Genomic DNA, 57,671 nt, shown 5'->3' on the forward strand with positions numbered 1-57,671 from the left:
AAAAATATTTCTTTTTCTGTTAGATTTGGCAACTCATAAGTCCCTGGTAATTCGTTATCTCGCCACCATGTTTGTGTTCTGTAATAGCCTCGTGTTTGCCAAGTATGAGGTGCTTCAGTAGAAATGAAAGGTTTATCGAAGGTTTTGCTTTCTATGAATGATTTAGTCTCAGAACCACCGTTTACCCCCAGAATATCCATATCCTCAGGATTTCCAGCACCAGATGTAAATAATCGTGTTGGATCTAAGTTTTTTCCAAATTTTACTAATTCTATTGCTACATCGCTATGCGTTTCGTTTCCTAAACTCCAAACAAAAATACTTGGATGGTTTCGGTCTCTGGTAATCCATTCTTTTACATCGCGTTGCCACCATTCGTCAAAAGCTTGTTTACCGTAATCTTGAGGTGCTTTTTTATGCCAACCATCAAAAATCTCATCCATGACTAATAAACCTATTTCATCACAGATATCATAAAACATTGGTGGTGTTGGATTATGCGACGGACGAATGGCATTGATGCCCATACCTTTTAAACTTTGTAATTTCCAACGTAACAAGGGTTTTGTCCAAGCGCCTCCAACAGGACCGCCTTCCCAATGTTCGCAAACGCCCTTTAACTTTACATTTTCTCCATTTAACCAAAATCCTGTTTCGGTTTCCCATTTTACAGTTTTAAAACCAAAAGTGGTTTCTATTTCATCAATGACTTTTTTACCATCTAAAATTTTTGTGACTGCTTTATACAGATTTGGAGTATCTGGACTCCATAATTTAGGATTCTTAACTTCTAATTGAATAGTTGGTTGTGATGATTTTAATTTTTCGCAATATGAGTCCAACAAGTTTCCTTCTAATGAAAACAGTTTTACATCGTATTTTAAACCCTTTGTAAAACCATTAATTTCTGTGTTAATAGAAACATTAGCTTGGTTTTGTTGAATTGAAGGTGTTTTTATAAAAATAGTATTTGGCTTAAAATGTGTTGGATTAACTACTATCAATTTTACCTGAGCATAAATACCACATGGATGATACCATCGTGCAGAAGGCTCTAAACTATTATCAACTCTAACAGCTATTGTGTTTTTTCCTTCTTTTAAATGTTTTGAAATATCATAACGGAAACTGATATACCCATAAGGTCTTTTGCCTATATGATTACCATTTACCCATACCTCACTATTCATGTAAACTCCATCAAAATTAATATATGTAGTCTTAGACAAATTCTCTTTTTCTATATTGAAGTATTTACGATACCACCCAATTCCGCCATCATGATAACCTCCTCCTTGACCTTGATCCCCTCCTTTACGTACGCCTTTTTCAAAAGACCAATCGTGTGGTACGTTTAAGTTTTTCCAAGAAGTATCATTAAAATTTTCTTTTGAAAATGCAACATTATCTTGTAATATAAAATTCCAATTATTGTTAAAGTTTTTAACCGTGCGCTGCGCGGAAACGTAGTTTATAAAAAGGCTTAAAAGAATCGCAAAAAGGATGTTTTTCATTTAAATTAAAATGTTTAAACAAACTTAACTTTAATTCTTGTTTACATAATCCTGTGGTGTCATGCTTTATTCTGCGTTTTTATGCTCTAACATGATAGTACAGGTTGGTTTTTTATTATGTTAGCTTTAATTTTATACTGTCAACTAAAAACAAGATTATAAGTTAGACACAAAGTTTTGGCTAATCCTTTACATTGACGGACTAGCCTGCGTTAGGGATAGAAACGGCATCCTTTTTTGGTAAGATTGGATTTATAAAAATAACTGTTTCATTAATTAGTTATACTATTTATTAGGCAGGCAAAATTTATACATCAAAAAAGATATAGTGGATAGCCCGAACACGCCCAAGCGTGGTAACGCCCAAATTATTTAAAAAAATACTATGAATTATTTAAAGAAAAACAAATTATTTCTCCTTGTTCTCATATTTTCTATGATTACAGTAGTTTTTAACTGTTCAAAATCTGATGAAGTAGAAAAAGAAATGGAAGAAGAAATGGAGAAAGAGATGGAAAAAGATCCAGAACCAGACCCAGATATACTAGAACAACCCGTTGTTGACCCCGATAAAGTTGTATCTATTAACACCGGTAGCTCTATTGGAGAGTTTTATAACTTTTGGTCTACAAGACCAATGATTAATCAAACTCGATTTAACGCTTCTGGTTTTAGAACGTCCCTAGCTCCCATAAAAGATTACGTTAAAAGCTACAATTTGGTAAGAACTATGGGAGGAAGAACAGACAACCTAAATGATTTTTATAAAGGTGTTGATGGTTCTGGAAATATTATTACAGATTTTAGTGGCTTGATAACGAGTATGAGAAACTTTAGGAGTACTGGTTTTAAACCAAGGATTGTTTTAAGTAAAGTACCTTGGGAAATGGTTACCGATAAAACTGTAAACACCTATGGAAATACAAGCCCACCAGACAATTATGACCATTGGAGAGCTTATGTTAATGCCTTTTTATCTACGCTTGTTAATGAATTTGGAATGAACGAAGTTAAAACATGGCGTTTTAGAGTAAGCACAGAGCCTAATTATACGCCTAGCCATTGGAATGGAACCATGGAGGAGTATTTTAAGCATTATGACATTACAGTTGATGAAGTTTTAAAAGTAATTCCTGACGCCATTATTGGCCCTGGAAATATGCTTACTGAAGGTGTAGCAACCTACACGACTGAACTTATTGACCATTGTGCTACTGGAACCAATTATGCTACAGGTGCAATAGGAACTAAAATGGATTTTTTTAGTATCTCTTATTATGAAAAAATTGATCAAAATACAGTATCACTCCCAGAGAAAATTGAGCCTTATAGAAATAAACTGAATAGCTACTCTCAATTTAGTAACATACCTCTAGATATTCAAGAATTTGGAATGTTACGAGATGAAAACGGCGTAAGAGGGATTAGTTTAACTGATGCAACAGAGTTAGGTGCCAGTTGGTATGCTAGAGTAGCTGATTTAGCTTTTGAGTATAGAATTAATGAAATATATGATTGGGGGCAAGAAATTGAATCTAGTAACTTACCACAAGGCAGAAGAAATGTAACCGAAATGTTTTTAAAGATGGAAGGTGGCAATAGATTGCAAACTATTGACAATCTTTCTTCTAATGAACATGCTGGGGTTATTCCTGTTACTAAAAACGGAAACATCTATCTGCTAGTATATAATCATAACACTACAAGAAATAGCTCCGCTAAACGCACTTTTTTCCCACAATTAGAAGGTGGTGAAATAACAGGAAATACCAAATGGAAAATAAATGAATGGACGGTAGACAAAGAAAATAGTATTGTAATGCATGAATTGTATAAAGATATAAGAGCAGCTGGTGTATCTGAAAAAACGAATGGACGTATTTATGGAAACAGACCTTCTGACCGCTTTGAAGATGGCTGGAAGGATGTATTAAACTCAAATTTATCTAAATATGAAGATCTAGCTGAATTATCAAAAACCATTACAGATAAATTTGTTGAAAAGAAAGACGGCAAACTTACTCTGGGGTTGAATTAGAGCCTCATAGTGTTAAACTTATTGAATTAATACCACAGTAAATAAAGAAATTTATTTAGCATTTAAAACCCCATTTTACAAGTTGTGAAATGGGGTTTTATATAATCTTTCAATAAATTAGATTTTAAACTACTTTCTAGGTATATCATTTTGTAAAAAAGGAGTTCCATCACTTGGAAATTGAGCCTCAAGAAGCTTTTTCATTCTTTGTTCTACTTTAGCGTACTTATTATTTCCAGATAGGTTTTGGTAAGATAACAGACTGTTTTTATGCTCATATAGTTCTGCCCCTAAAATTTCGTGTGTGGTAGAATTTCTCCATTCCGTATATCTCCAATCTCCATCTGTAGTTGTTACACCCATTATTTTTTTCCTCTAGCATATACACTATAAGCCGCTTCATCCCATTTTATTTTTGGATTATTTAATACTGGAAGAATACTTTTTCCGTCTGATTCAGGCGCCGATTTTAGATCACAGACATCTACTAAGGTTGAAAAAATATCTACATTTTCTACCAAAGCATCAGAAGTCTTTCCTAGAACTCTATTTTTATAATTTGTTTCTCTGCTTATAATTAAAGGTACTCTTACATCAATTTCCACATTAGATTGTTTACACCACGCACCATACTCGCCTATTTTATAGCCGTGATCACTCATGAAAATTATCATGGTGTTTTTTCTTAGATCTAAATCATTTAAGGTCTTCATGATTTTTCCAATTTGAGCATCTATATAACTAATACTGGCATGATAGCCGTGTATTAATTCTCTTGTTAAATCATCATTTAAATCGCCTTCAGTAGGAATATTCGAATAGCTTTTAAGCTCTCCCCATTTAGCTAAAGCCAGTCTATACATATCTTTAGGCTTGTCTCTTACTGGGATTTCAAAATTGTTTTTATTGTATAAATCCCAATATCTTTTTGGAGAATTATAGGGTAAATGTGGTTTACTTAGACCTACAAACATTAAAAATTTATCGTCTTTTACTTTGTGAAGTGTTTCTATAGCATGGTTAGCTGCTCTACCATCCTTATAGGCTTCATCTGTAACATCTGCATTTTCAAAGGCAGGCCCTTTTAATGGTTTAACGCCTTCTTCTTTTAAGCGTTTCATGAGTGCTATATTTTCGGGTTTTACATACGAATTCTTTTCTTTTTCAAAATAAGTTGACCATACGTTTTTATCATCTATTCCATGATGATACACTTTGCCAATACTTACTGTTTTATAGCCATTTTGATTGAACAACTGAGGCATAGAAACCACCTCTTTATGCACTTTACGAAGTGGTGTGAAAATGCTATAAATACCTAAAGTCTCTGGACGCAAACCTGTTAAGGTACTCATTCTAGAAGGTGCACAAATGGCTTGTTGTACATAAGCTTTGTTAAACATAACGCCATCTTTTGCCAATTTATCAATATTAGGTGTTAATGCTGTTTCGCTACCATAACATCCTAATTCTGCACGTAAATCATCAACATAAAAAATTAAAACATTAGGCTGTTGCTCAGAAGTATTTGCTTGCGATTGTTGCGCTTTTCCACATGAAAAGCTAAATATGACTAGTAGTAAAGCTAATATTTTTTTCATTTATATATAACTATTAAAATTGATTTATTTTTTTAAATTGGTTTTGGTGACTGTACAACGCCTTTTCCTTCTTTCCAGCTCCACCAATTTACAGCTCTCCGTTTTTCATCTAAAGTATAACCCCATTTCTTTAAATAATAGTGCTTATCTTTAAACTCGTCCTCTATTTTTTCTAATTCTAGATTTAATTTTTTATCTAAATCTTTTTGAATCATTGCATATTCTGGGTTACCTATCAAATTATTCATTTGGTAAGGGTCCTTCATATTATCAAAAAACATATTTGGTCCTTCAATTGTTCTTCCGTAGGTATATTGTTTAGTTTTAATTGCTCTATAAGCAGGGTCTTTATAATTTGCTCCAAAAGGTGCAACACCCATAACTAAGGCAGCTCTATCTGCACTTGGGTTTGGATTCATTATTAATTCAGTTAAGTTTTCGCCTTCTATATCTTTAGGGATTTCAATATTTGTTAATCCTAATAGGGATGGCAATATATCTGGTGTGGTTAAAGGCGCATTTACAACTTTGCCTTTATTTTTTCCAATTGAAGGGTAACTTATTAAAAACGGCACTCTTGATGCTTCATCCCAAGCCAATTGTTTTACAAAGGGTTTTACACCATGTGCGCCCATCATTTCTCCGTGGTCTGCAGAAAAAACAATAATAGTATTTTCAGATAATTTTAATGCTTTAATTTTATCTAAAAGCAATCCAATGGCTTCATCTGTAGCTGTGGCATGTGCATAATAACCTTGCAATTCTTTTCTGCTTCTTTCTTTAAATTCCTCAGCTACATTCGGGTTTAGCGTTAAAGATTCTGGTGGATACATATCTTTATATTTCTTTGGTGCAGAACCATGAGGATAATGCGGTGTAGCGATTGAAACTACTGCTAAAAATGGCACATCGTCTTTTGCATGTTCAGCTAAATATTGATTTGCATCTTCTACAATAGCAAAAGGGGAATATTTTTTCCAATGTTTTAATTTGGTATCTTCATTATCATAATACGGCATTTTAGTATAATTATGCGAACATTCTAAAGCTCTCCAAAAGTCAAAACCTTGGCGTCTTTCTTTAGGTATAAAAGAAGATCTTCCATGGCCATCTAAATGCCATTTACCCCAGTAGGCTGTGTTGTACCCTTCTGCTTTAAAAATTTCTGCCATGCATAATTCTTCTGAAGGCAAATACAAATCATTTACAAACATTCCTGTAGTGGAAGGAAATTTTCCTGTTAGTAAAGCTGCTCTGTGAGGTGTACAGACTGGCGTGACAGAAACTGCATTTGTAAAGTTTACAGATTCTTTCGCAAAAGCATCTAAGTTTGGTGTTTTTACATCTGGATTGCCTGCATAGCCTAAAGCTGAACCTCGCCATTGATCTGTAAGTATATAAACAATGTTTGTTTTTTTTACTTCTGAAACAGAATTAATTTCAAGCTTTTTATCTTCATTTTTACAACTCAACGTAATTGAAAATATAGCTACAAAAACGAATAGTATTTTGTTAGTTTTAACCACTTTTTTATTTAAATTTAGATTGAAATCTATATACTCCTGGTTGCACTAACAACTCAAAACCATCTGCTGTTTTATTCTGCAATTTAATACCTGTATGTTCTTTAAACACTTTTCCATTTATAATCAAATCTTTTTCTGGATTTGCTGGCACTATTACTTTTGCTGTTGTGTTTGGTGGAACTGCAACCTCTAATGAAAATGTGTTAGCATTAATTTCCCAAGCACTAGACACTTTTCCATAAGGTGTATTTAAACTTGCTGATGCTGATGTTAAAGGTTGTCTTGGTTTTGGTGCAATTCTAATAGATTTGTATCCCGCCTCTAAAGGTGCAATACCTGCGATACGTTCGTACATCCATTCGCCAATGGCACCATAAGCATAGTGGTTTAAACTATTCATACTTTTTGGATTATAACCTTCCGTTTTGCTATAACTATTCCAACGTTCCCATATAGTAGTTGCGCCTTGATTTATAGAATAAAACCACGATGGGTAAGTTTCATTAAATAACAGTTTGTAGATTAAATCAATCTCGCCCATATCATCTAAAACTTGAGATAATAATGGGGTACCTAAAAAGCCCGTTCGTAAATGATTATCTGCATCTTTTAGTTTTCGTAATAAATTAGCTTGCGCATTTTTTTGTTTATTTTCAGGCAGCAAATCAAAAGCCAATGCTAATAAATAAGATGTTTGGGTTTCTGTAACACCTTTTACTTTTCCAGTTTCATCAAAATATTTCTCATCAAATGCCTTGGCTACAGTTTTGAATAAAGCTTCATATTTTTGATGTTCCTGAGTTTTACCAAGAGTTTCGGCTGTTTGTGCTGTTAATTTAGCAGAATGTGCAAAAAAAGCAGTTCCTATTAAATTCTTAGATGTATCTCCTCTATTATCGCCACTTTCTGGATAAGGCTGTAGCCAATCAGAAAAGGACATCATATTAGATATATAGTTTTTTGATTTTAATTCATGATGTGCTACCCATTTTTTCATCATTTCAAAATTATCTTCTAAAAAACCAATATCTCCTGTGCGTAAATAAATTTTCCATGGGATTATTGTACACACATCTCCCCATCCAGAACTTGCAATCTTGTTGCCGCGAGCATCTGGAACTGTCCAAGGAATAGCTCCATTTTCAAGTTGTGCTTCTCGAACACTCTGTAACCAACTTGCCCAAAATTTATACACATCTGCATTAAACATTGATGTAGGGCCAAATACTTGAGCGTCCCCTGTCCAACCTAAACGTTCGTTACGTTGTGGACAATCTGTTGGAATATCCAAAAAATTACCTCGCAATCCCCAAACAATATTGCTTTGTAACTGATTTAATTTTTCATGAGATGATGTGAACTTTCCATTATCATCAAAATCTGAATACTGAACAATTCCTGTTACCCAATCTTTATTAGGCTCTTTTGAGGTATCAAATCCGCTTAATTCTACAAATCGAAAACCATGAAATGTGAACTTTGGCATATAGGTAATGTCTCCATTTTTATCAGCAATATAATAATCTGTAGAATGTGCGCTTCTATAATTTTTAGTATAAAATGTGCCATCAGGTGACAGCATTTCTGCAAATCTAATTTTAAGAGTATCTCCTTTTTTCATTGGAACCTTTACTAAAGGAACACCTACCATGTTTTGTTTTAAATCAAATATAATTGCACCATCTTTTTTTGTAATCTCCTGTGGTGTTAGCTCTATTTTTCCTTTTGTAGTTGTATGCCTTTTAGGTTCAAGTTTTACCTTATCATCAAGATTTGCTACTTCTACATTTGTCCAATCCTTATCATCAAAATTATTGGTTGTCCAATGTGGCATTTCTAAACTGGCATTATAAATTTCGCCATCATATATTTCTGCAAACTGTAACGGACCGTTTGTCATTCCTTTCCAACTAGCATCAGAAACAATAATTTCTTTTGAGCCATCCTTCATTGACATTTCCAACTGAGCTAAAACTTTAGGAGAAATAGTATTATCCCATGGTGTTGTTCCCCATAGTAAACGCCCCGAATACCAACCAGCAGCCAACTCTACACCAATGGTATTTTTACCAGATTCTATTAAATCTGTAACATCATAAGTTAGGGTCTCAATGCGTTTGTCGTAAGTTGTAAATCCGGGCGACATCGCATCATCTGAAACATTTTTACCGTTAATAGAAACATCAAACACCCCTTTAGAGGTAATGTATAATCGTGCTGAAGTTACATCTCTAGATAACTCAAACCCTTTTCTTAAATACTGTGGCTTGTGAATTAATACCTTTCCACGCCCTCTGATACTATCTTTAGCAGTATTTAACCCAACCCATTTGGCTTGCCAATCGCTATTATTCAGCAATCCTAGTTCGAAATTATGGATTGTACTCCAATTTGAAGCTTCATTATTTTGATTCCAATATTTTACCTGCCAATATACTCTTTGACGAGACTCCAATGGTTTCCCATCGTATTTTACCCAAACTGACTGAGTTGTGTTTTGCTTTTCTGAATCCCATAAATCAGCATCATCAGGTAATAAATCAGGATTACTAGCAGCAACTATTCGATATGCAGATTGATTTAAGACTTCATCAGAAACTGGTAATTGCCATGAAAACGTAGGATGCGCATCATAAAACCCTAAAGGATTTTCAAAACCTTCTGAAATAGTTAAGTTTTGAGCTTCTCTTATAGTATTTTCTTCCTTACATGACATTAAGCTTAAAAGCGTAAAACATACTACAGCACATAAAAAATATTTGAAATTCGGTTTTTTGTACATGGTTTTATAATTTAGTTTGAATATTATATGTTCCTGGTTCTGCTAAAAATTTTATTACATTTCTATCAGAACTTATTAATTTTAAATTTGAATTTTCTTCGAATATTTTTCCACTAATCATTAAGTTATCAATTATACCATAGGGAATAGTTATCTCTGCAGAAGTATTTGGAGGAATTACTACTTTTAAATAAAACATATTGTTCTCTATTTTCCAAGAGGATGATGCTTCTCCATAAGGAGTATTTATATTTGCAGAAGCCTTATTTAAATAATCTGTATTTGGTATTGGCGCAATCCTTATTTTTTTATAGCCAGGTTTTAATGGGGCAATACCAGCAATACGCTCGTACATCCATTGCCCAATAGCTCCGTAGGCATAATGATTAAGGCTGTTCATACTTTGTGGATTATATCCTTCGTCTTTACTGTAACTGTTCCAACGTTCCCACATGGTGGTTGCACCTTGATTTATAGAATAAAACCAAGAAGGATAGGTTTCCTTAAACAGGATTTTATACATCAAGTCTATTTCTCCCATTTCATCTAAAACTTTTGGTAAAAGTGGTGTTCCTAAAAACCCTGTTCCTAAATGGTAATCAGCATTTTTAATTTCTTCAAGCAAGTGGTTTTGTGCTTTTAGTTTGGTTTCTGGTTTGAATAAATCGAAATAAATACCTAGCAAATAACTTGTTTGCGTTTGTCTGTCTTGTTTAAACTTTCCGTTTTCGTCAAAAAACTCATTTTCAAAAGCATTGGCAACAGCTTTATGTAAATCTTTATATTTTTTCATCATCTGTTTTACCTAAAACACCAGCAATCTTGGATATTAAATGTGCAGAATGCGCAAAATAAGCAGTATTAATTAATTCTTTTGGTGTATCTCCTCTATTTCCTTTTTTTAAACTTTTAGAAGGATAAGGTTGTAACCAATCTCCAAAAGAATGCATAATAGGTATGTAAGCTTTCTTTTTAACTTTAGATTTATAGTACTCAACCCATTTTTTTGCAGATTCATAACTCTCTTCAAGTACTGTAACATCTCCTGTTATATTATAAATATCCCAAGGAATAATAACACAGGCATCGCCCCAACCAGAACTTCCTGTTTTGTTTTGAAGCACATCTGGTACTATAAAAGGCACTAAACCGTTTTTGTGTTCAGACTGATTTTCTCTTAAACTTTGCAACCAAGCCGTCCAAAAAGCATGTGTATTATAATTAAAGAGTGCAGTAGGTGCAATGACTTGTGCGTCCCCTGTCCAGCCCAAACGCTCATCACGTTGCGGACAGTCTGTAGGCACATCAAAAAAGTTATCTCGTAACCCCCAAGTAATATTACTTGTAATTGATTCAGTTTATCGTGAGATGATGTAAACGTTCCGTTTTTCTCGAAATCTGAATGTTGCGCTATGCCTTGTACCCACGAAGCATCTGGTTTCGCATTTTTATCATAACCACTTAGTTCTAAAAATTGAAATCCGTGAAACGTAAATTTTGGAACATACTCTACAACACCATCTTTAGCAGCCACATAATAATCGGTTGACTTTGCAGAACGATAATTTTTAGTGTAAAAGGTATTATCTTTTAACAACATTTCAGAAAAACGTATTTTTAAAGTATCGCCTTTTTTCATAGGCACTTTTACCCTTGGCACACCTACAATATTTTGTTTCATATTAAAAACCGATGTGTTTTCTTTAATCGAAACAATTTCTACATCTTTTAAAACTATTTGATTCTTTACAGTATGATGTCTTTTTGGCGCTAATTTAACATCCTTAGCAATCGCTTCAACTTGAACCAATTCCCAGTTGAAATCATCAAAAGTAGTTGTTTTCCAATTTGGCATTTCAAAATTCGCATCATATAATTCTCCATCGTAAACACTCGCTAAACGTATTGGTCCATTTGTGGTGCCTTTCCAAGATTCGTCTGAAATAATCGTTTGTTTAGAACCGTCTTTCATTACAACTTCTAACTGACATAGAATTTTGGGTGATGCAAAATTTTCATACAACGCTCTACCTCTACTAATTCTTCCTGAATGCCAACCAGAAGCCAATTCCACAGCGATGGCATTTTTACCAACTTGTAAAAGTTCAGTAACATCGTAGGTAATCGTTTCTATACGATGATTGTATGGCGTCCAACCCGGAGTCATGACATCATCGCTAACATCATTTCCATTTAAATGCACATCAAAAACACCTTTTGCTGTAATGTATAGTCTTGCTGAAGCAACATCCGAAGATAATCCAAAACCTTTTCGTAAATATTGTGGTCTGTGCATTAAAAACTTCCTAACGCCCTTAATACTATCTTTTGCGGTATCTAATCCTGCCCATTGAGCTTTCCAGTCGTCTTTATTCAATAAACCCAATTCAAAAGAATTTATTTCGCTCCAATCTGAAGCGTTTTCATCTTGGTTCCAATACCTTACTTGCCAATATACTTTTTGTCTTGACTCTAGTGATTTTCCTTGATATTTCACAAAAGTAGATTGCGTACTTTTTTGCTTTTCAGAATCCCATAAATCAGCGTTATTAGGCAATAATTCTTTTGAAGATGCTACAACAATTTGGTAAGCAGATTGCGATTTAATTTGTTCTAAAACAGGTAGTTTCCAAGAAAACGTTGGGTTTGCATTATAAAATCCTATTGGGTTTTTAAAACCTTGTGAAATTTTCAAAAACTCAGGTGCTTTAACTTCGTTTTGATTGCAGGATATACAAACAAAAAGCGCTATTACATAGCAATACAGTAAAACGGGGGACCTTGTTTTTTTTGATAGCTTCATTTAAATACGTAATGCAATACTATTTTAAAGTCTTAAAAAGATTGAAAAATTAATTTACAAAGTCTAATTTTTTACAAAAAAAACTATCCTGTACTGTCTCGAAATTTCAATATTTAAACTAGAATTATATATTATGTGCCTTTTTCAAAACAAAAAAGCTAGAAATCTCAAAACCTCTAGCTTCCTTAACAAATAACTTTATGTTCTTATCCTATCACAATGTAGTAAAACTCCAAACTTGCCCAATACTAATGCCACCCTTACCATCTTTAGCCACTACTTTAAAATAGTAAGTAGATGAAGTTGTTAATCCTGTGGCATTATAAGTTGTTGCAAATTGATTTTCAGACACTTTAGTAGTTGGGTCTTGTTTTGTATCTAAATACACATCAAAGGTTAATGCGTCACCATCAACATCAGAAGCAGACCAACTTAAAGTGGTACTTGTTCCGTTTATTTGAGAATTTAAAATAGGCCCCAATAAACTTGGCGCGAAAGGTATATGGTTAGAAGCTCCTTCTCCCTCGGTTAGAAATTGACTAACAGTAGAATAAGCACTTTCTGCAGATTTACTATCTATTGCCTTAATACGCCAATAATACGCCTTCCCTTTGGTTAAACTAATTATTTTTGATCCTGCAGAACTAGTTTCAGTATAAGATACAGGCGAAAAAGAATTATTCTCAGCAACCTCAATCTTATAAGTTATTCTATTTCCCTCTGCATCTGTAGAAGTGTTCCATTCAAATACCACACTATTACCAATACAAAGGGTATTATTTAATGGATATACCTGAATAGGTACTGTTGGCGCTGTGTTTTCCTCTGGTTGTTGTATCTCCTCTGGTCCATCTCCACCGCCGCAAGAGCACAACATCATGCTTAAAACTAATACTAAATATAAATATGACTTTTTCATGCTATTTTTTAATTACTTTAACGAATACTGGTTTCTTAGAATTTACTTTTACAAAATAAATACCTCTTGGTTTATCTTCTAAATTCAATTGAACTTTCCCAGCTTCTACCGAGTAGGTTTTTGAAACTATTAATTGAGAATGAATATTATAAACTTCTAAACCTATGGTTTCTATACTATTTGGCATATACAATTCAAATAACCCACTTGTAGGATTGGGATACGCTTTGATATCATTCAATAAATTGATAGTTTTTAATAGCTTTCCTTGGCAAGCTTCTTTACTTTTAATTTGAATATTGTCACCATGATTCACATTTATTGAAAAATTAGTTTGATACGTTTCTAATATTTGCTCTCCGTTTTTAATGACCGTATAAGGCGCGTCACCTGTTTCTACAGAAACTTCTACCGCTTTTTTATTTACCTTAATTTTTCCTGTTAAACTTGGAGCTTCTTGAATAGTGACTTGATAACAATGGTTAAAGTTTTCTCCAACTACATCAATACACAAATCATAAGTTCCTGGGCTTAAATTTTCTATTGTTTTGTCTTTGGTAAAGTCATAGTTCATATTATTAATAGTTGCTACATAATCATGAGTTGCTGCTCCAGTAATAATCAATTTGCCATTATCCATATCTGCACAAGTTTCACTAACAGCCTCTATTGTAAAATTATCTGGCAATGTTGGGTCAGTAGGTTCAATGTCTAAATCTATAATTTGAAGATATAATGGCTGTGCACTACCAGAACTATCTTCCATTAAATAATAGTATGCTTTTCCATTTTCTATATGCACAACGCCGTGGTCAAACTGTCTTCCACTAGTAGCCTCATAAACCTTCTCAAAATTATCAGTTCCGCCTTCTGCTTTGTATACAACAACCCTACCGTTATTTAAACCTACTGTATAAACATTAGGCCCTGAGGTGTAAAAAGATCCTGATATAGATTTTTCTGTAGTTGTAAACTCTGTAGCACCAGCTGGTTTATAGGTGTGTAAGCTTTTAGTAACGTTATTATCCAAATCTCGGACCAGACTCTTAATATGTACATCACCATTGGCAGTAACTGTCCAATCAAAACCTCCAACAATGTGCACTCTATTTGGATTTGTTGTCTCTACGTAATCTCCAGGTTCCATAACTTTTATAAAATCTGCATCCCATAATGGCAAACTAAAAGATTCTCCTTTATGATTTTTCCAACCTGTGGCAGCCGTTTGATCGTCTGAATAGGCATAATATACTCCGTTTTGGTAAAGATATTTGTCATTATTGTTAGCCAACCTACGTTGAAAACCTAAACGAAACTTACCGTTTACATATTTCATATCACCGTAAAGTCCCCAATTAAAGTCAATCTCTGGTTGACTTCTTGCATTTAACCTATTAAAATCTATGAAGTTACCCCATTCTCCAGTATTGGCATCATATTTTATAAACTTAAACATACCATTGTTATTTCCACCTTCACGCATTAGCATAAAAATCTCCCCACCATCATTTTGGAAAAATCTTGGGTAGGTTAATGACACAAATTCTGATTGAGCAGCAGTTCCTGGCATTCTTAAATGTTTATATCCTCCTGTTCCATTTGGAACAAATTTATCCAATGTAAAATCAGCATCTGGTAACGAAGCTGCATGTTTAACTGAGTATGAATATCTAAAGTAATCATTAGCTAAACTTCCATTAGAGGGTCTTGAAGCACTATAGGCGTGCATATCGTACAACAAATGAATTGTTCCATCTAAAGGACTTACACCTACAGCTATAGTATTATGAGATTCTCCAATCCAATATTGATTTTGATATCCTGTATGCCTATGAGGAAACTCTATAGTTGCCATAGAACCTGTTTTTGTATTATAACGTGTTAGCATCACATGGCGGTCTGCTTTACCACCACGATACCAAGTCATAAAAACATAATCACCATAGGTTTTTATGGCATCTCCATGAGCAGAAATATTACGACCAAAGAAATAGTCATAAGGTGTATTATCCCCTGCATTTGTTGCTGTACTCCCCACCTTAGCGCCATCAAAATGCAAACCAATATCGGTAATTTTAACTTCTTTTTCAAAGGTAACTTGCGTATTTCCTATACTTGAAAAAAGCAAAACAAAAAGCAGAAGTACATGTTTTACGCAAATTTGTTTATTTGAGTAGATTCTTTTCATAGTTTTTTATTTTTTTGAAGCTTACGAGAACAAAGCAATCAAAAATATTGTTTCAAGTAAACAAAAGCATCCTGCACTATACTGCTTTTGTTTACTGAATTACAATACCTTATTCCATATAAAACAACTCTTCTAAAGGTGTTGAAATAGGAGAATTATCAGGGTTTACTTCCATTATATCTGCCATGAAATCCCACCATTTTTTTACAATAGTATTATTAGCTAAATCTTGTGAGCCACCTTGTCCTGAAACTTTTTGAAATGCAAAAAGCGTATGGGTTTCTTCATCTAAAAAAATGGAATATTCGCTTACGCCATTATCCTTTAGTAGTGTTTTTAATTCGGGCCATAGTTCATTATGCCGTTTTGTGTAGGCTTCTTTTTGTCCAGCATTTAGCTTCATTTTAAAGGCAAGTCTTTGCATATTATTTGGTTTTAGTATTGTTTTTAGAATATAAAATTGAACCAGGATATCCTTTGGGTACATTTGAAAATTTCAGATAGGGCTTATCTTTTATCCTTTTTTGTGATACAAAAATATAATTCACATCGTAGGTTTTAAATCGTTCTTGAATAGACTTTTTAAACCACGTTTTTCCTACTTCAATTTTTCTGTCTTCTTTTTTTAATGTTTCCAACTCCTGTTTAAACTTAAATGTATTTTTAACTTCCCAAGTCAAATGAATACTTATTACAATAAGTGCATTAACTATGCTACCAAAAATTAAACTATAGTTAGCTTTTTTATTCATACGAGAAACCAAACCTAAAATAATAGGAATTATTAGAAGAAACCAAATTTGAGGTGCAAAACGTGCCCACCAAAAATGTTTACTTATAAGCAAAGTACTAATAATTGCACCATAAATGCTGAGCACCAATAACCGTCTGTTTTTATTTACTTTAATATAATATAAAAGGTATATTAAAGACAATATTAGCAATCCACTAAAAAAAGGGCCAAAACCTGCAATTCTAGTTTCATGAAATCGATAGGCATCCCAACTTGAAAAACTTGATACAAATGGAATCGCTAATTCTGCATTCTTTTTTTGATCGTATGGTGCATTACTTGGAGCTCCAAAATGCGCATAAAAAAACCGTACAGGAAATGGCTTCTTTTGCATATTCTTTGGAGTTTCATGCTTTTCATTACCATCAAACCCTTTTTCTAATTGGCTTGGATATTCCTCAGAACCTAAAATAGGATACAAAGGATTACCTCGTTCTATAAAATTACTAACGTATGGATTAAAACCAAAAATTAAAAAAGCTATACCTGCAGATAAAGCATGAATTTTTATATATTTTTTTATTATAGCTCTTTTCTTAAAAAGGATATAAAGGAATCCAAATAATGAAAACACAAAAACAAAAACACCACCTGTAAACTTTACATTAATTATACCTATTACCGCCATAAACCCAACTAGAATATGATATAAATTGTATTTTTTAAGTAATGAAAAAAGTGATAGCACATAAATAGTTAGGTACAAACACAACAACTGATCTACCATATATGTTGCTATTTCACTCCATATAACTGGGTTAAAAACTACTAATACTGATACTAAAAAACTATTAATTTTATTTAAATGAAATTTTATTGAAACATCATAACAAAACAAACTTGCAACAAACAGCACAATAAAATTTAATGCTTTCCCTGCCTCAAAAACTCCAAAAGCACTAAATATTGAAGCTGCAAAATACCATGAACCTTTAGGAAAATGAATAATAGATAAATCATTATTCTTATTGAATTTTCTTATTGGTTCCTTTAGTGGGTTCCAACCATCGGATAAGTTATAAATTGATGATTGATGATACCATTGACCATCCCAAGAAAAGTCCCAAAAAAAGAAGCAATTACTAATGAAATTAAAATTAGAAATAAACCAATTATAATAGCTACTAAAGTTTGTTTAAAATCAACTTCTTTATAACTTCCCAAAACACATAAAGTTAGCATTGAAAAAATTATAGCCAAAAAAAGCATAAGACAACAAAGCATTTGTTATCATAAAACTTAGCATCACTAAAAGGTGATTAAAACATACGAACAGTAGAAGGAAACAACAAATTAAAATAGCACTACTTAATTTATTATTACTTGTCTGCTTTTTAAAATTGATTGAACTCAAAACATAATTTTATTTAGACTTCAATTGTTTGAAAGATTGATTCATAATTGTTTTAGTTATTCGATAAACTAGAATGTAAATTATAACTAGTATTAAGCTTTTTATTACTCTATATTTTTAATCACAATTATATAATAAAGAGGTTGCCATTTCACTATTCTTCATTCCAACTTCACAATAGTCTTGACTATTAAATTGGCTTCCCGCTTTTACAAAGATGGCTCGTAATTTTTTTGAGCTTTTCGTAAACTAATTATTTGTTGATAATCCCATTGCTTTACACCTTCCGCATAGGGTTTTAAAAACTCATAGGCTTTAATAATACCTGCACCGTTTTTAGCTTCATAATTCCATAAATCTACATCGAGTTTTGTACCTAAAAAGGCTAATTGTGTAAAACCACTTAAGTTCATTGTGCTGTAGGACAATGCTTTTGTTCTAGCCAGTTCGTGTGGTTGCTTGCCATCTGATTCAATTTGAGTGGCTATTCGCTTAGTTTTCACTTCCTCCAATACTTGCTTAGCCTCTTCAAACCTGCCTAAAAACATTAATATACTTACCACTTGCAGATCATAGTACACCGCATGATTATTTTTAGTGTTCTTTTCAAAAATCCCATTTTCACTAGTTTGCAACCAATTAAGATATTCTGTAAACCATTCTTTTAGACCTCTACTAGTTTTAGCGTCCATTACCTTATTCATTTCAAGAATTTCAATGGCTGTAATTATATTAGTAATTCCTGCAAATTCTATAATACCAATACCTCTTCCTGTATTTTTTCCGGGAATGCCTTGTGCAAAATTAAGGTTTGGATTCATTTTGGTGTCTTCGTTTAAAAACCAAACTTTAAGCAAGTCTAGCGTTTTATTGGCATATTCTTTTTGATCAGAAAAAATATGCTAAAGACAATGCTGTAGTATTATCAAACATAGCATCCTTTGTTTCATAATCTGTATTACCTTTTCGGGTAAGCGGGTTTATTTCTCCATCTCTCCGTATCCATGGCAAGCCATCAGGTTTATTAGGGTCTGGCCACCAGTAAGGGCCGTAGGTTATATAATCATGTTTATCTCCGCTTGGCGGTACTTGGGTTTTTTGAGTTACTGAAAATACACCTTGAATTAAAGCTATATTAGCTCTTTTAAGCAGGTTTTTATACGTTGTAGAAAATTGTGTTGTATGAAGTTTTGTTTTTATTTCTAATAGCTTAGTGTAGTCTAGGGCAGTTAGTTTAGGTGTTTCATTATTTTTTTTGATTCTAGCACAGCAGCTTTCTGGTAAGTTTGTGCTGCTTGTTTAGCTTCTATAAAATGCAACCCAATTAAATAGTATAACCAAATCGTTATAAATTTTAGACTATTAATACTCATAATTAGATTGTAAAATAAAAAAATCATTCTAACCAATTGATGGTTAGAATGATTTAAATAAAATTGTATTTGAATTAAGCTATATTATTGCTTAACTATTTTCTTTGAGAATCTTCCATTATCTCCAGTCATTTCAACTAAATACATACCACTAGATAAATCACTTGCATCGATAGTAAGAGAAGATTGAGCATCTACTTTTCTAGTTAATACTTTTTGACCTAATAAAGAATAAACAGATACTTTTTTTACGTTAGAAGAAAGCCCGTTGATTTTTATTTCATTATTAACTGGGTTAGAAACAAAAATTGAACTTGCATCAAAGTCTGAAGTGCTTAATAATGCTACCAAATGGTAATCAATCACATCTATTCCTCCACCATTGAATTCTACTGGGTCACCTGCTGCAGATGGAATTTCACCAAATCTTGAACCACTACTCCATGGTGTTTTTAAAAATAATGCATTGTTTCCTGCTGATGGATTTGATCCATTAGAGTCAGCATCCCCGTTTGCATCTACTTTAGTTTTTCTTCTTTGAAACTGGTCTAAACCACTTACATCAGTTAAATCTACTGTATTGTCTATTGGATCACCTGGTCTAGCAATAAGAGTAAGGTTATTTCCATCTGCAGCAGTAGCCATTGTAGCCATGGTGAAATTTCCAACACCTGTAACAGTAGCAGTAATTTCCATGTACCCTGAACCATTACCACCATCATGTTGTGCGGCAGCAAACCTATGACCTACAATAGACCAAACTTGTGTTTCATCATCGCCTGGTAATTCTGTTTGCCATTCTAAAGCACCTGTACCACCATTAATTGTCATAAATAAATTAGTGCCTCTTGCACCTATTTTATAAGTACCATCTCCAGTCCATAATATAGGTTGAGCATGTGCTTGAAGCGCAAACATGGCAAATAATAAGAATGTGCTAATTTTAAGAGTAATTTTTTTCATAATTTTTAGTTTTTATATTAATTAATGCACAATTTATGATTATCAGTCAGTTATAGTATCCTGTACTTACCTGTACAACTAACATTTACTTACTTCACACCTATTACTAAAAACACGAAAATAGCTTAAAAATATAATGTTTTCAGAGATCATTATTTCCTTTTATCAATTAAAAAATTAATCATAAACTAATCTTTTAACAATACCATCATCAGTTTTTAATAAATATATCCCTTTTAAAAATTTAGAAATAGTGACCAACAAAATAAACAGGCCAAAGCATAATACAGGGTTCTTCAGGTTATGAACAGACCTTGGCAGATTTGCCCGTGTTAGGGATCCTAACGGATAGCCCACAGCCCGACGCAGGAGGTGCGAGGACTTGGAACGAAACATTTATGTTCATGAATTCAATAATTTAAAATAAAAATGCATGAATAAAAGCCCGACCCTTTGCGGGTAACGCCCAAATTATTAAAAAAACTAGGGTAACTAAAAAACGAATGCTCAGCCTATTAATGGACTGAGCATCGATTATCTTTTTTAAAGAGAACTGTTATTGGACCTTTAATACTATTTTTTGTAAATCTTTTTCTTGGGAAGAACTTCCTACTGAAACAGTAAACGTTCCGGGTTCTACTACTTTCTTCATATCTTGATTTAAAACGTTTAGTTCATCAAAACCTAGTTTAAATGTTACCGTTTTTGTTTCTCCTGATTTTAGGGTGATACGGTTAAAACCTTTTAACATTTTTAGGTAGCGCCCAACAGATGCATAATTATCTCTAACATACATTTGCACTACTTCGTCTCCTTCTCTATCGCCTGTATTGGTGATTTCTACAGAAACTGAAGTTTCTGCATCGGTATTAGTAGTAGCACTTTCTAGTTTTGGTTCTCCATATTTGAATGTTGTATAACTTAAGCCATATCCAAATGGAAATAATGGCGACTTATCACTAAAGCGATACTTTCCTTTTCCAGACCCAATAAAGTCAGGACGCTCAAGATAAGTTACAGGAACCTGCCCGACTGAGCGTGGAAAAGACATTGTTAATTTACCTCCAGGGTTTACATCCCCAAAAATTACATTGGCTACAGCATCACCTGCTCTCATTCCACCATACCAGGTTTCAAGCACAGACGGTATATTTTCGGCAATGTAGTTTATACTTAATGGACGACCGTTAATTAGAATAACAATTACTGGTTTTCCTGTTTTGTGAATAGCCTCTACCAATTCATTTTGAACACCAAACAAATCAAGGTCAGAACGGTCTCCGCCTTCACCACAGGTTCTATGAGAGCTCCCTACCACTAAAACAACAGCATCGGATTTTTTTGCAGCAGAAATTGCCGCAGGAAATCCTTTTTTTGAAAAACTATTAATATCACAACCTTTAGCGTAGTTTATTTTTACGTTTTCACCTACTTTTTTCTTTATACCATCCAAAACTGAAACATAGTATGGTGGTAATCCTGAATAACCACCCAATAGTTTATATGTTCCTTTTTTTGGTCTTTCTTCATGGGCATTAGGGCCAATAACAGCTAAGGATTTTATTTTTGATACATCAATAGGTAAGAGATTATTATCATTTTTTAGCATGATCATAGATTTTTCGGCAATTTCCAATGCAAATTCACGATGTTCTTCACGACCAGCATTTACGGTTTCCTCATCAATCTCTTTTTGCTCTGTATCAAATAAACCTAATTTATATTTTGCGGTTAAAATACGTGATGTAGCTTTATCAATAAGTGGCATCAATGAAGGGTCCTGAGTTATTGTATCCTTCAAAACATTAGCGTGATAAGTTGCCAGATCAACGTTCTTCCCAATTACCAAGTCCATGTCAACACCCGCTTTTAATCCTAAGATAGCCGCTTTAGTTCTGGTTTCAGAAATAAAATGCATAGTTTCTATTCTCCCTACATCGTTATTATCAGACACAATAAAACCGTCAAAACCTAACTCATCTCTTAAAATATCCTTTAGTAACCAAGTATTCATATGACATGGCACCCCGTTATAATCTTGATGCCCTGGCATAACAGAACCTACCTGAGCTTCTTTTACTGCCGCCTCGAACGATGGCAGGTAAACTTCCCGTAAGCGACGTTCGGACATGTCACTAAATCCACCATTTATACCACGGCGGTTTTCTGGGTATCCTACAAAATGTTTGGCCGTGGCAATAACATGGTTTTCATCAAATTGCTCATCGCCCGTACCTTGTAAACCTTGGATAAATGCTACTCCCATTCGTGACACCAAATAAGGGTCTTCACCATAAGATTCTTCAACACGACCATAGCGCGCATCTCCTGCATAAACATCTAAATTGGGAGAATAACAATGTGTAACACCTAAAGCCCTCGCTTCTATTGCTGTTTGTGAAGCCATTTTTTTAATGAGTTCAGGTTCCCAAGTTGAAGCACAGGCTACCGCTTGTGGATAAACAGTAGTATTACCGTAATAGTCAAGCACAAGCCACAAACCGTGTAATGCTTCTCCGTATTTCATAAAAGGAATACCTAGTCTATCATTAGCAGGTGCATCTTGAGTTAACTCAGCAATTTTTTCATCTAAAGTCATTTGACTTATCAGATTCTCAACTTTTGATGCAATTTCAGAATCCTTTTGATTCATCTTTTTATCAGTTTTATTTTCTGAATTACAGCTCAATAATGAGACTACAAAAAATCCAACAACTAATAATTTCTTCATAAACCTATATTTATTCATTACTTTATTTTAATTAAAATTCCGTATTCCTGGAACAATTTTTATATCCAATAACTCTTCAGTTTTTGGCCATTTTAATATTATTAATTTTTGACTATTGGTATCCCAAATATAATCTGTTGGGTCAATTCCTTTTTCTAATTTATAAATTTCTAGTCCTACATTTTTTATAGGGTTGTAATACAGTACTGATTTATTTCCTATTAATACCGAAAAGCCATCAGGATAATGCCTGTTGGCTCCAATAAATATTTTTGAAGCGCCTTTACTGTTATCTGGCTTTATCTTAATATCTAAACTTCTGGTTGCATGATTAAATAAAAAGGATTGAATATCTCCTGCTATTACTTGGGGAAAAGGTCTTGATATCACATCTGTAATGTACTTTCGTTCAACAGTACCAGCATCTGTGCTATCACTAAAAATTGACCATGTTGATGGGCCTCCAGGTAAAAAATGTTGCATCGATCTATTTCCTAAAAACCAAGCTTTAATAGAGCCTACACCCATTTTATCAAAAACCTCAGCAGTTCTAATATATAGCTCTTTGTATTTTAATTGTCCTAGCTTTCCATGAATAATTGTATCTGTGGTGGCAAATGTTGGAAACCCCCATTCTCCTATTAAAATTGGAGCTTTTAACATATCAGATTCTTTATCAAACCTATCCATATTTCGCTTTATATAATCAATATCATTTTGATATATATGAGGTGCAAAAATGATGTTTTTTCTGTTTATTGGTGCTGTTATTTCGGAGTACTGATTATTATCTACTTTCTCTCCTTTATTCATGAAAATAGATTGAAACAGAATCATTTTATCTGCATTTATTTTTTGACTTTCATCAATTATTTTTTGATACAGCGGAATAAGATATTTATTTGTCAGCTTTTCATAAGAAATGTCCATGGTTAACTTTCTTGGTTCGTTAACAACATCATAGCCTATAACTGAAGATTCATCAGAGTATCTATCCCAAATCACTCTCCATCCATCTATATACGTTTGATATTCATTTTTTTATTCTGCCAAAATTCTTCCCAAACAAATCTATCTACACCATAAACTGTCATTTTAAAAACAGTTTTTATACCATGATTTTTACCTAAAGCGACAAGAGTATCTAATTTTTTAAGATAATTAGGTTCTAACTTACCTCCAGGGAAGTTGCTGAGCTTCCCTAACTCTAAACGTATGACTTGAGAATTGGCGCCCATTCTTACCATTCGGGCATAATCATCACTATTGAAAAAAACCTCTCCCGCATGGTCATTTGTATTTACAACAAAACCCCTTGGGATTATATGACGACCAGATTCATCTCTTAAGCCATGTTTTATCTGCGCAAAAAGGTTTAATGCGGATAAAAGGCATGCAAAAAACACTATTTTAACTCTCATTCAAATTATTGGTTTGTTTCAAAAATAGTATACCTATAAATGATTTGTGTCCTGCACAATACTGTAAAAAAATAAGCCGAAAGAAAACTTTCGGCTTATTTAAAACTAAACAACTAAATAAAATTACTACTGTCTATATCCATTATTGGTAGGATCAGATTCCAATAACGCTGGATTATTTTCTAATTCTTGTAATGGAATAGGTAATTTAACATGATATGGTCTGATATTATCAGCTGGATTCCAGAAACGAAATTCTAAATCTTGAACTACATCCAATAAGATTCCCCATCTAATTAAATCGTATCTTCTGTGCATTTCTGCAGCAAGTTCCCACTTACGCTCATCATAAATAGCTTCTCTAAACCCTTGTTGATCCAAACCTAAAATAGCTTCAGCCTCTCCTACTGTTGCAAAAGCACGTTCTCTTATAGGCCTTATATACTCAAAAGCAGTATTAGGATTACCACCTGGGCGCTCGTTTTCACATTCTGCAGCCATTAAATGAACGTCTGCTAAACGAAATACCATTCTGTTATCAGAGTGATTAAATCTTGGAGATCTATCTAATTCTAAATTCCAGAATTTTGCCATGTAAGGAAATACTAAATCGAAGCCTAAGTAGTTATCTACTATATTCAATTCTCTTCTTAAATCATTCATAGGGAATTTTTCAGCAAAATCCTTCGATGCTACTTGCAATCCTGTACCATTAAAAGCTTCCCCTCTTGCAGTTAAAGCATCCCTTAAAGCATCTCTTTCCCCTGTATTAAGAGGTTCATCCCTTAAACGCGGATTAAACATACTTGGTCGCCAGTTATTATTACCTGCAAATGATCTGCCTGGAAACGCAGGATCAAATTGACTATTAATATCTCTAGCAAAATCTAACGACCAAATGATTTCAGCATTATATTCGTTAAACTGATCGAACACTTCATTATAGGTTGGTAATAAACTGTGAGGAGATTGATTGATAATCTCTAAACATTTATCTAAACCTAACTGCCATTGCTGTTGCTTCATATAAATTTTAGCCATAACAATAGCCGCAGCCCACTTTGATGCTCTACCACTTTGATCTCCAGTATAGGCATTCTGTAAATTATCTTGAGCAAACTGTAAATCCTCTAAAATCCCAGTAATTATAGTTCCCTCAGGTGTTCTTCCTAATGAACCAATTTCTTCAAGAGTTAAAACTTCAGTATAATAAGGGGCATCTCCCCAAAGATTAGTAATATGCCAATAACACAACCCCCTTATAAATCTAGCATCAGCTACAATATCAGTTCTTACTTCTTGAGTACCTATAGCTTCATTATCTGTAACTCTGGCTATAATTACATTTGCATTTAATATGGTTCTGTAAAGGTCTTTCCATGTATCTGAAACACTCATCTTTTGAACAGAAATATCTGCAATAGCTTCATTCATCGAGTAATTCCCAATAGGTTCTACAAAATTTGCAGCACGGTTTGGCTCAATAATATCACAACCGTTATCATAAAAATGATCCAATCCTACTTGCCCATAAATAGAGTTGTTCTTTAAAATGGCATACATACCCTGAACTGCTTGTCGTGCATCATTTTCTGAAGCAAAAAAGTTATCTGGAGATATTATTGATTTTGGATCTTCTTCTAGAAAGCTTTCACAACTAAAGTATGCGAAAACCATAAAGACGTATAAAATTATGTTTTTGTTTTCATATCGAATTTTTTAAAAGTTACGTTTAAACCAAGTGTTATAACTCTTGGGTTAGGATACTGAGCACTAATATATCCTTGTGCTATATTACTACGACCAAAATTACTTGCTTCTGGATCTATTAATCTAGTTTTGGAACCTAACCATAAATTAGTTCCTGTCAGATATACTGTTGCATTTCTAACACCATTTAAGCCCATTTTATCTGTTGGAAAGTTGTAAGCTAATCGTACATTTTTAAGACGAATATGAGACCCATCTTCAACGTATTCTGAGTTTGGTGGTGTGTTAGTTACAGAATCTGCTCCCGCTCTAGGAATATTTGAAGTTTCATTAACTCCTTCTATCCAACGGTCTCGTAAATCTCCAAATTTTACAGTCTCACCACGGTTAAAATAGTTATTTCGCATACTCAGATTAAATACCTCATTACCTTGAGTACCTTGAAAATAGAATGAGAAATCCCAATTCTTATAAGAAAGATTATTTTCAATACCAAAAATTAAATCAGGGAATGGGCTACCCAAAACAACAGCATCTTGTGTTGAACTGATACCATCTCCATTTAGGTCTTCAAAATGAGAACCTCCTACAACCTGAGGATCCAATCTACCCGATGCATCAATTTCTGCTTGACTTTTCCATGTTCCTAGATATCTAACTCCAGTAAAAGCAGGAACAGTCTCTCCCACAATTAAACGGGTATTACCTGACCCTATAATAGGATCTACAACAATATCAATAAAATCTACACCGCCAAGATCTAAAATTTCATTTCTGTTTGCCGATAATGTTACCGTAGAATTCCAATTAAAGTTAGATGTATTAACATTTGTGGAATTTATCAACAGTTCCCATCCTTGGTTTTGTAATGATCCAATATTTTGCAATTGGCTAATGAAACCAGTCTGCCTTTGGAATAGTTACATCCAATAATAAATCTTCTGTTTTCTTGTAGTAGTAGTTAAATTCTGTAAATATTCTACCACCAAATAATGATGCTTCTAAGGCAATATCATAAGAGCTTGTAGTTTCCCATTGTAAATTAGGATTTGCTGGTCTTCCTAGAGTTAAACCTGGAACTTCTACACCATCAAGCGTAGTATTGGCAGGTGTAAAAGTGGCTAGTGTTCTAAAATTACCAATGGCTTGGTTACCAGATTTACCCCAACTTGCTCTTAATTTCAAATCTTGGAATACATCTTGATTTTGCATAAAATCCTCTTCAGAAATTTTCCAAGCTGCTGCTACTGATGGGAAGAATGAGTATTTGTTCCCTGGAGCGAATACAGAACTTCCATCGCGTCTCCCAACTAAAGTTAGCAAATATTTATCTTTGTAAGTATAATTAATTCTACCAAAAAGAGACTCAATTGTTCTCTGTCCAAAACCACCTTCTACTGAAGCCCTTACAGGGTCAGAAATATCTAAACGATTAAACCCCGTAGCGTCACTAGTAATTCCAGCTGCAGAAGCCAATGCTGATTCTGTTACGGTTTTTTGAAAAGAAAGTCCAGCCAATGCTGTTATATTGTGGTCTTCCCCAAAATCTGATGTATACTGAATAGTGTTTTCATTATTCCATCCACTTACTGTTTGAGAACGCACACTTGCTGTACCACCATCTGTAACACCCACAGCAAGATTACCTGGTAATTGACTTGAAGAAAATCTATTTTGCTTAACGTTATTAAATTCAGGATTAAATGTAGAACGAATTATCCACTTAGGTGATGGACTATATTCTAAATAAACTGTTGCTAATAAGTTATTCGTAAATGTTTCATTAGTATTTAGTGCTATTGCAGCTAAAGGATTATTAAAAGGCGAACCAACTACATCATCAAATCCATTATAAGATCCATCGTCATTAAAAACAGGTTGCGTACGAAGTATTCCAAAAGCAGCTTGACTAAAACTTGCGAGTGCATTATCCTGTTCTAATCTAGAATAATTTAATCTAAATCCTGTTTTTACTTTATCACTTAATTTAAGATCCAAATTTGTTCTGAAAATATACTTTTCAAGACCAGAACTCTTTACAATACCTTCTTGATTAAAATAATTTAATGAGGTATAATAATTTACGTTGTCTGTGGCTCCAGAAATAGAAACATCTGCATTATACATAGGTGCAGGTCCTAGTACTAAATCTACCCAATCATTGTCAGGGTATGAAGATGGATCACCTGGAAATGGTTCTGCAGCTGATCTAAAACGAGCACTTTCGTTTGTAAATTCTATTTGCTCTCTTTGGGAAAGTCTATCAGGTAATTCTGGTAACATTTGTGAACTCGTGTAAAGATTTACACTTATCTGTGGTTTTCCTGTACCAGCACCAGCACCATTCTTTGTGGTAACTAATACTACCCCATTTGCACCTCTAGATCCGTAAATAGCAATAGAAGAGGCATCCTTTAAAATTTCAATCGATTTAATATCATTACTATTTATATTGTTCAAGTTGAAATTTGTTCCAACAATAATACCGTCAATTACCCAAAGTGGCTCGTTACTACCAGTAATGGAGTTACCACCCCTTACTCTAATAACCGTTCCTGCTCCTGGCGCACCATTAACTTGAGTTACTTGTACACCAGAGGCCCTACCTTGAAGCGCTTGGTCTACTCTAGCAACTGGTACTGCTGTTATATCTTCTGAACTTACAGAAGATACTGAGCCTGTTAAATCTGATTTTCGTTGTGTACCGTAACCAATTACAACAACCTCGTCCAGAGCATTGTCCTGATCTAAAGTTACATTGATAGTTGTTTGATTACCAACAACTATCTCTCTAGTAGAATAACCAATGTAAGAAAACACAAGTGTATTTTCTGCACTTGCATTGATGGAATAATTACCATCAAAATCTGTACTTGTTCCAGTTGAGGTTCCTTTTACTACTACAGTAGCTCCTGGAAGTGGCTGACCATCTGCGGTAACTGTTCCTGTTACAGTTTGGGCAAAGGACATTGCCACACACGAAAACAAGAACATAGTAAACAGCCTAACTTTCTTAAAATTAGGTGTCACATTTAGTTTAGTTTTTAAATTCATAAAGTTTAAGTTAATTTGTTATTTAGGTTTCTAAATTATTTTTTAAAATTTAATGAAGTGTCCTGCACTAACCGTTCTGCTCTGTGCTGACTCTAAACAAATTTCACTAAAACTTTTTTAAAATATACACAGGATAGCACAGGTTAATAAAGTAAACTTTACATTTTACTTTTAAATTTTCAATGTTTTATTTACATAAAATAATAGTTTAATAAATTTCCTTTTAAATGATGAAATCGTATAAAATAGTGTTACCATTACTATGTATTTTGCTACTCAACCTCACTATCCTTGCTCAAGAAACAGCACCACCCAATGGAAGAATTGCTATTGTTGCAGATGGCAACTCACCAGACCCTGATGACTTAGGCGGCACAGCTATTTCTATTGCGCTATTACGGGCATCTGGTTTAGAAAACCGACTTGTTCATTATTCCCATAGCTGTGATTTGGTAAGAGATGATAGAATTTCTAAAAAAGCCGAAAAAGAACGCCACCATTTAATGCAAGTAGCTTGTGATATGACAGCAAGACGTTGGGGTGGCTTTAATAACCTGACTTTTTATGATGCTATGTGGCAAAAAGAAGAAACCATAAATGATTTATGTTGGGCTATAAATGCTTCTACAGTTGATGACCCTTTATGGATTATAGAAGCTGGAGAACCTGATATTATTGGTATGGCTTTAAAAAAGACGCCTAAAGAAAAGCACAAATTCGTTAAAGTTGTTACCCATCATCCAGCTAACGATAATGCTGGTGATTTTTACACTTGGCAGCAAATTTTAGATTTTGGTGTTGAAGAAGTAAGAATCCCAGACCAAAATATAAATTTAAAGCTAGACCATGCCAAATGGGATTGGGCTAAAAACCATAAGGACCCGAGAGTAAGATTAATTTGGACTATAGGCAACCTAGCTGAAATCGATAATGTTGTTAAATTTCAAAAAGGAAAATGGGACTGCTCTGATGCTGGTATGGTTTTATACTGGATTACAGGAGCTAATGTAAATAATGGCTTAAAAGCTGGTAGTGTAAAGGTTGTAAAAACACTCTTGGAAAATTATGTAAATAAAAACCCCGAACCTAAGAAGAAATAAAGTGTGCATAGAGTTTCCTATTTATTTTAAAATTAACATGAAAAATATTTTTTCCACTTATCCTAAGTTAAGAAAAAGAAGCTATAACTAAAGTTATTATACCTCAATTCTATTTCAAAAATATTTTAAATCAGGATAGCTCAGGATGGTTCTTATGTCTTAAAATTTTATTTTTGTTAAAAATAATTATCACAACTTATGAAAAAGTTAAATTTTAATTTCAAATTTTCGTCAATTGCTATATTATTTGTTTTAGTAGCTTTCCTCTCTTGTCAGACTGATGAAGAACCCATAATAGAGATAAAAGAAGAAGTCAAAGACGATCCTAAAGAAGAACCTAAAGAAGAAACGGATGAAGATATAGGTTCATATACTACTTGTAACCCAGATGGGGAAAATACCACTAGAACATCAAACGATTTACAAAATCCAGTTAACGTAGGAACTATTGACGACAGGACTTGTTATGCCAACTACAAAGAGAGCACTATTGATGGGGTTACATGGGGAATATATAATATTACAGCTGGCTCCAATAATCAAGATGCAGCAAATACCTTACAACCTAGAATGGAACGCTCATTACCTGTAGCGAACTCTAATGTAGGATCATCTGTAAAATTCACAGGAGACTTTAGAATTCTTGAAGTAGCTGATGCAGGCTCTTTTAGTCAAGATGGTTCATACATCGCTCAGGCCAAAGGGCAACATACTGGTGGTGGTGGTTCTCCAGACCCTGCTATTTGTTTATATAGAGCACATCCTATTTACGGTACAGGTAATAATGCAGATAAGCAAGTTGCTTTTGATATTTATGCTGAGCGAATCTTAGTACGTGGTGGGTCAGGAAGCGGTAGAGAAGTAGTTCTACTAAAAAGAGTTGATAAAAATGAAATAACTTCTTTTGTGTTAGAGGTAGGTTTTAAAGTAGACCCAAGCGATTCTTCAAAAAAATACACTATTGTAATGCCATAATTGGTGGTGAAGCATTTAATTGGAATATTCCTTCTCCTGAAAGAGGAACGCAATCAAAAATTAGATATGGCGCATACCGAGTTAGAGGTGGTAGAGCTCAAATAAGATGGGCAAATACTACGCACATAAAAGTGTAAAAAGACTAATTTAATAACGAAAAGATTAATATTTGGCAGTATCTCATAAACTGTGTAAGTTTCAAAAATCTCAGGTAAATAATCTATCTGAGATTTTTTATTCATTAATTTTAAGTTTATAGACTATAATTGTTTTAAGCGAATATTCTTATATTCAATTTTCATTGGAGGACCCACATGTACTTGTACACCTATAAAACCTTTAAGCGATCGGTTTATAGTATCTAAATCTATAACTTCACTCATTAAAACACCATTTACATAATGTTGCATTTGATGCTCTTCAACAATAATATGTATACTATTCCAGTCGTTTTCCCGAATATTGCTGACTAAATTTGCCTTATTTCCAAGAGAAGCAGTTACTTTTCTTGTTTGCCAACAGTTCTTTTTAACATGTTTACGTAAATTGGTTTTAGGTATACTATCAGGCATCTGGTTAATAGTAACTTTTTCTCCAATGTAGGCTAATGTAGTTCGCTTTCTCTCTTCATAATTTTGACCTGTATATCTATTCTTCCCATCAATATCACATTGATAGCCTTTTAGAGCAAATGGTACATTTTCAATAATTTCACTTCTGTAATTAATACCACTATTTCCAGATTTTGAAATTCTGTACTCAAGTTTTAATTCGAAATTATCAGGTAGTTTTTTTGTAAATAATGAAAGTGTTGCGTTTTAAAATAGTCTCAGGTGTAACTTCTCCAACTAAAATATCATTTTCTACGCGCCAATATGTGGCATCTCCTTCCCAACCCGATAAGTCTTTATCATTAAAAATAGATTTAAAACCTGTATCTTCTTGATTTACTTTTTGAGTATTTCTACATGAAAAACATGATATTAGTATTATCAATACTAACAACATATATTCTATAGTTTTTAATTTCATAGAAATGTATTAATCGACTGTTACTTTACTTTTCCAGCAATTGTTGTTAGGTTGAAAATCTTTTAATAGGACTTTGACAAGCTGTTTTTCTAATGCAGGCTCTCTTAAAAACAGTTTAGTTAATAGAATTAATAATTTTTTGAAACTCATTTGATTTGCCCTCTAGACTTGCTATATATTCCCTAGGAAATTGAGCGCTTTTAGCAATACCTATTGTCTTATGAATATAATAAAGTGCTTTCCCGCTTTCTTTTAATTCAAAATAAGACATCGCTAAAGAACGACCCGCTTCAACACGTGTTTGCAAATTAGATTTACAATTAATAAATGCTCTCTCACTAAATTCTCTGGCTTTCTCAGGGTTTAGTATATTTTTATCTGGACAATTAATTAATAAAGAACTATATGCTTCTTGGAAGTTAGAATTATTAGGAGAAAACTTTAAAGCAGTTTCATATAAATTAACTAATTCTATCCACATTTTATTCTTGTAATAATAATCAACTAGGTAACTAATTATAAATACCTGATCTGGGATCTCTTTAAATGCTTGTTCATAATACGATACAGCCCCTCTTATATCTCCAGCATTTTTAGAAATAATTCCATTAAAAACATTTATACGCGGATTTTCAGGATCAATTTTCTTTAAAAGCGATAAATACTTATTTGCATTAACCATATCACCGGTTTGAATAAATAAAAATGTAGCTCCTCCTAATACAGAAGAGTCATTGGGATGTTGCTCTAATAATTCATTCATTAACTTTAACGCCTTGTCCTTCATACCCAAACGATCAAAATACATTCCTGCTAGTCTAGATTTTGTCTCTGGTTTTTTATTTTCAATCTTTTCGGCAGCTAAGAAATACATTTTTGCTGCATTTTTTAAGCCGAATTAGACAAACCCTTTCCTACTTCTATTAACTCTGGGTAATCATTTTCAAATCCTTCCAGATGCTTATTCAAATATGGCGCTGCACTTCGCGCCATGTTATTGGTTATAAACAGTTTAATGGCTTTAGATACTATATATTTACTTTCTGGAACATTTTTTAAACTAAAATTTACCAATTCTAATGCCCAAAGTGAATTACTACTTCTAATCGCATCGTCAATTTGTTTTAATAAATACGTTTCAGATCTAGAATGATAGCTTAACTTATCCATTAAAATATCTACAGGTGGGGCGTAATCATCTAAATCTTTGGATCGATCTGTATAATACTTGCTCAACTTCTTATCCCCTTTTTCGGCATAAATAATACTTAATTGTTTGTATGCAGGGCCAAATGAAATCTCTCTAGAAATCAATGCTTTTAGTTGCTTTTCTGCCAATTCAGCTTTAGCAGTAGCAGCATAAAGTTTTGCCAATTCTAAATTAGCATAAACTGGTAGGGGAAAATAAGATGTTCTTTTTGTGTTCTCTAAAACAAAATTAGTTTTATCTATTCCCGATAGGTTTTTAAGTATTTCCTCAAATTTTACTACCTCTCCTATTTGATTATAGGCTTCAGCTTTATAATACCTTGCCATATATATATTGGGTTGGATTTCTAAAACATTGTTAAAGTACTTAATGACATTTTCGGAATCACCGAATTCCCGTTTTAAACATCCTAAATAATAACTCCATTCCCACGCTTTAGGAGCACGTTCAATAGCTAATAAATAGCACGCTTCTGCTTCTTTAAAATAATTATTTGCATGATAAACCATACCCAACTCTCCAAGATTATTTACAGATGGTTTGTTTAAAGTCTTTGTATTAGCATTTGTAATATGTTTTTGAAATGACATTGAAGTTTCACTTAAATCTGGAACAGCAGGTAACCTATTCACATATTTATTATCACTAAAATTATTAATTAAAAAATATGACAAAGCCAAACCTAAAACAACTATAAATGATACTCTAATAAGTTTTTTTCTGTTCATTTCAATTACATTTATTTGCTAAAATAGCAAAAACCTAGATGGACATTGATAAAAATAGAGAAAACACAATACTAAATTTTTAGTTTTAATTACTTCACCTTGAGTAAACAAAACCCTCATTTGCCAAATCATCTACATACGGTGTTTCGTAAAATGCACATACTGTTACCCCTAAATCATCAATCAAAATGAATAAAATATTTGGTTTACTATTTTTATTTACCTCCTCTTTCTTACAATTAAAAAAAAGGTTATACTTAATAATAGTAAACTTTTGAAAATCTTAATCAACTTAAAACTTTGATGAATTATATTTTAATAATTTTTTTACAAAATGATTATTTTTATCAGAATTAGAAATAAAATAGATACCACTTTGTAAATCACTAATATCAATAGTTTCAGATGATTTTTTGGTATTTATTTTTCTGATGACAACTCCAGAAATATTAGAAATAGTCAAACTAGAATTAGCTGGAAGGTTGCTGATTTCTAATTTTCCCATTGTCGGGTTTGGGTGAATTTTTGTTTCTCTTTTTTAAAATCATTAATAGACAAAGCATCATAACACGAAGATTCAACATTATCTAGGTCAAAGGCAACACTATCAGAAACTCCATTTCTTCTCAACACCATTTTATCAATAAACAAATAAGAAGATCTTGCATCCACAGTAATTGTGTATTCTTTTGCTTCGTTAAAAGTTACAAACACTCTATGCGCAACATGGTCATTGGTATTAGTTACAAACCCCCAATCTAATCTATTTCCAAAAGCTTTAACAAAATTTTGAGTAGAACTTCCCGCAGCACAAGTTAAATTAGCATCACTATTACACATAGGCTTTGGATATACTTTAGCACCATCTTTAATCCCGTAAAAATCTTCTCCATCTACTTTTAACCAAGCATCGTTATGCTCTCCTTTAGATGTTCCAAGCCCTACTCTCATTCTCCAAGCAAATCTGTAGGTTCCTGGGGTGTTTATTTTAATTTTATATACAATTGGTGCTCCAGAAAGTGCATTAAAAGATTCTACTCCTGTCCAATATAAATATCTTATTTCATCACCATCTACTGTTTCTGTTCCAATTTGCCATCTATTATCATTTATAATTCCAGATTCCATTTCAATTGTTAACAAACCATTTTGTTCTTCAAAAGGAAGTAACCCATCACATGTAGCCGTTTGAGAAAATAATGAGATTGAAATTATTGTAAAAATTAAAAAAAGTATCTTTTTTTCATAGTTATTAATTGAAGCAATAAAACTAATCAAGTACCTTTTCAAAGGTATCCTGTTCTGTTAGGTAGAATATTAAAAAAATCATTAAACTAAAATGTCTATTGAGTTTTTCCAGCTTTTGGTCCGTCGTAATCATAAGTAAACCAATCGACATCTATGTAGCCTGCGTCTTCTTTTTCGTTCCATGAAAAAAACCCTAACCTGTCACCTGTCCATTTTCCAAAAGCAATTGTAAATGTTGGCCCAAAACTTTTATAATTCTTACCATCGAGACTATACTCATAGGTTGCTTGGTTTATTTTATTTGATGTTCTAACGTATAAATCGCTCCCCGTTAGTTCTGCCCCTTTCGTTTTTTCTGCCATAGAATTCATGTAAAAGAGGTTCTTTTTTCCATTTTCATCAACCTCAACACCTAATAAATTGAATACGCCTCCATATCTCACAAAACCTGCCAATTGATGTGGTTTCATTTCTGAGATGTCAAATTTTGCAATAGCAGTACCAGTTGTGATACCCATAATACGTTGACTTAGCGTATTACAAGCTCTCCAGAAATCTGAATCGGAACCATCGTTATTGGTCCATTGGTTTATGTTTGGACCGTAGCCTTTTTCGTTTGGTAAAATCTTGCTCGCTTTTAAACGTAACCAACCTTCTCGTTCGGTTAGTGACCAATGTGAGTTTCTTGGATTGTGATTCCATTCCCATTGAAAACCTAGATTTGGTGATGAAAAATCATCGTCTGAACTTGGTGCAGCAATTGGATAACCGTCTATTGGTTTTTTATACTGTTTTACAGGCTCTCCTATACCATCATTATCTTCATCTACACCAATTATTGGCCAACCATCTACCCAAGTAACGGGTGCTAAACATTGTGGCCTGCCTTGAAACGGGATATCATCATTTTGAATGAGCTGGTGCATATACCACCACGATTTATCAGGGGCTTGCATTAATCCGCCCTGACTACAGCTTCGGTTGTTAAAGGCAGTTCCTTTTTCTAAAACGGTTTTTACCTCATATGGGCCGTAAATACTTTCTTTGGAACGTAATACAATTTGTTTTCTATCATTTTTTGGGTTTTTAACACCTGGTTTTGTAGAGGTATCCCCCATAGTCCATTGCGCTAAAAATATGTACCAAGTCCCATTAATTTTATAAATTTTAGCTGCTTCTGCCCCCATTCCTGTATAAACTAATTTACCTTCGTCTAGGATTTTTTCCATCCCAACTCATTTCGTAAATCCTATTTTCGTTGCCTTCAATTTTATTACTTGCTGCTTTTTGCTTACCTGCGAGTGTTAATAATCACGTAAGCTTTGTGTGTTTCTTCATCCCAAAACACGCCAGGGTCGTCTAGCACTTCGGCCTTTGGAAGCATCATAATAGGTTTACTCCACGGACCTTTAATATCCTTTGCTGTTGCCACCATCAAGCCATGTTGATAATCTATTTGGTAGCAATACCAAGTACCTTCGTGATACGCTAAATCGCCTGCCCAAGTACCAAAAGAGTAGCCATTCATGCGGTCCCAATTGTATTCTGGCGCCCAAGATAAACTTTCAAACACGTGTCCCACATTAGTCCAATTTACCATGTCTTTAGACTTTAGAATAGGCATCCCTGGCGACATGTGCTGTTTTGATGTTATCATATAATAGGTATCACCTACTTGCTCGATATCAGAATCAGGATAATCTGCATTTAAAATAGGATTGATGTATGTGCCATCGCCTTGATCTCCAAAGCTGCCTGTTTGTGCTTGAGTCACATCTTTTGAAGATGCAGTTGTTTTGTTTTCTGGTTTCGAATTACAACTGGTAAATGACACTAATAATATACTAATTAGTGATTTTACAACAATATGATATACTAGTTTCATGCTTTGTTTGTTAAGTATTTTAGTGTTTTATAAATTTAGTTTTTAGAATATGCTATTGTGTATTCTCCAGAGCCTAAAATCACAACCCCCTCCGCTATTTCAACAGTATTATTCTGTTTAAATTCTGAAATAGGTGTCTCGTTTATTTCTAAACTTTTAAGTTCTGAAGGTGTAACTAAAACCCTTGCTTGAGTATTGAACGGTACATAAAGATTCATACGCAATACTTCATCTTTTATCGTCCAATTATTGGTAATATCTCCATAAGGCGTTGGTACTTTCACTTCCGTTTTTGTAATAGCGGTGGGAAACTCAGGATTTATAGTAAATGCTTTGTAACCTGGTTTATCTTCTGAAGATTTAATACCACCTAATGATTCATAAAAATAAGCCGCAAAACCAGAATGCATCGGATGATTTAAAGAGTTCGTTGGCCCTTCCATGTCTTCCCAAACAAATTGGCGTTCTGGCCATGTTGTAAACCCGGAATTCATAACATATGTTTGACTTGGAAAATCTGGTGTTGTTAAAATTTGATGTGCTAAATCTGCTTTTCCGTATTTAGATAGTACGGTGTAAATGTATCTATTACCGTGAATTCCCGTGGAATGGTGCCCTCCTTTAACTTCAACAATATCATGCGCTAACCCATTCACTATATTTTCAACATCATTTTCTGGTGCTAAACCAAATTGTAGAGCCTGTACTGTTGCCGTTTGACTTTGATACCATTTATGTTTTGTGTTAGGTATTTCAACTAAAAACTGTTTGTTAAATGCATCTTTTAATTCGCGTTGTTCCTTTTTCATTTTTACGGCGAAAGCTACATCATTATTCATTTCAGCAAAGGTTTCCATAATACCTAAAACATCATAAAAATAGGCGTTTGCTGAAATAATAGGGTCGCATTCCATAGCTGAAGGATTTTTACGTCTGTCCCATCGTGGTGGGCACCAATCACCCATGCCATCTTGCATAATGCCATTTTCACCTTTAAAATTTAGATAGAAATTAGTCAAGTTTTTCATATCCTTATAATATTCTTTTACAATCGCATCATCACCATAATACCTATAATTATACCAAGGCAAATACATGGTAGCTACACCCCAATCTATTTTTGCATAGGTAGACGTACGTTTTCCTGGGGCAATCATAGTTGGTACTTGAAATTTTATATCTGGGTTATTGTGCCCTTTTGTTGGTCGCATTTGTGTACGGATGTCTTCCATATATTTTTTGTAGAAATCGTACATATCGTAATTATAGAGTGCGTATTCACAAAATGCATGTGCGTCTCCTAACCAGCCACATTTTTCGCGGTGTGGACAATCCTCTGGAATACCATGTACATTATCTACAATCGTCCATTTACTAATGCTGTGCATTTTGTTTAGCAATTCATCTGAAGATGTAAAGCTTCCTGTTTCTTGAATATCAGTAGCTACTAAAACCGCTTTAATCATGTTTGCATCAGGTTTTGTTGAAATGCCATTTATTTTTGCATATCGAAACCCGTGATAACTAAACTTAGGCTCCCACGACTCTAAATCACTTCCTTTACAGATGTATTTATAAATTTGAGGCATACCATTTGCGCCACCTCCTGTTGAGCCTGGAAAAATATCTTTTCCATTAGTTAATAATGCCTCTGTAGTTGTAATTTCAATTAATTGTCCTTCTTTTCCTTGAACATTTAATTTTACCCAACCTGCAATATTTTGTCCAAAATCAACAATCCAATTGCCATCTGGGGCTTTAAAAACTTTTTGTGGTTCAAACTCTTTTAGCTTTTTAATTGGTGGTATTTGACTCGCACTTATTTTTTTAACCTGCGGAGATGTTACTTTTACACTACCCCATTTAGCGTCGTTATAACCAACTGTATTCCAATTTCCTAATTCATAACGCGCATCATAGGTGTCTCCTCCATAAATATTATTGAATACTATTGGTCCTGTAGCTTCCTTCCAGTTTTCGTCAGTATAAAAGTCAGATGATGTGCCATCAGTATAGTTGAGCTTTATCAAACAACGTACGGTAGGTGGACCGTAAGACACGCCTTTTTTATTTGATTCTGGATCTCGACTCCAAGAAATATTTTGTCCGTAAAATCCATTTCCTAATATAATTCCGAAAGCATTTTTACCAGATTTCAACTGTTCTGTAATATCATAATTCACATAATAGGCTTGCTTATCGTAGTTAGATGGCGCAGGATCTAAGACATGATCTCCTACTTTAGTTCCATTTAAATACAACTCATAATATCCTAAACCACAAATATAAACTTGTGCATTTTCAAGATCTTTACTAAGGTCTATCTCATTTCTAAAATAACCAGCAGCAAAACCATCAACTGGCTTTGGCTTCTCCATTCTACCCGTTTTATAATCTCTGAAACGATGCTCTGAAGTTCGCGTATCTTTATTTAGCGTAATCCATTTAGAAGCACCCCAATTTTCATTGGTCATCAATCCCATTTCGAATTCTTGAATCTCAGACCATCTAGAAACCGTCCCCTGTTCATCCCATATTTTAACTTTCCAAAAGTATTTCTGGAGCGCCTGTAAAGATTTTCCTTGGTATTTTACAAATGTAGATTTATCACTATTTACTTTATCTGAATTCCAAAGATCTGCATCATCTTCATTCAATTTTTCTTGGGATGAAGCTACCAAAATATGATAAGCCGATTGTGATTTATTATACCCTTCTACATCAACAATCCATGAAAAAAATGGCTGTTCGCTCTCGATGGTTAGGGGTTTACTTTTGAGTTGATCAGTAATTCTTCAAAAGCTAATAAGCTATTTGAAGTAGCCTTGTCTTTACAAGACATACAAAGCAATACAATTAAAACAATAGAAAATATATAATGTTTATTTATCATTATTCATAGATGTGATTAAAACGTTATTCAACAAAAAAATAATTCTTGAACATACCTGTAAACTTTAAAAACTTTACCCTGTACTATCATGCATAATTCATATAATATTTATTTTAATATAATTAAAAGCAATTATATTGTGTGAAATTATCTAACAACAATTTTATGGGTTGAAACACCTTTACTTCCCTTTAGTTGTAGAATATAGATTCCTGATTGATTATTATCAAAATGAATCTCTTTTGCTGATACGAAATTTCCTTTTTGAATTTCTACACCGCTAATTGAATAAATTCTATACTGTACTTCTTCTCCATGGGTTAGTTTTATATTGAACGTACCTTTATTAGGATTTGGATATATACTTATCTCATCTTGTTTTACGATTTTTGAAGTAGATAATGATGCATTCGTTAATTCTAAAACATTTATCGAAAATTTAGGCAAAGTAATACTACTAATCCCTTGACTAACTATAGTTAATGGATTTACATCAATCCCCATAGCTCTTTCTTCATCCATTGCTGAAAACGACATAGCTTTATGTTCTACAAAGTCAGTATAAGCAACACCATCAATATTTACATTAAATGGTACATCTTGATTACTAAGATTGACAACAAAAACTGAAGCTTTCCCATCTTTAACTACTACTCTGGCATTAACGGCTTTTACACCATCCAGAAGGCTTGGCACTTGTATATCGCTCTCAATTAATGTGGCATTCTCTAATGCCAAACGTATAATTTCATAAGCTGAACCAAACAATGTTTTTTCTAAAGGATACTTAATTCTTGGGCGTTCAACGCCACTTGGTGAAATATAGGTTTCCCATACGTAATGCGAGTTTAATTTCCCATTTACGCTAAACCAGTTTGCACGCTCAAAAACATCTTGATTTTGACTCATGTAAATATAACAGTCTGCCATTCCTAATACCGATACTGCATTTGGACCGCCAGATTTCACACCCCATTCAGTCAACCAAATTGGTTTATTAGGCGCTACTAGATGAGCATAATTATAAATAGAACTACCTAAGTGTTTACGTGCCGTTAGAGCAGTTCCATAAGCTTCGTTGCTATTGCTAGCATCATCTGGATCTGACCCCACATAAGTGTGTACAGTAACTGCATCAAAATAAGTTAAATCCTCTGTTAAATCGGTATTCCAATTAGGATTTGCCCAACTGTCTCTTCGCAATAATGGTACAGATACTCGTATATTCGGGTTTTTTGCTTTAAGTGCTGCCGCCATGGCTTTTGCTCTAGCAATATAATCTTCAGCATTTGGAATGATGGAACTTCTTTGCCCTGGATAAAAATTTTCATTTCCCATTTCAACAGCCTTTACCTCAAAACCCCTAGCAATCAAATCATCGTATCGCGCTATTGTCTCTGGACACCCATTATTAAAATCGGTACCATCAGCACTCATGTTAAACGTCCACATCATATCAAATCCTTTGCCTGTTGTTGATTTTCTGGTTGTATTTAAACTTGTAAGCCCTTCAATTCCAACTTTAATATCAAGATTATCAAATATATTTATATTCGCTAAGAGGTCAGGTGTTTTTGTTTTGATAGTCTTATTTACGCCTTGTTCATACTCAAAAGTTTCTGTTCCAAAAAGCCTTGTTACATCACGGCGCCAATCGTACCAATTAGACCATAAGCCATGTGGAAACCTTATAGTTATTGGCTCTAATCTATTTATCAAACTCTGCTCTGTTGTAGTTGTAAAATGATGCGTATTTGTTCCAAGCAATAAATTATTATACACTTCTGTTGAAGTAGAAGTTATATTAATGGTTGCCTCCATATTTGAAGGTAAACTAAATGGAAAATCTTGAGCAAATAAGGATTCTGAGATTAATAATACTAAGTAAAAATAAAGTAGTTTTTTAAACATAAATTCCTTTTTGATTCATTTTTTTTAAAGGTATAGTAATTCTCAACCGATAGTATCCTGCACTCTCATGCTGATAAAGCAAGACAGAACAGGATACAAACAAAAAGATAGCTATGTATCTTTCCCATAATGTAAATTATAACTCCAATATCTTATAAATTAATAAAAAATGAAAAAAGACTACTTCTTATACGAATAAGTTGGATCATTTTATTATTTACCGTACTAGTATCATGCTCTACTGATTCAGAAAACGAACAAGACAAAGAGGAAACTATGATAAAAGAACCAGAAGATGACAACTCAGATCCTACTGCTAAACAGGTTTGTGATGACGTATCAGATTTCCCCAACTTAGGTCCTTCAGCATCACAATCACAATCATGTGATGATGTTTCAAACCCTAATAATCAAGGTACACTAGATTGTAGAACAGATAATACTGTTGGAGGTTATGAAAATTTAGCTATTGACTGGGGCAGCTATAAGATTACTGGTGGCGAAATACGATATGATGGTACTAAAACTAGAGTGGAACGATTTTTTAAAACTATTTCTCAAGGCGAAAACAAAAAAACTATTCTAACTGGAACACTTAAAATTGTAGATTTAAGTGATGGAAACACCTGTATCATTCAGTCACATGCTGGTGGTAATATTATAAAAGGAGAAGAGGTTGGAAGTATAAACCGAAGTGCGCAATTCTTGCTTTATGCTAAGAAAACCAACAATAACAAAATACAATTAGAGACCCATGTAACTATTAATCCATATACTACTGATACAGGTGGTAGTAGGGATGTACAAAACTTTAAAACCCTTAACTATAACCAAGAGTATACTTTTGTATATGAAACTGGATATGATGCTGATGCTGTTGCATTTTCAAAAATAAAAGTAGGTGATACAGAAAAACACATAGAACATAATCATACAACACAACGCGTTTATACTAGATATGGTGCTTATGGCACTAGTGATACTGGCGATATAACAGCCCATATAGAGTTTAAAGACGTTAATTTATGTAGAGAGTAAAAATCTTAAACACGTTCTAATTTTATGGGATACGCCTTGTTGGCATTCCATTGGCAGACGTATAAATTTTCATCATCATCGACACATACATCATGACAATGACGAAAAATGGGCTGCTCTTGCACCATTCGCTGCAATTTCCCTTTCTTATATTTAGGCTTGGTACCTCCTGGATTGGAAACTACTTTTCCTTTGTCATCTAAAATAGTAACAAAACCTGATTTAGGGTTGATATTATAGGGTGTGTATTCTTATCGCCTTCTATATAATCTATGTCTGATGACCAACATACCCCAGAATACAGATTTTCATTATGAATTACAGGCCGACATACAAATGCTCCCGGTAAGTTAATTTGTTCAATATATTTACCGTCTAATGTAAATCGTTTAAAGCAATTTGCTGCTCTTGACGTAATTAACAAAGTAGGTTCGCCTTTGCCTCTGTAATCGATACATACGCCATGGGCGGTTTGAAATTGATTTTGACCTGTACCTCTACCTTCTCCTATTTTTCTAATAAACTCTCCTTCTTTTGTAAACTGCAAAATATAGTTTGCACCATAACCATCTGCAATGTAAATATCGCCATTGGGACCAATTGCGCTTTCTGTTGGTTTAAATTTATCTTTTTTATCGTATGCTCCATATTGCGACGGATGGCCTAGAATCATTAGTTCCCTACCGTCTGTTGTGGTTTTTATTACGCTTTCGCCTTTGGCATCGCAAATGAATAAAAAATCTTCAGAACCATCATTCCAAATAGATAACCCATGACCTCCTTTATAGCGAATACCCCAAGAATCTAATAATTTTCCTGATTTATCATAAATTAAGATGTTGTTTTTGGTATTGTCGCCTAACATAATCAACCGGCCTTTAGAGTCCATTACCATTTCATGGCAATTCTTTACAGGTGTAATAGTTCTATCTAAATCGCCCCAAGATTTATGCACTTTATACTTAAAATCGCCATGACCAATGACTTTATCATACATTTTAGGTTTAGATTTTAATATGTTGAAATGAGGAATAACCGCCAAACCCAAACTTGCTTTTGCCGTAGTATTTATAAATGTCCTGCGATTAATTTTAGACTTTGTCATTATTGATCAAAAGTTTAAGCGATGTTTTCTTTTGAAGATTTCATAGGATTACCAAATAAATCTAATATTGGTTGGCCTTTGCCATCGGGTGTGGTATAAAATGGTCTACCTTCTATTTCGTAATGGGTTTCTGGATGAATTCCTAATGCATGATAAATGGATTGATGCACTTGATCTATCACAACTGGATTTTCTATGGATGAACAAGGTCTTTCATCAGCCGTTTTACCATACACTAAGCCTTTTTTAACACCTCCACCCCACATCAAAATAGAACTGCCGTCTGTGAAATGACGGTGCATGCCGTAGTGTTTTTCTTTTCTAATAATATCAGGTTGGTTTACTTGATTTTTCACTTTTTTACCCGGTCTGCCTTCCATAATGGCATCACGACTAAACTCACTTGCTAAAATTATCAATGTTCTGTCTAGATGTCCTGATTCGTCTAAATCCTTAACAAGTTGCGCTATCGGCTTATCTATTAATTGTTTCATTTTAATAAGTCTTGTATGTCCATTTTCATGGGTATCCCAGCCTAAAAATGGTTCGTATTCTGTAGACACACTAATAAAACGCCCACCATTCTGAGCCAAACGTTTTGCCAACAAACAACCTAAACCAAAACGACCTGTATTATAAGTATCATAAACGTCTTTTGACTCTTCTGATAAATCAAACACTTTGGCTTCTGGCGAATTCAATAAACGATAGGACTGCTCCATGGAACGCATTAAAGACTCCCGCTGATAATCGCTGGCTTGCTCCATGACCTCGCTTTTGTTTGCGAGTTCTTTATATAATTTATAACGTGCTTCAAAACGTTTAAGCGACATGCCTTTTGGCGGACGTACACTTTCTAAACCACTTGAAGGGTCTGGGATTAAAAAAGGACCATATTCAGTCCCTAAAAATCCTGCAGAATGAAATGCTTTTAACTCTTCTGATTCTCCCATTGTAAAACGTTGCCCCATGGCAATAAAAGGCGGGATTACTGTGTTTGCAGGTCCTAACTCTTTAGCTATCCACGCCCCTATATGGGGTGCTTGAACCGATTGCGGTGGCTCATAACAGGTATGCCAATGGTATTGATGACGCGTATGTAAAATATGTCCTAAATCAGCCGATTTATAAGAACGAATTATGGCGCCTTTATCCATTACGCTACCTATAGATTCTAATCCTTCAGAAAAATATAAATCATCAACTATAGTCGGTTTTTTTGGAAAGGTACTTAGCACTCTTTTGCTTTCCACTCCTTTTTCAAACGGGACATAAGCCTTGGGATCAAATGTTTCAGTATGTGCCATACCTCCAGCCATCCACAGTAAAATAACAGTATCTGCGGTAGATGCTATTTTTTGAACCTCAGGCGAACAAGAACTTAAAAAACTAAATCCCGGAATTGTAGTTGCAGCTGCTGATAAGCTAGCAGCACTCATTTTCTTTAAAAAATCTCTACGTGATTTATTGACATCCATTTTTTTACTTTTAATTGATAAACTGAAATTCTGGCGACATTAAAACAGCCCAAAATACATCTTGCAGTTGTTCTTCTTCTGGTGCCTCTCCTAAAACATTTAGCATAATCGTTTTTTCTTCATTTGAGGGCTTTCTATTTAATGCTTTTTCATATAAATTATCGACAATAGCACTACTATCTTCACCATATTTTTTTAACCATGACTGCGCTCCTTCTTCTAAAACGCTGTTAAAAAACTCTCCATTTGTGAGTTCTAAAGCTTGCAATAAGGTTGCTTGGTCTTCTCTTGAAGTGGTAACAATTTCTCTACTGGGCCTTCCTAAAGCCTTCATAAATGGGTGTTGTTTTACCAAACTAGCACGTGCAAATTTTTCGCTGTGCGGTTTAAAAGTAAAATCAAGAAGTTGCCCCCAATTCTTAAAATTTCCGGTACTGTAATTTCTAACCTTCTTCCACGAATTATCATCGTACTCCACGTCTGTCCAATCACCTTCAGGTAATTCACGAGAACTTACCCAAGATAAATCAGACTTTAAAAGTGTGCTTTTACCAGATTCATAGTCAATCTTAAAAGCAAATAATATTCCTGCAGGGTTTGCAATAGCACCTCCATTTTCTCCTATAATTGCAATGGTATTTTTTCCTGGATGTAATTGCTCAGAAACATCGATTTTATCTACTGCCTTCCAATTTTTATTTTGCGATATTTTTTCCCGTTAAGGTAAAGGATATACGAATTATCCACCGAAATTAAAATCTCTGCTTTATTTATAGCCTCCTTTGAAATATTAAATGATTTTCTAAAATATCGTTTACCTGGTTCAGGTAAAACTACTCTACCTAACACTTCTTCTAAGTGCCATATGCGTATGGCTTTAATATTATCTCCATTGGGGTTAAATGCAACTTGTGGGTACAAGGGCGCGATAATTTGACTTACGCCATCCGAAAATTGCTCCGCACTCAATCGACGCGTTACTGGGCCCTTAAAGACGTACTTAGTTTTTAAATCTTCCTCTTTTTTATAATTGACCATGGGTAGTTGATAGACTTTAGAGGTCATGATGCGCCTAATTAAATACTTTAAATCTGAACCCGAATCGATAAAATCTACCGATAACCAATCGAGTACTTCAGCATCCCATGGTGCATTATCCATTTCGTCTAAGGGTTCAACAATACCTCGTCCCATCAGTCTGTCCCAAAATCTATTGGTAATGGTGCGGTACAGTCTGCCATTGTCTCTTTGTACCATAACCTCTGAAAGCTTCAACAATCTATCCTTAACTGTTTCGCCCTCAACACTTCCTAGTTCTGGGTACAAAAAATTAGCTTTCGCCATTTTACCTATGGGTTTATCGCATCTATTCAATTCTAATATGGAATCAGAAAATATAGTTGCAAATCCATAGGCTTGGTCTAATGTTAGATTACTAATAAAACTGTTATGACAGGACGCGCATTTTACATTAACACCCATTAAAGATTGTCCGATGTTTTGCGCCGCTTGCATCTCGGTTCTTTGACTTGCATTGACAACACCACGCCATTTTACCCCCTGTATAAAACCTTCTGAACCTTTTACGGGGTTTACCAACTCGGTCACGATTTGGTCATAAGATTTATTTTTCATTAAAGACCTATACAACCAATGCGTAATAGGTTTTTTACCACCTACGCTGTAATAATCGTTTCGTAATAAATCATTCCAAAAGCTTAACCAATGTTGTGTGTAATTTTGATTATCGTTTAATAAACTATCAACTAATTCTTCTCTTTTGTTTGGATTATCATCATTTATAAAATCTTTAACCACGTTCGGTTCAGGTATTAATCCGATGGCATCCATATAAGCACGTCTTATAAAAGCTCTATCGTCAATAACATCTTGCCAATTAATATTATTTTTATTGAAATAAGCATCAATTAATTTATCAATGGGATGGGTAATATCTTGGTTTTTTGGTAGCTCAGGTTTTACTAAAGCTAATTCAGCTTCAGGAAAAATTTTTACTGCTTTATCTGACCAATGTGCGCCTTCTTCTATCCAAAGTTTTACAAGTACTATTTCATCTGAAGTAAGCAATTTACCTTTGGTTGGCATAACTTCCTTATGATTTGCAGGAAGTGTAATACGTCTGTAAATTTCGCTTTCTTGGGGTTTACCTGCCACAACTGCCAATCCACTTTTCCCGCCTTTAAAAACCCCTCGTTTTGTTTCAAGCACTAACTCGCCTTTTTGCTTGTTTTCACTATGACATTGGTAGCATTTATGGGCGAAAAGACCTCTTACTTCCAGGTTTAATTTGTCTTTTTGTAATTCTGATAAGGAATCTGATGCTTTTAGCTCAGAAAGTAAAGCTATAGATTTTGCATTATCATAAGCATTTTTATTTCCTGGTAAAACTGCTGTTAAATAATCTTCTCCGTGGGTTAAGTTTGCGCCTAAATGTCCAGCTATGGTTAGTAAAACTACTGTTACGATTAGTACAAATCTATATAATCGAAGGCCTATAGACTTTTTCTTTAAAGTATATTTTAAAATAAAAGCTGTTATTACTGCTAAAACCGCTGTAGCAATACCTGTGTATTGATGATTGTCAACTAAATTGCCCGTATAATCTTCTTGAGAACGCAATAGCCAACCAAATAAAGCTGATAAACTTGCGAATACGGCACCAATGTAAACCATCCAGTTGATACCTCTCTCAGCCCATTTTTTTACGTCGAATTGTTAGTAGTTCAAGAAATAATGCAACTACTAGTAGTCCTATTGGGAAATGAACCAATAGTGGGTGCAAACGACCTAAAAGTTGGATTACCCAGTTTGTATTCTCCATGGGATTTTTAAATTAAAAAGTATAATTATAGTTCTATGGGTAAAGTTATTTTTAAGTTTCTATAAAATTATCCTGTGGTGTCTTGTATAAAAAAGTCTTTAAATATAAATCACTACACCTTGCTAAAACTAAAAAGCAAACTTAAAATTACCTTGAACATGACAACTCCTTTACTAAATTTAATTTACGTATTCAGGATTTTTGGTTTTTGGTATTGGTGCATTTGTTTCTTTCCACCATGTCTTTAAAAGTATTAACATTTCTTCTGTTTTTGCAGGGTTGGATTCTGCAAGATTATTTCTTTCTCCAATGTCTTCAGATAAATTATATAATTCCACACCTTCATCTTCAAAATAATAATGAAGCTTCCAATTTCCTTTTCGTATAACAGACCCAGGACGAGTTCTAAACAATGCATCTCGGTTTTCGTTGTCATTAACATTATAAGCTTGTAAATAAATAGGGAAGTGCCAAAACAACGGACGTTCTAAAACTTGTACTTGTTCCTCTAAAACAGGCATCAAACTATTCCCATCAAGATTTAATGCATTAGTATTAACCCCAGCGTAATTTAAAACTGTTGGAAAAATATCTAAATTGGTTATGGGAATATCACTTTTAGTATCTGGTTTAATTTTACTATTCAAAACAAAGAAAAAAGGTTCTCTTATACCACCTTCATAATAACTTCCTTTTCCTGCTCGTAAGGGTTTTTGCTTTGTTATACCGTATAAGCCTCCATTATCTGAAGTAAAAATTATAAGTGTGTTATCAAAAATATCTCTTTCTTTTAATTTATTGGTAAGCATACCGATATTTCTATCTAGATTATCAACCATAGAAGCGTATTCAGCATTTCCCTGACCTTTCCAAGGTGTTTTTTTCATATTTGGGGACAATACTGTCTACAGCCATTATAGGTACATGAACTGCATAAGGCGCATAATTAAGATAGAATGGTTGCTGCGCTGTATCTACAAACATAAGTGCTTTTTCCATAATTAAATCGGTTAAATATTGATTATCCCTTCCTTTTAAATCAACATTTTTATATGGTGGATAATAACTTTTAGGCAAACCATTATGTGCGCCACCAATATTTATATCAAAACCATACTCTAATGGATTATCACTTAAATGCCACTTTCCAGCATGACAAGTTAAGTATCCATGTTCTTGTAAAACTTGTGGTAGAACTTTATGCTTAGGTGATAATGTATGTGTATTTTTTGTAGGGATTAATTTTCTGTTTTTAGAATTTCCTCGTGCCGAAGGACTTACAGTAAAAACACCATGACGTGGTGTCCATTGCCCTGTCATTAAACAGGCCCTACTAGGTGCGCAATTAGATGCTGAAGCATAGCCATTTGTAAATACCATTCCTAAACTAGATAAGTGGTCTATATTGGGTGTTTCATAGTATTCACTACCCATAAAACCAACATCTTTCCAACCCATATCATCTATATTTATAATGATTATGTTAGGGACTGCTTCATCTTTTTTACTGGCACAAGCTCCACTAAAAAGTAATATTAAAATTACTGGTATAATTCGCGTCATATAATAATAGTTAAAGATTAATACTTCAATAGCTTTACTGGTCCTTCAATACCTGTTGGCACCAAATCTTTGTATCTCTTTGTCCACTCAAATGCCATTTTATTATTTTTAAGCGACTTGGCATAATTAGCTAATACAGTTGTATAATGAATTACAATTTCATTATCGCCTTTTTCGAGATAGTTAGCTATGGGATAAATCGCCTTTCCATACCAACGTTTACCAACTTTTTCGCCATTTATAAATAACCCTGTAATACCTTCGTTTATATTACCTAAATCTAAATGCGTAAAATCTCTTGGATTATTTATAGTTGCATAATAAATAATCTCTCCTCCAAAAGTGTTTTGAGTACTATCTTCAGATTTACTTAAATCAATAAGCTTAGGCATATCCCAATTAAACATTTTACCATCTTTTCGCTCTCCTACCACTTTCCAATTGACATCCAATACTTTTGATTCTTTTATTTTTGTATCAACAAGTATAGCTTTTATCTTTGGTTTATCATCTTCAAAAACTAATAACAGAGACTCCAATGGCTCTAAGCTAACACTTAACTCATTTGAATTTAAATCAAAATAATAAGGCTGTTTTACTCCTGTTTCTGGATTCCAGATGTATGGATATTTTCCTTCAAAAGGAAATTTAGCATCAAAAGATGTTGTCTCAAATCGATGCACATTAGTAAAAAAATAAATCTCTTTATCATTTGTGTATTTATGTATTTGATAGACATTTTCAGTTGGATTACTTATAACCACATCTGCTTCTATTTGAACTGTTTTCAATATATCTTTTGTCCATTTGAACAATGCTTCAATAGGTTCCGGTTGTTTTACTTGAATTAATGATTTGGGATAATTTGCAACAAGTTTAGTCATAGTATTTTCAACCAAGGCATCATTTTTTTTATATTCAGAAAAATGCAACGACTTTATAGGTAGTTGATCAACAATAATTACTTTTCCTCCAGATTCAACAAATGTCTTAATATTTAATGCTGTTTCTGGACTTAATGATTTTAAACTGGCTAAAACTAACAATTTATAGGTCATTTTACCATAGGTAATTTTCCCATCATGTATTGTTGCTCTTTCAAGAATGCCTTGATTAATGTATTCAGCAGAATATCCTAATTGACTTATTGGTTCCCATAATCGATACAAATACTTCGGTTCCATATGAAAAGAAGTTCTTCCCAAACCTTTATCTCCCCAGAGATCAGCAGTAGGTCCTAAGATTGCAATAGACTTATCGGCTTGAGAATTTTGGAACACATAAGATAATCTAGAGTTGTAATCTACCCAATGGTATAAATGTTTCCACCATGTATTTTGCTCACTAAAATAAGCCCCATAACGTATCCAACCAGGAAATGGAACTTCAGGCGGGGAATAATTATAACCATGTAATACGGAATGATTAATTCCAGTTATAAAATTCATATCATCATGCTGCTTTATTTCTTCAAGCGTAGCTTTAAACACACCTCCCAAATTGGTCATGGCCTCGCAACTGGTAATTTTTTTATCTGATAAATGAGCACCTGCAGAGGCATACATATTCCAAATCATATAGCCATGAGACTGCTTCCAATCCCAAACAGAATCTTTCATTTCAACAGTATAAATCCAATTGTTGCTTTCAGGAATATCTGGAATCATGTAACCATCTAACATACCCATTAAGAAAGGCGTACCATAAGCCTGATAACGGCATAGAATATTATTCTCTTCACAAAAACCTTTATAAGTCTGAGTGAAATTTTTTAAAAACACTTCAACCAACAACTTATTATAATCATAACGTACGCGTTTTAACTGGTCTTTAAACTCAAGGGTAAAATTTTCAGAATATTTCCCTTCTGAATAGTTGCCTGTAGCCTTATAAAAAATAAAAGGCATCCAATCATTAAGTTTATAACCATAGGCTTCAAAAAACAAATTTTCAAATCCATCTGTCCAATTTGCACCAGACACTTCTATACTATCACAAAATATAGCTCGAATTAAATCGTTTAGCGGAATACCCGAACGTTCAGATATTTTCTTCATACGATTTAAATATGCTAAGGTCATTTCCTTTTTGTAATGATCCATTACAGGACCTGCACCACCAGGAGCTCCTAGTGTAACCTCCCTAAAGTTTTGCTGAACTAAACCATAAGACAATAAATAACTCCCCTTTTGCTTTATATTATAAGAAATTTTTCCATTAGTATCTATGTGATTCTTTAAATCTAAAATTTGCTTAGTATCGCTACAATTTTCGGGTACTAGTTTAACATAAGATAGTTTGTAAGTTGTTCTTTTACTAATGTGCCTTTGTGCTCTATTATTTTTATTCTTTCGTTTATATAATTTTATAAGATTATCTTCATCTATTTCTATCTTGGTACCTTGATTATAGATAATATTATCAGACACCATACGCTGAGAGGTTTCTTCATCTTTAAGAAACTCTCCTCCAAATGGCCAACCTGTTCCTGCTATAATATCGGCAATCATACCTAAATCTTTAGTTTTTTTACAGGCATGAACCACCATGTCAATCCATTGATCACTCATCCAAACTAATGATTTGGTATCAGTATCTGGAGCAACAGGCATTGCAATAGGATTAATTTCAACACCTCCAAAACCTACACTTTTAAGAGACTCTAATTCTCTATCTAATTCTTGGGTTTTAATTTTATTACCGTTCCACCACCAACGCACAAATGGACGCGCTTCGGCAGGAGGATTTTGAAAGCCACTATATAAATCTTGGTTTACTTTTTCTTTGTTTTGAGTGGTACAAGAACTTAAAATCATCAAATAAAGCGACACTAACACAAAACTGATTATTCTATATTTATTTGATGTAATCACTTTATTTTTCATTCGTTCTTATTTTTAATCAAACTTCAACTAATAAATTTGCAAAGAACTTCTGTTCTTAGCTTTAAACGCTAAAATATATCGTGTTTTCCTTTCTGAATATTGATACCGTTTATAACTCTTTAAAATTGTTGGAAGATATTTTAAATTTACCTAAAAGATTTCCAAAAGACTACCATAACACAATTCTAACACACCTTTCTTACCATTAAAAAGTAAACTAGAAATCCCTTTTTTAAAATCTTTATCAAAAGCAACATTAGCAAATTTGACCCAATTACCATCTAGAATATTTGTGAGCATAAAGCCTTTATCTCTGTTACCTTTCCTTTTTATATTAACAGATATTTCGAAAAACCATTCTACATTTTAAATAAAATAAAAATCTTAAGTTATTAACTTACTGTTATTATAATCAGCAGTTCTTTTTTACCTTGATTAAAAAATACTTCTAACGGAATGGCCTCTGCACCAGGAACCATATTAAAAGTTCTATTGCCTTCTATCTGTTTTATTTTAATAGGTGCATTTGCCTTAATAGTTACCAATCCTTCTGGTTTTTGAACAGTAATTTCTGTCTCACTAACTTTAGTAACCACCTCATTATTAGGTGAGATTATTGGCAGAACAAATGCTGTTGGCTCTGTAACAAATTGATCTGTTTTAACTTTAATCTCCATTTTATCAACCGAACAATCGTAATCTATATCAAACTCCGAAGCAGTTTCTTTAACTATATTTCTTTCAACATCTTTTAGTTTAACATTGGCTGCAATTTGAATATTACCATGCTCATCTTTACTACTAACGGTCGCTGGTAAATCGTAAAGGTTAGTGTACCAAACCTCATCTTTAAAGGTTTCAATTCTTGGTGTTAAAGTTATATCTTTATTTGGTTGCGGTTGTTGATTGTATGGCTCTACCATATGGTATTCTGCCATACTCGCAGCACATAATAAACCAACTTTATTATGAAACAAAACACCTAATGCACCACCTGAAGCTTGACGAAAATCGTATTTATAATGATATTCTGCATCATATGCACTTACAGTCCCTCTCCAATCTCCACGTGCAAAAAGTGTAACATCTAAATCTTTAAAGTGCTTTATACCATCGGCTGTTACTCTTGGTAATGCTGTGTTTTTATTTATCTCTGGTAAATGCTCCCAATGATCTAGTAAAGCAGCTAAAGGTTTTGCGTGTGTAAACGTGTGATGCACGCATGGTGGAATACCTGCTGATATAAAATGTGGCCCACCGTGGATTAGGCCTTTAGCTGTACACGCTTTTAATAACTCTGTATTTTTTATGGCAGCTGTTCCAAATGCAGGATTGATGTGTGCCATCATTCCAAAAGCTGGTTGGCTACCATCGCATGTGCGACTTCCCCAATAGCTCCATTTGTACATACGGTTTCCCCAGCTATTATCCCATGCACCATCTGGCAACATAAACTCTAAATGACTATTTAAAGATTTTGTGAGAATTTGTAATAACTCTTCGTCTTTTTCTTTTAGCGCATACATTACTAAGCTATTTAGTGTTTCCTCTACATTATATCCTAAATCTACACCATGCAATCCCTTAGCACTTAATTTACCTGAGCTCTTTTTACATTCTCCGAATAATAAACCTTCGTTAGCTGTAAAATATACTTTTACTTCAGAAGCTAATTTTTTACTTTTAGCTTTAAAATCACTATTATTTAAAACATTTCCTATTAAGTTTAATCCATATACAGCGGTACCTGGATAATTTATATTTGTAAAACCTATCGTAAAAGTATCATGAATATATTGTCCTGCTTTTTCTAAGCGGTTGATCCAAGATTCTTGAGTTTTTTCGTCCAAAACATGACCATGATAATGCAACGCTTCCGCTAACGCAATAGCACCAAAAACAGTTATTCCTTTCCACGACTTTGGATTAGGCACAACTGTCCAAGCACCATTTTCTTGTGACACATTGTTTTCTGCCCAAGTCATAACCAACTTAGCGGCTTCGATATATTTTTTATCTCCTGAAACATCAGCCATATACAAAAACGGATACACCGCATCCATACAGCGCCCATGAATATGCGAACACGATGGACAACCTAAAGCACCATGCTCTTCCAAATTAGAAGGATTGTTAATTTGTACTTTTATCATCCCATCGCACCAATCTTTTAAAAGACCTGAAATTAGATTTTTAAATTCTAAAGAATGTTCTGGGTGGCTTTCACATGAGTTTAAAATACCGGCCATTGGAAGTGACAAGCCTACTCCAGCTAAGGTAGATAGCTGTATAAAGTTTCGTCTTTGCATTTTTATTGTATTAAGTCATGGGAAAGTTATTTAAATACTGTTTAATAACTATCCTGTTTTGTCCTGACTAATAAAATAATTTTAAGAGAGATTTTCTATGTCTTTACAGTTTCACATACGTTTAGTTACTTAAAATACTTGAATTTACAGGTTTAGCAAGCGTTAGGGATAGAAACGGCATCCTTTTGTTTGTTTATAAAAATTACTAGAACTAGGAGAGGAGATAAATTTTATTATGTATTCCTACCTAAATAAGAATGACAAAAACAAAAGATATAGTGGATAGCCCGACCCGACCTTAGGAGGGTAACGTCCAAAATATCTTTTGTTTTAATTTAATGTCTACTATCTTAACGTACTACAAGTTTAGTACGGTAGATTTCATTATCGTTTGTAGTGGCTTGAATAAGGTAAATACCAGAGGTAAATGCCTTATCCCTTATGTTTAACTTTTTAGCCTTTGTTTTGTTTTCGTAAACCAGTTTACCAAGTACACTATAAATTTTAATATTGACAGTATCTAGATTATTAAAGGCTAGTGTAAATTCTCCATTTGTTGGGTTAGGATAGACTTTTACTGCATTATTTTTTAACGCTATATCTTCAGTACTTAAAGAAACGCTTGTGGGAATAGCTTCCCATACACTTCTAGTATCTGATTCTGGAGCTATACTGTGTGTTACAGTTCCGTCTACCTCTTGATACAAATATCTACCAGAAGTTCTAGATCCAAATCTATAGGTATCATCAACATCGTTATATACTATTGTCCACGTTTTATCTGTATCACTTGATGGTGCCGTTGCTCCTGTACTAACAACGCGATAAGCACCTCCAGAAAAACCAGAACCTGGTGCACGTAATATACCAACAGTTTCACTATCAATATTAAAATATGCTCCACTTTCTACAAACGTCCAATGTGTATTTTGAGCCTCACCTGAGTCAGTCATTATAACAGGTTCAGCACTTGATCCTACAGCTGTTAAAAATTTACCTGTGGCTACATTTCTCAACCTGTAAATGTCGTCAGATGGAACAGGATTACCAGTATCCTCAACTTCTACCTTCTGGTACATTGTATTTGCCCATCTAATTTGTGCTCGACCGCCTCTAACGCGATATACACCATACCTAACACCAGATTCTAACCCTCTTTCTGGATCAGGAATATTATAATTAAATGCGTCACCTCCAATTACTGCATCGCAATAATGAATTTTTTTGTAGCATCGTTTGGATCTACTCTAAAACCTACCTCTAACTCAAAGTCAATTTCTTCATTTTTATTTACTCGCTTTAGTAAAACAACTTCTCTTCCACTACCTGATCCGCCCCGCTCTAAGATACGTTCCGCATAAATATCGAATGCTACTTGCTTATCTGCATTTATTCCTGTGCCATAAACAGGGTGTGCTCTATATAAACAAATGGCAGGATCTGGTGGACCACCACCACCAGTATGTTTACCTTTGGCTTGTGCAATGTAAGTTCCATCTTGACCAAAACTACCGGCATCGCCTACCTCTAAAATCCTAAACGTTCCCGTGAATCTTGCATAACTCCCAACACCAGTTTCCCCAGATCTAGATAAAGAACGTTCTATTCTAGGCTGTAAAGTGTTTGGAGCATCCCAATGGTTAGACCCTACAGTAATATTGTAAACACCCCAAGTTTTTCCATTAACATCACTTTCTGAGTAATCAGAGTAGCAACTTCTATCATCAGCAGTACCTACATTATCGGAGTTTGGCACATCTACATTTCTGGTATTGTTGTTTTCGAATTCACCTGAAGCTGGACAATTTAAGTCTGTACTTGTATCTTCATCTGGAGCAATTTCTACAGGAGTTTCCACAAATGGAATGAGTTCCCAATTACTTCTATCATCCGTTGCTGCAACTGCAACATGGGTTACAGTTCCATTGGCATTATGATACATGTATCTATTACTGGTGCCTGATTGAAATCTATAGGTATCATCCGTTTGGTTATGTTGTATCCTCCATAATCTATCGGCAACAGTTGTTGGCGCAGTACTAGTAGTACTAACCACTACAAAAGGACCACCTGGACCTCCATTACCTGGAGCACGTAATGTGCCTAAAACTTCACTATCAATATTATAAAATGTACTGCTTTGCACAAACCTAAAATGGGTGCTTTCATCTTCTTCACCTAAATTTGTCATGGTAACTGCTGTTGCACTTGTACCTGCATCGGTTAGGAACAGCCCTGTTTCTACATTTTTCAATCTAAAAATATCATCAGAAGGTGGCGCGTCTTGCGCTGTTATGTAAATAGAACATAACATAAAAACGAAAAATAATATTGATTTGAAGGTAATTTTCTTCATAGCTAAAACTTAAGGTAAAATTATTTTTTTCTAAGTTCTAAAATTTTGAGTAAAGATGCATCCTGAACTATCCTGCTTTGAAGTTAAATAACCCATATTATAGTTGAAACACTTAGTTCTTAAATAAATGCAAACCATTCGCAACTAGATATTTGAGTCGAAGCAGACTTAATAAATAATTTTTAAAACTACTGGTCCAATCAAGCCTGAAACCTCTAATTCTGTTTCATCTTTCTTTGGTGGATTAGTAGTCCAAGTTTTTCGTTCTGATTTTGGTCTTCTATTATCAAAAATAAGTTGGTTTCGCCAAGTATTTGTTACTTTTATTTCTATTTGATTCTCT

General features: G+C 33.8%; 43 protein-coding genes and 4 pseudogenes (2 of these 47 only partly in view). 4 read left to right on the forward strand and 43 right to left on the reverse strand.

Going from position 1 to position 57,671, the window contains the following annotated elements:
* A protein-coding gene (locus AC0L5U_RS07425) for a glycoside hydrolase family 2 TIM barrel-domain containing protein (RefSeq protein ID WP_473415612.1) crosses the window boundary here: on the reverse strand, positions 1-1,514 show its 5' portion. Its footprint begins 547 nt before the window's first position; 1,514 of the gene's 2,061 nt are visible here — the first part of the coding sequence; it begins with the start codon at positions 1,512-1,514; the stop codon falls past the left edge of the window.
* 436 nt (positions 1,515-1,950) lie between these two features.
* Between AC0L5U_RS07425 and AC0L5U_RS07430 the strand changes: the two genes are divergently transcribed.
* Positions 1,951-3,552, forward strand: coding sequence for a GH39 family glycosyl hydrolase (locus AC0L5U_RS07430; RefSeq protein ID WP_473415613.1), 1,602 nt, complete (start codon positions 1,951-1,953; stop codon positions 3,550-3,552).
* 129 nt (positions 3,553-3,681) lie between these two features.
* Here AC0L5U_RS07430 and AC0L5U_RS07435 read toward each other — a convergent pair whose 3' ends face one another.
* The 19 genes and pseudogenes from AC0L5U_RS07435 to AC0L5U_RS07525 form a co-directional block, all read right to left on the reverse strand.
* Positions 3,682-3,915, reverse strand: coding sequence for a hypothetical protein (locus tag AC0L5U_RS07435; protein ID WP_473415614.1), 234 nt, complete (start codon positions 3,913-3,915; stop codon positions 3,682-3,684).
* Positions 3,915-5,153: a sulfatase gene (locus AC0L5U_RS07440; protein ID WP_473415615.1), complete on the reverse strand. Its 1,239-nt coding sequence runs from the start codon at positions 5,151-5,153 to the stop codon at positions 3,915-3,917. The genes AC0L5U_RS07435 and AC0L5U_RS07440 overlap by 1 nt, the downstream gene beginning before the upstream one ends.
* 32 nt (positions 5,154-5,185) lie before the next feature.
* Positions 5,186-6,679: a sulfatase family protein gene (locus AC0L5U_RS07445; RefSeq protein WP_473415616.1), complete on the reverse strand. Its 1,494-nt coding sequence runs from the start codon at positions 6,677-6,679 to the stop codon at positions 5,186-5,188.
* 4 nt (positions 6,680-6,683) lie between these two features.
* Positions 6,684-9,461 (reverse strand): family 78 glycoside hydrolase catalytic domain, encoded by a 2,778-nt coding sequence (locus AC0L5U_RS07450; protein WP_473415617.1) that lies wholly within the window; start codon positions 9,459-9,461, stop codon positions 6,684-6,686.
* Positions 9,462-9,465: 4 nt separating this feature from the next.
* Positions 9,466-9,861 (reverse strand): alpha-L-rhamnosidase C-terminal domain-containing protein, encoded by a 396-nt coding sequence (locus tag AC0L5U_RS07455; RefSeq protein WP_473416207.1) that lies wholly within the window; start codon positions 9,859-9,861, stop codon positions 9,466-9,468.
* Positions 9,862-10,753, reverse strand: a pseudogene (locus AC0L5U_RS07460) (alpha-L-rhamnosidase-related protein); the annotation flags it as partial.
* The gene (locus AC0L5U_RS07465; RefSeq protein WP_473415618.1) at positions 10,639-12,264 is read right to left on the reverse strand and encodes a family 78 glycoside hydrolase catalytic domain; all 1,626 of its coding nucleotides are present in this window, start codon (positions 12,262-12,264) and stop codon (positions 10,639-10,641) included. The pseudogene AC0L5U_RS07460 and the gene AC0L5U_RS07465, both read right to left, overlap by 115 nt.
* Before the next feature lie 214 nt (positions 12,265-12,478).
* Complete coding sequence (locus tag AC0L5U_RS07470) at positions 12,479-13,183, reverse strand: fibronectin type III domain-containing protein (protein WP_473415619.1); 705 nt, start codon at positions 13,181-13,183, stop codon at positions 12,479-12,481.
* A gap of 1 nt (position 13,184) precedes the next feature.
* The gene (locus AC0L5U_RS07475) at positions 13,185-15,371 is read right to left on the reverse strand and encodes a BNR-4 repeat-containing protein (protein WP_473415621.1); all 2,187 of its coding nucleotides are present in this window, start codon (positions 15,369-15,371) and stop codon (positions 13,185-13,187) included.
* Between the two features lie 109 nt (positions 15,372-15,480).
* Positions 15,481-15,795 carry an L-rhamnose mutarotase gene (gene rhaM, locus AC0L5U_RS07480; RefSeq protein ID WP_473415622.1) on the reverse strand — a complete coding sequence of 105 codons (315 nt, stop codon included), beginning with the start codon at positions 15,793-15,795 and terminating at the stop codon, positions 15,481-15,483.
* A gap of 1 nt (position 15,796) precedes the next feature.
* The gene (locus AC0L5U_RS07485) at positions 15,797-17,020 is read right to left on the reverse strand and encodes a glycosyltransferase family protein (protein ID WP_473415623.1); all 1,224 of its coding nucleotides are present in this window, start codon (positions 17,018-17,020) and stop codon (positions 15,797-15,799) included.
* 707 nt (positions 17,021-17,727) lie between these two features.
* Positions 17,728-18,778, reverse strand: a pseudogene (locus AC0L5U_RS07490) (alginate lyase family protein).
* A 197-nt stretch (positions 18,779-18,975) separates the two neighbouring features.
* Complete coding sequence (locus tag AC0L5U_RS07495; RefSeq protein ID WP_473415624.1) at positions 18,976-19,854, reverse strand: T9SS type A sorting domain-containing protein; 879 nt, start codon at positions 19,852-19,854, stop codon at positions 18,976-18,978.
* Between the two features lie 556 nt (positions 19,855-20,410).
* Entirely contained in the window at positions 20,411-22,585 is a 2,175-nt protein-coding gene (locus tag AC0L5U_RS07500; RefSeq protein ID WP_473415626.1) for a beta-xylosidase, read from the reverse strand.
* Between the two features lie 27 nt (positions 22,586-22,612).
* A complete protein-coding gene (locus tag AC0L5U_RS07505) occupies positions 22,613-23,590 on the reverse strand; it encodes a cellulase family glycosylhydrolase (protein WP_473415627.1) in 978 nt (325 codons plus the stop codon).
* Between the two features lie 11 nt (positions 23,591-23,601).
* Entirely contained in the window at positions 23,602-24,006 is a 405-nt protein-coding gene (locus AC0L5U_RS07510; RefSeq protein WP_473415629.1) for a hypothetical protein, read from the reverse strand.
* A gap of 126 nt (positions 24,007-24,132) precedes the next feature.
* On the reverse strand, positions 24,133-25,683 hold the full coding sequence (locus tag AC0L5U_RS07515) for a RagB/SusD family nutrient uptake outer membrane protein (RefSeq protein WP_473415630.1): 1,551 nt from the start codon (positions 25,681-25,683) through the stop codon (positions 24,133-24,135).
* 14 nt (positions 25,684-25,697) lie between these two features.
* Positions 25,698-26,603, reverse strand: a complete 906-nt coding sequence (locus AC0L5U_RS07520) for a hypothetical protein (protein WP_473415632.1) — start codon at positions 26,601-26,603, stop codon at positions 25,698-25,700.
* 4 nt (positions 26,604-26,607) lie between these two features.
* Positions 26,608-28,770 (reverse strand): SusC/RagA family TonB-linked outer membrane protein, encoded by a 2,163-nt coding sequence (locus AC0L5U_RS07525; protein WP_473415633.1) that lies wholly within the window; start codon positions 28,768-28,770, stop codon positions 26,608-26,610.
* A 227-nt stretch (positions 28,771-28,997) separates the two neighbouring features.
* Between AC0L5U_RS07525 and AC0L5U_RS07530 the strand changes: the two genes are divergently transcribed.
* Together AC0L5U_RS07530 and AC0L5U_RS07535 are read left to right on the forward strand one after the other, a co-directional pair.
* Positions 28,998-29,870: a hypothetical protein gene (locus AC0L5U_RS07530; protein ID WP_473415634.1), complete on the forward strand. Its 873-nt coding sequence runs from the start codon at positions 28,998-29,000 to the stop codon at positions 29,868-29,870.
* A 198-nt stretch (positions 29,871-30,068) separates the two neighbouring features.
* Positions 30,069-30,982: pseudogene (locus AC0L5U_RS07535) on the forward strand (hypothetical protein).
* 123 nt (positions 30,983-31,105) lie between these two features.
* On the opposite strand, the gene AC0L5U_RS07540 reads toward AC0L5U_RS07535, so the two are convergent.
* The 10 genes from AC0L5U_RS07540 to AC0L5U_RS07585 all read right to left on the reverse strand — a co-directional run bounded on the left by AC0L5U_RS07540 (position 31,106) and on the right by AC0L5U_RS07585 (position 41,752).
* On the reverse strand, positions 31,106-31,597 hold the full coding sequence (locus AC0L5U_RS07540) for a 3-keto-disaccharide hydrolase (RefSeq protein WP_473416208.1): 492 nt from the start codon (positions 31,595-31,597) through the stop codon (positions 31,106-31,108).
* A gap of 28 nt (positions 31,598-31,625) precedes the next feature.
* The gene (locus tag AC0L5U_RS07545; RefSeq protein ID WP_473415636.1) at positions 31,626-31,877 is read right to left on the reverse strand and encodes a hypothetical protein; all 252 of its coding nucleotides are present in this window, start codon (positions 31,875-31,877) and stop codon (positions 31,626-31,628) included.
* Between the two features lie 115 nt (positions 31,878-31,992).
* Positions 31,993-32,751 (reverse strand): tetratricopeptide repeat protein, encoded by a 759-nt coding sequence (locus AC0L5U_RS07550; protein ID WP_473415637.1) that lies wholly within the window; start codon positions 32,749-32,751, stop codon positions 31,993-31,995.
* Between the two features lie 14 nt (positions 32,752-32,765).
* Positions 32,766-33,815 carry a tetratricopeptide repeat protein gene (locus AC0L5U_RS07555; protein WP_473415638.1) on the reverse strand — a complete coding sequence of 350 codons (1,050 nt, stop codon included), beginning with the start codon at positions 33,813-33,815 and terminating at the stop codon, positions 32,766-32,768.
* A 292-nt stretch (positions 33,816-34,107) separates the two neighbouring features.
* Positions 34,108-34,320 (reverse strand): T9SS type A sorting domain-containing protein, encoded by a 213-nt coding sequence (locus AC0L5U_RS07560; protein WP_473415639.1) that lies wholly within the window; start codon positions 34,318-34,320, stop codon positions 34,108-34,110.
* Positions 34,308-35,105 (reverse strand): hypothetical protein, encoded by a 798-nt coding sequence (locus AC0L5U_RS07565; RefSeq protein WP_473415640.1) that lies wholly within the window; start codon positions 35,103-35,105, stop codon positions 34,308-34,310. Before AC0L5U_RS07565 ends, AC0L5U_RS07560 begins: the two co-directional genes overlap by 13 nt.
* Positions 35,106-35,158: 53 nt before the next feature.
* Complete coding sequence (locus AC0L5U_RS07570) at positions 35,159-36,292, reverse strand: glycoside hydrolase family 43 protein (RefSeq protein WP_473415641.1); 1,134 nt, start codon at positions 36,290-36,292, stop codon at positions 35,159-35,161.
* 62 nt (positions 36,293-36,354) lie between these two features.
* Complete coding sequence (locus AC0L5U_RS07575) at positions 36,355-36,948, reverse strand: family 43 glycosylhydrolase (protein ID WP_473415643.1); 594 nt, start codon at positions 36,946-36,948, stop codon at positions 36,355-36,357.
* A 35-nt stretch (positions 36,949-36,983) separates the two neighbouring features.
* Positions 36,984-39,740, reverse strand: a complete 2,757-nt coding sequence (locus AC0L5U_RS07580) for an alpha-L-rhamnosidase (protein ID WP_473416210.1) — start codon at positions 39,738-39,740, stop codon at positions 36,984-36,986.
* 248 nt (positions 39,741-39,988) lie between these two features.
* Positions 39,989-41,752: a T9SS type A sorting domain-containing protein gene (locus AC0L5U_RS07585; protein ID WP_473415644.1), complete on the reverse strand. Its 1,764-nt coding sequence runs from the start codon at positions 41,750-41,752 to the stop codon at positions 39,989-39,991.
* A gap of 276 nt (positions 41,753-42,028) precedes the next feature.
* Between AC0L5U_RS07585 and AC0L5U_RS07590 the strand changes: the two genes are divergently transcribed.
* Positions 42,029-42,790 carry a hypothetical protein gene (locus tag AC0L5U_RS07590; RefSeq protein WP_473415645.1) on the forward strand — a complete coding sequence of 254 codons (762 nt, stop codon included), beginning with the start codon at positions 42,029-42,031 and terminating at the stop codon, positions 42,788-42,790.
* 199 nt (positions 42,791-42,989) lie between these two features.
* Here the strand turns inward: AC0L5U_RS07590 and AC0L5U_RS07595 are convergent, their stop codons facing one another.
* From AC0L5U_RS07595 to AC0L5U_RS07655, 13 genes and pseudogenes are all read right to left on the reverse strand, one after another.
* A complete protein-coding gene (locus tag AC0L5U_RS07595; protein WP_473415646.1) occupies positions 42,990-43,895 on the reverse strand; it encodes a 6-bladed beta-propeller in 906 nt (301 codons plus the stop codon).
* Positions 43,896-43,909: 14 nt separating this feature from the next.
* On the reverse strand, positions 43,910-45,373 hold the full coding sequence (locus AC0L5U_RS07600; RefSeq protein WP_473415648.1) for a DUF1501 domain-containing protein: 1,464 nt from the start codon (positions 45,371-45,373) through the stop codon (positions 43,910-43,912).
* Positions 45,374-45,383: 10 nt separating this feature from the next.
* Positions 45,384-45,851 carry a DUF1553 domain-containing protein gene (locus tag AC0L5U_RS07605; protein WP_473415649.1) on the reverse strand — a complete coding sequence of 156 codons (468 nt, stop codon included), beginning with the start codon at positions 45,849-45,851 and terminating at the stop codon, positions 45,384-45,386.
* 200 nt (positions 45,852-46,051) lie between these two features.
* Positions 46,052-48,067, reverse strand: coding sequence for a DUF1549 domain-containing protein (locus AC0L5U_RS07610; RefSeq protein WP_473415650.1), 2,016 nt, complete (start codon positions 48,065-48,067; stop codon positions 46,052-46,054).
* 16 nt (positions 48,068-48,083) lie between these two features.
* A complete protein-coding gene (locus AC0L5U_RS07615) occupies positions 48,084-48,215 on the reverse strand; it encodes a DUF2231 domain-containing protein (protein ID WP_473415651.1) in 132 nt (43 codons plus the stop codon).
* A 179-nt stretch (positions 48,216-48,394) separates the two neighbouring features.
* Positions 48,395-49,102, reverse strand: a complete 708-nt coding sequence (locus AC0L5U_RS07620; RefSeq protein WP_473415652.1) for a sulfatase-like hydrolase/transferase — start codon at positions 49,100-49,102, stop codon at positions 48,395-48,397.
* Positions 49,065-49,778 (reverse strand): sulfatase-like hydrolase/transferase, encoded by a 714-nt coding sequence (locus AC0L5U_RS07625; RefSeq protein ID WP_473415654.1) that lies wholly within the window; start codon positions 49,776-49,778, stop codon positions 49,065-49,067. Before AC0L5U_RS07625 ends, AC0L5U_RS07620 begins: the two co-directional genes overlap by 38 nt.
* A gap of 17 nt (positions 49,779-49,795) precedes the next feature.
* A complete protein-coding gene (locus AC0L5U_RS07630; RefSeq protein WP_473415655.1) occupies positions 49,796-52,663 on the reverse strand; it encodes a glycosyl hydrolase in 2,868 nt (955 codons plus the stop codon).
* Between the two features lie 150 nt (positions 52,664-52,813).
* The gene (locus AC0L5U_RS07635; RefSeq protein ID WP_473415656.1) at positions 52,814-52,963 is read right to left on the reverse strand and encodes a hypothetical protein; all 150 of its coding nucleotides are present in this window, start codon (positions 52,961-52,963) and stop codon (positions 52,814-52,816) included.
* A 92-nt stretch (positions 52,964-53,055) separates the two neighbouring features.
* Positions 53,056-54,972 carry an ulvan lysase-like protein gene (locus AC0L5U_RS07640; RefSeq protein WP_473415658.1) on the reverse strand — a complete coding sequence of 639 codons (1,917 nt, stop codon included), beginning with the start codon at positions 54,970-54,972 and terminating at the stop codon, positions 53,056-53,058.
* A gap of 350 nt (positions 54,973-55,322) precedes the next feature.
* Positions 55,323-56,051 (reverse strand): T9SS type A sorting domain-containing protein, encoded by a 729-nt coding sequence (locus AC0L5U_RS07645; protein ID WP_473416211.1) that lies wholly within the window; start codon positions 56,049-56,051, stop codon positions 55,323-55,325.
* A gap of 42 nt (positions 56,052-56,093) precedes the next feature.
* Positions 56,094-57,328 (reverse strand): annotated as a pseudogene (locus AC0L5U_RS07650) (hypothetical protein); the annotation flags it as partial.
* Positions 57,329-57,496: 168 nt separating this feature from the next.
* A protein-coding gene (locus AC0L5U_RS07655; protein ID WP_473415659.1) for a glycosyl hydrolase crosses the window boundary here: on the reverse strand, positions 57,497-57,671 show its 3' end. It continues 3,287 nt past the right edge of the window; 175 of the gene's 3,462 nt are visible here — the last part of the coding sequence; the start codon falls outside the window, past its right edge; the stop codon is at positions 57,497-57,499.

It is taken from the genome of Jejuia sp. G7-7 (assembly GCF_055808955.1).

Bases quoted from the DNA above. Each gene is read 5' to 3' on its own strand.
- AC0L5U_RS07530 (WP_473415634.1), top strand. From the start codon at position 28,998: ATGATGAAATCGTATAAAATAGTGTTACCATTACTATGTATTTTGCTA.
- AC0L5U_RS07495 (WP_473415624.1), bottom strand. From the start codon at position 19,854: ATGAAAAAAATTACTCTTAAAATTAGCACATTCTTATTATTTGCCATG.
- AC0L5U_RS07450 (WP_473415617.1), bottom strand. From the start codon at position 9,461: ATGTACAAAAAACCGAATTTCAAATATTTTTTATGTGCTGTAGTATGT.
- AC0L5U_RS07550 (WP_473415637.1), bottom strand. From the start codon at position 32,751: ATGTATTTCTTAGCTGCCGAAAAGATTGAAAATAAAAAACCAGAGACA.
- AC0L5U_RS07545 (WP_473415636.1), bottom strand. From the start codon at position 31,877: ATGAAATTAAAAACTATAGAATATATGTTGTTAGTATTGATAATACTA.
- AC0L5U_RS07620 (WP_473415652.1), bottom strand. From the start codon at position 49,102: ATGAAAAAAACACCTTGGAAAGGTCAGGGAAATGCTGAATACGCTTCT.
- AC0L5U_RS07475 (WP_473415621.1), bottom strand. From the start codon at position 15,371: ATGAAAAGAATCTACTCAAATAAACAAATTTGCGTAAAACATGTACTT.
- AC0L5U_RS07455 (WP_473416207.1), bottom strand. From the start codon at position 9,861: ATGAACAGCCTTAATCATTATGCCTACGGAGCTATTGGGCAATGGATG.
- AC0L5U_RS07560 (WP_473415639.1), bottom strand. From the start codon at position 34,320: ATGGGAAAATTAGAAATCAGCAACCTTCCAGCTAATTCTAGTTTGACT.
- AC0L5U_RS07575 (WP_473415643.1), bottom strand. From the start codon at position 36,948: ATGAAACTAGTATATCATATTGTTGTAAAATCACTAATTAGTATATTA.
- AC0L5U_RS07555 (WP_473415638.1), bottom strand. From the start codon at position 33,815: ATGAACAGAAAAAAACTTATTAGAGTATCATTTATAGTTGTTTTAGGT.
- AC0L5U_RS07595 (WP_473415646.1), bottom strand. From the start codon at position 43,895: ATGACAAAGTCTAAAATTAATCGCAGGACATTTATAAATACTACGGCA.
- AC0L5U_RS07430 (WP_473415613.1), top strand. From the start codon at position 1,951: ATGATTACAGTAGTTTTTAACTGTTCAAAATCTGATGAAGTAGAAAAA.
- AC0L5U_RS07590 (WP_473415645.1), top strand. From the start codon at position 42,029: ATGATAAAAGAACCAGAAGATGACAACTCAGATCCTACTGCTAAACAG.
- AC0L5U_RS07510 (WP_473415629.1), bottom strand. From the start codon at position 24,006: ATGAGAGTTAAAATAGTGTTTTTTGCATGCCTTTTATCCGCATTAAAC.
- AC0L5U_RS07470 (WP_473415619.1), bottom strand. From the start codon at position 13,183: ATGAAAAAGTCATATTTATATTTAGTATTAGTTTTAAGCATGATGTTG.
- AC0L5U_RS07465 (WP_473415618.1), bottom strand. From the start codon at position 12,264: ATGAAGCTATCAAAAAAAACAAGGTCCCCCGTTTTACTGTATTGCTAT.
- AC0L5U_RS07440 (WP_473415615.1), bottom strand. From the start codon at position 5,153: ATGAAAAAAATATTAGCTTTACTACTAGTCATATTTAGCTTTTCATGT.
- AC0L5U_RS07645 (WP_473416211.1), bottom strand. From the start codon at position 56,051: ATGTACCAGAAGGTAGAAGTTGAGGATACTGGTAATCCTGTTCCATCT.
- AC0L5U_RS07640 (WP_473415658.1), bottom strand. From the start codon at position 54,972: ATGCAAAGACGAAACTTTATACAGCTATCTACCTTAGCTGGAGTAGGC.
- AC0L5U_RS07525 (WP_473415633.1), bottom strand. From the start codon at position 28,770: ATGAATTTAAAAACTAAACTAAATGTGACACCTAATTTTAAGAAAGTT.
- rhaM (WP_473415622.1), bottom strand. From the start codon at position 15,795: ATGCAAAGACTTGCCTTTAAAATGAAGCTAAATGCTGGACAAAAAGAA.
- AC0L5U_RS07615 (WP_473415651.1), bottom strand. From the start codon at position 48,215: ATGGAGAATACAAACTGGGTAATCCAACTTTTAGGTCGTTTGCACCCA.
- AC0L5U_RS07500 (WP_473415626.1), bottom strand. From the start codon at position 22,585: ATGAAGAAATTATTAGTTGTTGGATTTTTTGTAGTCTCATTATTGAGC.
- AC0L5U_RS07515 (WP_473415630.1), bottom strand. From the start codon at position 25,683: ATGGTTTTCGCATACTTTAGTTGTGAAAGCTTTCTAGAAGAAGATCCA.
- AC0L5U_RS07630 (WP_473415655.1), bottom strand. From the start codon at position 52,663: ATGAAAAATAAAGTGATTACATCAAATAAATATAGAATAATCAGTTTT.
- AC0L5U_RS07610 (WP_473415650.1), bottom strand. From the start codon at position 48,067: ATGGTTTACATTGGTGCCGTATTCGCAAGTTTATCAGCTTTATTTGGT.
- AC0L5U_RS07600 (WP_473415648.1), bottom strand. From the start codon at position 45,373: ATGGATGTCAATAAATCACGTAGAGATTTTTTAAAGAAAATGAGTGCT.
- AC0L5U_RS07585 (WP_473415644.1), bottom strand. From the start codon at position 41,752: ATGTTTAAAAAACTACTTTATTTTTACTTAGTATTATTAATCTCAGAA.
- AC0L5U_RS07570 (WP_473415641.1), bottom strand. From the start codon at position 36,292: ATGGAAAAAATCCTAGACGAAGGTAAATTAGTTTATACAGGAATGGGG.
- AC0L5U_RS07635 (WP_473415656.1), bottom strand. From the start codon at position 52,963: ATGCTCACAAATATTCTAGATGGTAATTGGGTCAAATTTGCTAATGTT.
- AC0L5U_RS07625 (WP_473415654.1), bottom strand. From the start codon at position 49,778: ATGACGCGAATTATACCAGTAATTTTAATATTACTTTTTAGTGGAGCT.
- AC0L5U_RS07435 (WP_473415614.1), bottom strand. From the start codon at position 3,915: ATGGGTGTAACAACTACAGATGGAGATTGGAGATATACGGAATGGAGA.